Source organism: Novosphingobium sp. 17-62-19, assembly GCF_002256775.1.
In the GTDB taxonomy this organism is placed as follows: domain Bacteria; phylum Pseudomonadota; class Alphaproteobacteria; order Sphingomonadales; family Sphingomonadaceae; genus Novosphingobium.
Map to the genome: position 1 here is coordinate 1 of NZ_NCII01000034.1, position 55763 is coordinate 55763.

Here is a 55763-nt window from a genome sequence, read left to right on the forward strand (position 1 = left end):
TCTTCTCCAGGTTCGAGTTCGCATCCGAACCCTAACAGAAGATCGACGGTGGCTACCCTGTCAGGGAAACCTTCTTACACCACCCAGTGGGACACGACCCGCTCCAAATTTGCCCAGTCGCTGATCTTGCGGAGGCCCCAGCCATCGCACGATTTGTGAAACATCGACCGGATCACATCGGCGCGATCTTCAATGATGGTGAAACGACCATCCACGACTTCCATCCAAGCGGGGCAGAGGCGCGGGTCGTCTCCACCAGCCTTTGTCTTTCCACTCTCCTGTGTCTTGCGCCACGCCTTGCTGACGCGCCGCGCCTTCAGTTTGCTACTTTCGTGGGCTTCACCTGCGCGCGCCAGCGCCACGATTAGGTTTTCCCAACGCTCTTCGATTTTTGCTGCGTCGTAAATGGTTCCGGTGCCAGCCTCGCAAATGGTCAGGCCGCGTGAGCACAGGTCGGATAAGAGGGTCAGGCTTTTAAGGGCTGCCTGTCTGCTAAGACGGTCCATCGCCTCAACAATCAGAACCTTGCCCTGCAATTCACCTCGTGCCGCCCGCTCCTCGATCTGACGCAACTTTCCATTCTGGGCACGATTTCGACCGTGGTAGGCTGACTTCCCGCTTTCAATGTGAATTTCGTTTTCCAGAATGGTCCAGCCGCGCTGCTTGGCAACATCGCGCGCTAGCTGTTCCTGTCGCTCAAGGGAGTTCCCGTCCTCCTGATTAAGCGTTGACCACCTGATATAAACTATTGCGTCCATAATACCCCGCGCAGAGTGTCCGGCACAGCTCTGCTAACATATCAGAGGTTACGCAACCGTTGCGGTATTGGTCGCACCCGCGATAGGCGTTGACCGAGCGGTCGAATGGGATGTCGGGCGATTGGTTGAAGCTGAGGATGGAGCGTGGGTGTTCTTCGGTGACGGTGGTGCGCAGCTTGGGGCCGGGGCCATCTATGCCCTCGCGCGCATCGAGCCAGTCACCATCGGCCTCACGCGTGGCGAGGCCGAAGCGGGTTGGCACTTTGGCTGATTGCGCACCTCTGCCGTGGATGGACATGGGGAGTTTAGAACATAGGTGGAACAAATACGCAAGGTGCGCCTTTCAAGTTTCACCGTCATCCTGAACTTGGTTCAGGATCCATTGGGCCTATCAGACTGCCGGTCTGGTCGAGAAATGGACCCTGAAACAAGTTCAGGGTGACGAGAAAGAAATGGCGTAAGGCGTTGGAGATTTTGCCAAAATATCACGGAGTAACGAAGGGCCAGATACCGTGGGCGGCAACGGCGTTGCTACTTTTCCAGCAGTCTCGGCATCAGTTCGACGAAGTTGCAGGGGCGGTTGCGGCTGTCGAGTTGTTCGTCGAGGATGCCGTCCCAACCATCCTTGACCGCGCCGTTCGAGCCGGGGAGCGCGAAGATGTAGGTGCCGCGTGCGACGACGGCGCAGGCGCGGGACTGGATCGTGCTGGTGCCGATGGTCTTGAACGAAAGCCAGCGGAACAGTTCGCCAAAGCCCGGAATGTCGCGCGTTTTCACACGGTCCAGCGCTTCTGGTGTTACGTCGCGGCCAGTAAGACCGGTGCCGCCGGTGATGACGACCGCATCAACCCCGCGATCATCGATCCAGTTGTTGAGGCGAGCAACGATGCGGTCAGCCTCGTCCTTCTCCATCGCGCGGGCGACCAGGCGGTGGCCCTTGGCTTTGACTCGGTCAGCCAGAATGTCGCCCGATGTGTCCTCGTCAGGTCCGCGTGTGTCGGAGACTGTGAGCAGGGCTATGTTGACGGGCTTGAAATCACGCGAGGTATCAATTGCCACGCGATGCAATCCTTACGTTTTCGGAACCGGCAAGACCCGGAAATTTGGGCCACATGCCTTGGACGAGACCAAGGCGGCTTTCCGATGGGCCGCCTGCCTGCCGCTCATACATCCAGTAGTTGCGCATGACGATTGCGACATAGCCGCGCGTTTCCCAATAGGGGATCGATTCCATCCAGAGCAGCGGATCGTTGCCGCCGCGAATTTCCGTGTTCCAGCGGCTGATCGGCAGCGGCCCGGCGTTATAGGCGGCCATGACTTTGGGGAGCAGGCCTTGCGTGGCGTCATTGTCGCGCAAGTGCTGGAGATATTGCTGGCCGAAGGCGAGGTTCACGTCGGGCAGATCAAGCTGCTTGTCACGCCCGGCCATCATCGGTTCGACCCTGGACATGTCGCGTGCGGTGCCGGGGCGCAATTGCATCAGGCCCTTGGCGCCAGCGGGGCTGGTGACCGACGTGCGGAAGTTTGATTCCTGCAGCGAATGCGCAAACAGGAGAGCGGGATCAACTTTCCAGCCCGTCGTCGGCGTCCACTTCGGTGCGGGGAAACGTGCAGCCTCGTCCGGGCGAGCACCCGATGGCGCATTGTAGGCCATCCACAACTGGGTCGATGGCAAGCCCAGATCGCGGGCGAGGCGGGAGAGTGGAGCATATTGGCCGGGATTGCCGATGCGGGCCTGGTGGCGCAGCACTTCGTCGGCAAGGCCATCTTCGCCGATTTCGGCAAGCTGCACGGCAGTGCGGATGTTCGGCACATCGCGCAGCGACTGCCAATCGTTCTGCGAGAAATCAGGTGCAGCGGAGGGCTGGCTCTCACGCATTCCGAGCGCTTCAACCGCCATCATGCCGTAGAGCGTATCGCGGAAGCGTGAGGCGCTGCGCAGGGCAGTGGACACTTTTTCCGGCTTGCGGCACCGCGTCCAGGCACGGCTTGCCCAATAGTGAGCGGCGGAGGCCAGTTCGTCGTTGTGCGCAGAACCGGCTGACTTTTCGAAAGCATCTGCGGCAGCGATGCAATCGCCAAGGCGGAAACTGGCAAGGCCGGCTGTCCAATAGGCTTCCGACACCCAAGGGCCGGTTCCTTCGGCCGCGGTCAGCGCGATGGCCCGGGCGGTGGCATCGTCATTTTCAATGTAAAACGCCCATCCGATCTTCTGCCGCCATTCGGCGCGAGCATCGGAGGACAGCGTGGCATCGACGCCATCAAGCAGCGTGCGCGCGCCGACCGGATCATCGAATTTGATGCGGTCCTGAATGGCGTCGGCGACGCTTGCGGGCATCGTGCCATCGCTGATCGAGCGCGGGCGGATGCGCTTTGACACATTGGGCAGCGATACGAAGCGCTGCGCCTGCGGAAGATCTGGCAGTTCGCTTGCGCCGCGCTTCAGTGCCAGACGGCCAAGCTGTTCGGCCCAAGGCATATCAGGCCCACGGGCAAGAACTTCGGTGATGGGGGCCAGCTCTGCGCGTGGCGATGTTGCAGCGAGCATGTATTGCGCGCGGGCGACGGTGTGAAGCGGGCCATCGCTGCGTTGGGCAAACATGGCCTGAACCTTGGTCCAGTCTTCCTGTTCAATCGCGGAGAACAGCGACTTGTAGTAACCACGATCATCTGCGCTGAGCAGGGTTGGCACCGCAGTGCGGGCGGCGCGGCCACGGAAATAGTCCACCGCCGCGCTATTGGCCTGTGCAGGCACCGCAGAGAGCACGGCTGCCGAGGAGGTCAACGCGAGAGCGAGGAACTTTGTGGCGCCAAACCTTTTAGTCGAAGCCAGTTTCAAACCGTTTTCGTTCCCGTCCATTCGAGCCACTTGCTCCAGAAACCCGCTTTGAGGGCGGGACGCGCCAGCATGGCCTCAAGATCCCTTGCCGACAAGGCGGCGATTGGTGAACTCTCTTGATTAATGTCGCGTAAACTTAGAGCCAAATTCGGTGGATCGTGGCCGAGAAGCGTTGAAATGCCGGAAGCACCGAGGATCAGCAGCCGTTTGGGCGCGGCAAGGGCGATGTGGTGCAGTAACACATCGCCAAGACCCGCCGTGTTGAATGCCTGCCAATCAGGCATGGGCACGTGAGCGGGCAGGGTCGATGCCATGTAGGTTCGAGTGCGATCAAGGCCTGACGCGGCAAGGATGCCATCAAGCAGCCGCCCGGCCCGACCGCTGAGCAACGCTTCGGTATCATCAGCCGAGGGCATGGGTACCAGCACCATCAGATCGGCACCGGCAGGCCCGATTGGCGGCAGGCGACGCAGGCCTGCCGGGGCAAGGTGGGGTTCGTCCAGCCACCATGGCGCGAACGCCTCAAGCGATTGCGGCCAGCCCGAACGATCTGACACTTTGGCGATCTGCGGCGAATCGCTGCGCTGTGCAGGCATATCGCGCAGAGGCTTCATTGGGGCCAGCGGAGCCTTTTCGGGCACATCGCGCGCCTGTGTCAGCCAGTCCTGCGGATCATCCACAAACGCGTGGTCCACGCCCGCATCGCGCCACCAATCGAGCGCCGCCGTAACGGCAGCGCTCCAATCGGGTATTTGCGGGTTAGCGGTATCGGGCAAGCTGCACTTCCTTCCAGTCCAATTTGCGGTCTTGACCTTGCCGGTAGCCTCTTTCAAGGCTCAATCGGAAATCAATCGTGCGATTAGCAGTAAGTCGGGAGTGAGCGAGGCATGAGCGAACGGGAATCGATGCCCTATGACGTGGTCATCGTCGGTGGCGGGCCTGCGGGGCTGGCGGCCTCGATCCGGCTGAAGCAGATCAACCCCGAGATTTCGGTCTGTGTGCTGGAAAAGGGCTCGGAAATCGGCGCGCACATTCTTTCGGGTGCGGTGATCGATCCCAAGGCGCTGGACGAGTTGCTGCCCGAATGGCGCACGATGGGCTGCCCGATGGCCGAAGTGCCGGTGACGGACAACTGGCACTGGGTGCTGAGCAAGACCGGCAAGATGGGCATTCCCCACTGGCCGATGCCTCCGTTCCTGTCGAACGATGGGAACTACACTGGATCGCTGGGCAACCTGTGCCGCTGGATGGCCGAACAGGCGATGGAACTGGGCGTCGAGATTTTCCCAGGCTTCCCCGCCGCCGAAGTGCTGTTCGATGAGCGCGGCGCGGTGATGGGCGTGGCGACCGGCGACATGGGCGTGGGCCGCGATGGCGAGAAGAAGGGCGATTACCAGCCCGGCATGGAACTCCACGCCAAGTACACACTGTTTGCCGAGGGCGCGCGCGGCAGCCTGACCAAGCGGCTGAAGGCGCACTTCGATCTGGAGCGCGATTGCCAGCCGCAGGTCTATGGTATCGGCATCAAGGAACTGTGGGACATTGATCCCGAAAAGCACGTGCCGGGGCGCGTGATCCACACGCAGGGTTGGCCGCTTTCGGAATCAAACTCGTGGGGCGGGGGGTTCCTGTACCATCAGGCGAACAACCAGGTGGCGCTGGGCTTTGTCACCGCGCTCGATTACGCCAATCCTTACGTCTATCCGTTCGAGGAGTTCCAGCGCTGGAAGCAGCACCCGGAAATCCGTGCGATTCTGGAAGGCGGACGCCGCGTGTCCTATGGTGCGCGGGCGATCAACGAAGGTGGCTGGCAGTCCGTGCCGCGCCTTTCGTTCCCCGGCGGGGCGCTGATCGGATGTTCGGCCGGCTTCGTGAACGTGCCGCGCATCAAGGGCAGCCACACTGCGATGAAGAGCGGGATGCTGGCCGCAGACTCCATCGTGGTGGCGATTGCTGCCGGGCGCGAAAAGGACGACATGGTGGAATACGATGCCGCCGTGCGCGAAAGCTGGATCGCCAAGGAACTGAAGAAGGTGCAGAATGCGCAGCCGCTGGTGGCCAAGTTCGGCGGCGAGTTGGGCACGGTGCTGGCAGGCGCCGACATGTGGCTGCGCACCATCGGCGGGTTCGGCATCTGGAAGCCGATGAAGCATCACAAGGATGCCGAGGCAACGCAGCGCGCCGATCTGTTCAAGCCGATCGCCTATCCCAAGCCCGATGGCGTGATCACGTTCGACCGGCTGACCAGCGTGGCGTTCTCCTATACCAACCATGAAGAAGATCAGCCGTGCCATCTGGTGCTGAAAGATCCCACCGTGCCGACGCGGATCAACCTGCCGATCTATGCCGGGCCTGAGGCGCGGTACTGCCCGGCGGGGGTCTATGAGTTCGTGGGTGTGGAGGAAGGCAATCCACGCCTGCAGATCAACGCCCAGAACTGCGTCCACTGCAAGACTTGTGACATCAAGGACATGACGCAGAACATCGAGTGGGTGACGCCTGAGGGCGGCGGCGGGCCGAACTATCCGAATATGTAATTCGGTCGGACTTTGGTTCGAAGGAGGCGTCGGGGCTTGCTCCGGCGCTTCTTCCGTTTCAGGGAATGGGCATGACTTTGCGCGAAACTGCCTATGCCAAAATCAATCTGGCTCTGCACGTGCGGCGGCGGCGGGATGATGGGTATCACGAGCTTGAGACGCTGTTCGCGTTCGTGGATGCCGGGGATGAATTGACCGCGCAGACGTCGCAGCGGGATTCGTTGCGCGTGGTGGGGGAGTTTGGCGGGGCGCTGGACAATCCGTTCGGGAACATCGTGGCCAAGGCGCTGGGCGCTTTGCCGCATGGCGCTGGCTGGGATGTTACGCTGGAAAAGAACCTGCCGGTGGCGGCAGGGCTTGGCGGTGGCTCGGCTGATGCAGGCGCGGTGTTTCGCATGGTGAAGCAGGCGCATGGATTGCCCGACGATTGGCACGCGCGGGCGGCGAAGCTGGGCGCTGACGTTCCGGCTTGTGTGGAGAGCGTAGCTTGTGTCGGGCGGGGAACGGGCACGGAACTTGAGCCGATTGAGAACGATCTGGCGGGTGTGCCGGTACTGCTGGTCAACCCGCGCATTCCTCTGGCAACGGGACCGGTTTTCAAGGCTTGGGACGGCGTAGATCGGGGGGCGCTGGAGGGTGCAGACTTGCGCGCGATGGCATTGGCGGGGCGCAATGATCTTGAGGCTCCGGCGCTGACGCTTGTTTCAGAAATTGGCGATGTGTTGGGCGCTTTGGAGCGAACGAGGACGTGGTTGACGCGTATGTCAGGATCGGGGGCGACGTGTTTTGCGCTCTATGATACTGCCGAAGCACGTGATGAAGCGCGTGCTGCAATGCCGGCTGCGTGGTGGACTTTGGCAGGAGCGTTGCGGTGAGCGAAGCCTTCACGATCATCGGAACGCCGCGCTTTGGTGGCATTCTGGTGGTATCGGACCATGCATCGAACCGGGTGCCTGATGACATCGACCTTGGCATCGAGCCGGACTTGCTGAACCAGCACATTGCGGTGGACATTGGGGTGGCTGAAGTGGGCGCGCTCATGGCGGAGTGGCCGGGGATTGCGGCGTTTCAGGGCGGAGTGAGCCGACTAGTTTGCGATTTCAACCGCGATGAGCACCTGCCGACGGTTGTGCCGGTTGCCAGCGATGGGCACGCGATACCGGGCAATGCTCTGGATCACGCGGCGCATGAAGCGCGGCTGGCGCGGTTCTTTCGGCCATATCATGATGCGCTGGGGGCTTTGCTTGGCGATGCGCCACAGGCGTTGATCCTGTCGTTGCACAGTTTTACGCCGCAGCTTGCTTCGAGCGAGGAGGCACGGCCCTGGCATGTGGGCGTGCTTTATAACGAGGATGACCGCGCCGCACGAATCGCTATTCCGCTGCTGGAAGCTGAGGGGCTGTGCGTGGGGGACCAGTTGCCCTATTCCGGCAAGCTGCTGAACGCGACGATGAACCGCCATGCAGAGGCCGAGGGTAGGCCCTATCTGGGTATCGAAGTGCGGCAGGATCTGATCGCTCACGAAGCGGGGCAGGCGGAGTGGGCTGAGCGGTTGGCGCGCATTGCCAATCAGGTTGCAGTTGAAATCAGCTAGGATTTCCGGGCGTTTTGCGCGCATGAGATACTGGCATAGTTGTAATTAATACTTTCGACAGCGGCGGTCCCGGTCGGCTAGGGAACGTTGCCAAGTCGCCCATAAAAACTGATTCCCTGTTCGGAGTTCACGCAATGCCGCCGTATCGTTCACGCACCACCACCCACGGCCGCAACATGGCTGGCGCACGCGGGCTCTGGCGCGCCACGGGGATGAAGGACGAGGATTTCGGCAAACCGATCATCGCAGTGGTGAACAGCTTCACGCAGTTCGTGCCGGGGCATGTCCACCTGAAAGATCTGGGTCAGATGGTTGCGCGCGAGATCGAGGCCGCGGGCGGCGTCGCCAAGGAATTCAACACCATTGCGGTGGATGATGGTATCGCGATGGGGCACGACGGGATGCTCTATTCGCTGCCGAGCCGGGATCTGATTGCCGACAGCGTGGAATACATGGTCAACGCGCATTGCGCCGATGCCATGGTCTGCATTTCCAACTGTGACAAGATCACGCCGGGAATGCTGATGGCGGCGCTGCGCATCAACATTCCGGTGGTGTTCGTTTCGGGCGGGCCGATGGAAGCGGGCAAGGTCGTGCTGAACGGCAAGGAAGTCGCGCTCGATCTGGTCGATGCCATGGTGGCCGCCGCCGACGACAAATATACCGACGAGGAAGTGACCGCGATCGAGCGTTCGGCCTGCCCTACCTGCGGATCGTGCAGCGGCATGTTCACCGCCAATTCGATGAACTGCCTGACCGAAGCGCTGGGGCTGTCACTGCCGGGCAATGGTTCGACGCTGGCGACGCACGCCGATCGCAAGCGCCTGTTCCTTGAAGCGGGCCGCGTGGCGGTGGATTTGTGCAAGCGATACTATGAGGAAGACGATGCGAGCGCGCTGCCGCGTTCGATCGCCACGTTCGATGCTTTCGAGAATGCGGTTTGCCTCGATATTGCCATGGGCGGGTCGACCAACACCGTGCTGCATCTGCTGGCTGCCGCGTTCGAAGCCGGGGTGAACTTCACCATGGCCGATATCGACCGGCTGAGCCGCCGCGTGCCGTGCCTGTCGAAAGTCGCGCCTGCCAAGGCTGATGTGCATATGGAAGACGTTCACCGTGCGGGCGGCATCTTCGCTATTCTGGGCGAGCTTGACCGCGCCGGGTTGATTCACACCCATCTGCCCACCGTGCACAGCCGCACGTTGGCCGAAGCGCTGGACAGGTGGGACATTGCGCGCACCAATTCACCCAGCGTGCAGGAATTCTTCCGCGCGGCACCCGGTGGCGTACCCACGCAAGTGGCGTTCTCGCAGGATCGCCGGTGGAAGGAACTCGACCTTGACCGTGAGAGCGGCGTCATCCGTTCAGCCGAACACGCCTTCAGTAAGGATGGCGGGCTGGCCGTGCTCTATGGCAACATCGCGCGCGAGGGCTGCATCGTGAAGACTGCAGGCGTTGACGAAAAAATTCTGAAGTTCACCGGTCCCGCCAAGGTCTATGAAAGCCAGGACGCAGCGGTGGCCGCCGTGCTGACCGGTCAGATTGTGGCGGGCGACGTGGTCGTGATCCGTTATGAAGGTCCCAAGGGCGGGCCGGGTATGCAGGAAATGCTCTATCCGACCAGCTACCTGAAATCGAAGGGCCTTGGCGCAGCTTGCGCGCTGCTGACCGATGGCCGCTTTTCGGGTGGCACGTCGGGCCTGTCCATCGGCCATGCGTCGCCCGAAGCGGCTGAGGGCGGGGAAATCGGGCTGGTCGAGAATGGCGACTTGATCGAGATCGACATTCCGAACCGCACGATCAACCTTGCCGTGTCGGACGATGTACTGGCCGAACGCCGCGCAGTCCAAGATGCCAAGGGCTGGAAGCCTGCTCAGGCCCGCCCACGGCAAGTTTCGACCGCACTCAAGGCATATGCCGCGATGACTACCAGCGCGGCGCGCGGTGCGGTGCGCGATCTGAAGCAGATCGGGGTCGATTGATGCGCCGCGGGCTGACCCTTGTTGCCGTGGCTGCGTTGGCAGCGTGTTCGCAGGCCGATGAAAAGCCGCAGGGCCGTGTGATCGACTGCGCGCTGGCTGGCGCGGCAAAGTTTGCGCCCGATTGCTTCGTGCAGGATTCGCGCAATGGCGATCAGCAGGTTTTGACCGTTCGCCATAAAGATGGCGCTTTCCGGCGCTTTATGATGGTAGATGATGGACGTGGCGTGGTCGCGGCCGACGGGGCGGACGAGGCTTCGGCCAAGTGGTCTGCTGAAGGCGTGCTGGAAGTGAGCGTGGCGGGGGACCGCTATCGCTTCCCCGCGCGGATGAAGGCCGATGCCCCGCAGCCGTGACGGCATAATGCGCCAAGTGCTGACCGTGGCGCAGATGCGCGCGGCAGAGGACGACCTGATTTCGGCGGGAACCAGCGTTGATGCACTGATGCAGCAGGCCGGGCGTGGTGCTGGTGAATGGGTGCGGCGGATTGCGGGGGGCGGTTCGGTGACCGTCCTGTGCGGACCCGGCAACAACGGCGGCGATGGTTGGGTAATCGCCGAATACTTGCGGGAACATGGCAATGCCGTGCGGGTGATTGCCGCGCGAGAACCGGCAACCGAAGCTGCGCGCACGGCAAAGTCGCTCTATTCGGGCGAGGTTCGGAACGCAGACGCCGATGTATCGGGCGATGTTTTCGTCGACTGCTTGTTCGGCAGCGGTTTGACGCGAGTCTTACCCGAAGATCTGGCGGCCTTGCTGGATCGACTGGCCGCAGGCCACCGCCATCGCATTGCCACTGACGTACCGAGCGGGATCGAGAGCGACAGTGGGCGGCCCTTGAACGAAGGCTTGCCGGACTGCTCCGTGACCATTGCGCTGGGGGCGTGGAAGCACGCACACTTTGCCATGCCGGCCTGTGCCAGCATGGGCGCGCTGAGACTTGTGGATATTGGTGTGTCGGCCGTGCCGGGCGCGGCAAGGGTTCTGGCCAAGCCAGCGTTGATGGCTCCAGCGGCGGATTCGCACAAGTATCGGCGCGGGATGCTGGGCATTCTGGGTGGTGAGATGCCGGGGGCGGCGCTGCTCGCAGCGACGGCGGCACTGCGTGCGGGTGCTGGCTATGTGAAACTGGCGGCGCAGGCGGCGCAATCGGGCGTTCCGGCAGAACTGGTCGTAACGGGTGATGTCGATGCCCTGTTTGTCGATGCGCGGATGGCAGCGCTGCTGGTGGGGCCGGGGTTGGGGCGTTTTGACGCGGCCTCGCAGGTGTTGGCCAAGGCGCTCCATGCAGGCAAGCCATGCGTGATTGATGCCGATGCGCTGGTGCTGCTGCGGCCTGAAATGGTGGGTGATGCGCCTTGTGTGCTGACTCCGCACGAGGGTGAGATGGCAGCGCTGGAGCGCAGCTTTGGCCTTTCCGGCAAAGGGCTTCGGCGGGATCGTGCGCTGACGCTGGCAGCGAAATCGGGTGCTGTAGTGGTATTCAAAGGGCCGGACACCGTGGTTGCCGGACCTTCGGGCGAACTGGTGCTGGCACCGCGTGCATCCTCATGGCTATCGGTTGCGGGTACCGGCGATGTGCTGGCGGGGACCATCGCCAGTCGGCTTGCGACCGATGGCCAAGTCTTGCGTGCTGCGGAGGAAGGCCTATGGCTCCACGCCGATGCGGCAATGCGCTGCGGCGCGGCCTTCACTGCAGGTGAATTGGCGCACGCGGTGCAGGCGGCCTTGAGGGATTGTATTGCATGACTGATTCTGGCCTGATCGTGCGCGTTGCCGCAAAAGGGGAAGGCGCAACTGCCGACGGCAGGTATGCCACGCTGGCTGCGCCGGGCGATACCTTGCAGGCCGATGGCACCGTGGTGCGCGGACCGAACCATGTCGATCCGGCATGTCGGCACTTCCCGGCCTGTGGCGGCTGCCAGTTGCAGCATCTGTCTGAAGCTGCGCTGAGCGACTATGTCTATGATCGCGTGGTCGGTGGGGCGACGGGGCAGAAATTGTGGGACGTGAACGCTGCGTCCGCACATCTTTCGCCTCCACGGTCGCGCCGACGCGCGACACTGCACGCGCAGTCCATCGGCAAACGGGTGGTGATCGGTTTTCGCGAACAAGGTTCGCACAAGATCATCGACATGCGCGAATGCCACGTGCTGACGCCCCAGATGTTTGCATTGGTCGCGCCGTTGCGCGCGCTGCTTGAAGGTTGGGGCAGCAAGAAGCTGGCGGTCGATGTCGACCTTGCGATGACCGATCAGGGCGTCTCGATGGGGCTAAAAGGCCTGACCGCTGAAGGTCTGGCGAAGACCGAAGCATTGCTGGACTTTGCGCGCGACACCGGGCTGGCGCGGCTGACGATGGATTCAGGGTACGGCGCGGAAGGCGTGTGGGAGCCTGAGCCGGTTACCGTGACGTTGGGCGGTGTGCCGGTGTCGTTGCCGCCGGGTGCGTTTCTGCAGGCAACGGCAGATGGCGAAGCCACGCTGGTGAATGCCGCGCGCGAATGGCTGGATGGCGCGGCGACGGTGGCCGACCTGTTCTCAGGGCTGGGCACGTTTACGTTCGCGCTGGCCGGTCCGACGACGAAAGTGCTGGCGGTGGAGGCGGCGCGTGAGCCGTTCCTTGCGTGTCAGAGCGCGGCGCGCATGAACGGAAAGCCGGTTCATGCGCTGCACCGTGACTTGTTTCGCAATCCGTTGCGGGTGGAGGAACTGGACCGTTTTGCGGGCGTCTTGCTCGATCCGCCGCGCGCCGGGGCGACGGAGCAGGTCGACCAAATTGCGCTGAGCAAAGTGCCTCGTGTGGTCTATATCAGCTGTAATCCGGCCAGTTGGGCGCGCGATGCGGTGAAGCTGATTGCCGGCGGGTATCGATTGGCCGAATTGCGGCCCGTGGGGCAGTTCCGCTGGTCCACCCATGTGGAACTGGCGAGCCTGTTCTTGCGGCATTGACGACAGGTTGGTGCGCCCCCGCGAAGGCGGGGGCCTCGGTGTTGTTACGAAGCACCAGCTAAATAGGCCCGAGGCCCCCGCCTTCGCGGGGGCGCTAGTTTGGTGGCGGATGCCGTCAGAAGGCGAACACAATCTTTGCCGCGTGATAGATCAGTGCCATAAGTGTGAAGGACGACAGCGCGAACAGGATGAATCGCAGCATCACCTTGTTCACGGTTGCCTGCACGACTGAATGGATCACGCGCAAGCCAACATAGGCCCATGCCACGATGGCGCTGGTGCCGCCGCCATTGCCAGTCAGCGCGATGACCAGGCACACCGCATAGAACAGCGTCGGCGCTTCGTGCAGGTGGTTGTAATTGTGTGCTTTCCACTGAACCGCAGCGGGCAGGATGTCGTCGAGTGTTTTGGTCGGGTCTTTCGCCAAACTGTCTGGATCCAGCTTCAAGGCGTTCATTGCCGGAATGCGGGTTGCATACATCCACAGCCACATGACCATCGTCCACGCCATCAGCGCGACGGCAGGTTGCAGGATCTTTGCGATTTCCATTGGCATTCTCCCCCATTGTTTAACTCGTTACCCGTGGCTGAGCGTCGCTCCCAGCGCGCGCACGGCCAGCGCCGCAAGGCACAGCGACGACAGCAGGAACAGACTGAAACGCACGGGAATGCGGTTTACGGTGGCCTGCCAGATGGAATGCAGCACGCGCAGCACGACATAGGCCCAAGCCAGCATCACATCGAACGCGCTTGGTCCTAGGATCGCAAGGATAGCCACCGTGGCATAGAACAGGGTGGGCTGCTCCATCAGGTGGGCATAGTTGTGCGATTTCCAGTTGATCTGGTCAGGTAGCACGCCTTCCAGATCCTGCCCGCGTCCGCCCGGCTTGGCCTGACCGAGGCCGCCGAGTTGCTTCAGCGCGGGAAGGCGCGTGGTGGCCATCCAGATGAGCACGATGATAGACCACAGCACCAGAACGGCTGCGGGTGTCAGGATTTGGGCCTGCATATATTGTCTCCCCCGAGATTTTGCGGGAGACTGCTGGTTATGGGTTAGATTGTCAAATGCAACTTATCGACGCAGCGTGATCCGCCGGAAATACCCATAGCGCCCACGCAGAGTGCGCAAGGTCAGGTCTCGGTCGGCGGCGATGCGCACGGCAACGGCGTTCAGGTCTTCGCGCGGGGTGACGTGAAAGCGGGTGAGCCAGTTGTGCATCAAGGCGCGCAACGGAGAGGGCAATCCGCCGAAATCGCCAAAGTCGACCACGTGGAGGGAACCGCCGGGTGCGAGCAGGCTGGCGGCATGGCCAAGTGTGAGTTGCCACTGCGGGATCATCGACAGGGCGTAAGAGATGACCACGCGATCGAAAGTCGCCCGCCCGAACAGCGCCTTGGCATCGAAATCTGTGGCATCACCACGCGCGAGTGTGCAATCTGTGCCAAGGCGGCCTTTTGCAACCGATAGCATCTCTTCCGATATGTCGAGGCCGTGCATGTGCGCGCCGGGCCATGCCCGGGCGATGCAATCGAGGTTGCGCCCGGTGCCGCAACCCACTTCGAGCACGGCCATGCCCGGCCCGGCTTCAAGACCGGCAATCAGGCCATCGCGCCCGAACAGGTAGTACTTTCGCGTGGCGTCATAGATGTGCTTCTGGCGGCGATAGACCGAATCCATCAGCGCACCATGCGGGGTGGGCGGGGCGAGGGTGGCCATGTTCAGGCAAGCTCGTAGAGATGAACGCCGCCATAGATCGACGAGCGATCCTTAGCAGTGCATTCGGCAGACAACGCTTCGTGGTAGTGCCAGCGTGAAAGCAGTGCATCGACCAGACGGCCCGGCAGAAGGCTGGGTTCGGCAGCGGTGCGGAACAGGACGCGCGCGCCCGGGCGGGCGGTACGAGTGATTTGCGTCCACAGCGCGTTCAACTGGTCGTCGGTCATCCAGTCCTGCGCATCGAGCAGGACGTATCGATCCAGCGAGGCGTCGGGCTGGGCGGTGAGGTGTTCGGTCAGGTTGGCGTGTCGCACGTCTACGCGGTCAGCCCGGTCACGCACCGACTGCCAGTTGGCGGCCTGAAGGTAAGGTGGCAGTGGGCACCGGTCGCCCCGGCCATAGCCACGCCCGAACGCTTGCCAGGCAAAGTAGTTGTCCTCGACCGGGAAATCGCAGGCGAGCTTGGACAGTCGGCGGCGCAGGACTTCGGCCATTGGCTCGTTCCCCGCCAGAGCGTCGAACTGTGCGGGCGGAATGCCGAGACCGAAAAGCGAGGCGGGCTGGTCTGTCAGCCAGCGCACGAAGCGCTTGTCAAATACGGGCGCCATTTCGCGCTCGAACACGCGGCGCTGCTCATCCAGATCGCGCGCGTCGAGGATGTTCGATAGATCGATCTTGTAGAGGCGAGCGAGGAGGTGGGCGACGCCGATGAAGTTGCCCAGCAACCCGCGCTTGTAGATGTTGTTCGAAAAACCGCTGATGCGGCGGCGGCCCGAAAGATCGCGGCCTTCCCAATAGCGCCGCGTCGTTTCATCCAGATGCGGCAGGATGTGAGCGCGATAGGCTGCGATGTTGGCCGCGCTATCGGCTTCGGCAAAGAAGCGGCGGAAATGCGCGTGATCTGGCAGATGGCGTGCCGAGGCCAGCTTCAGCTTGTTGAGCGCGATGTGCGCGGTGTTCAGGTCGACTGCTGTGATCGCTGCCGGATCGGCGGTCAGATACGACAGGACATTGCAGCCGCCGCTGGCAATGGCGATGATGCGGCTGTCAGGCTTGATCTGCAGCGCCTTCATGTCAACTTCGGGGTCTTCCCAGATCTGGGCATAGACGAGGCCACGAAAGGCCAGCGCGAAGGCATGATCGAGCATCCGGTTTGCCATGCCGGAACTGCGGCGCACAACCGAACGCGTGATAGGATGGGAACGGGCACGTTCCAGCATTTTGGTGACCCCCGAAGAGAATGTTCGGGAGTTCGACTAGAACGTGACCATTGCGGCTGTGTGGCAGTTTTGCCCAAGCTGACCGCAAGTTGTAAGACGCGCGCTCAAACCTCTGAAATGACGGCAGCAAACGCGGCGGGGTCGACGTTGCCACCGGACAGGATCACAGCAGTACGACCATCTGTGGGCACTTTGCCCGCCAGAATCGCGGCAAGGCCTGCCGCGCCACCCGGTTCCACAACCAACCGCAGCTTTGAAAAGGCATAGCGTTGCGCATTGCGCACTTCGGCTTCGGACACACTGATTCCCTGCAAGCCATGCGCCGTCATGACTTCAAAGTTGATCGGATAGGTCGCAGGCGTTTGCAGCGCGTCACACGCGGTTTTTGGCGCATCGGCAGCAACACGCTGGATTGTGCCCGACGCAAGGCTGCGCGCCACGTCGTCCCAACCTTCTGGCTCAACCGGCACGATCACGGCATCCGGCAGTGCCAGCGCGAGGCCAGAGGCAAGGCCGCCGCCGCCGCAAGGTGTAACCACGCGTGTGGGCGGGCCACCTGCATCGCATTGCATTTGGGCGAGCAGTTCTATGCCGCAACTGCCCTGTCCCTCGATTACCCACGGGTCACCGTAGGCATGGACCAGCGTTGCGCAGCTTTCGTAGGTGAGGCGCAAGGCCACCTCGTCGCGGTCCTCGCCTCCGGGGCGGTCGTACAGCACGACTTCAGCCCCCAATTCGCGGGTTGAGGCGAGTTTCACCGACGGAGCATCGTTGGGCATCACGATCTTTGCGGCAATGCCAAGCTTGCGCGCTGCCCATGCCACGCCCTGTGCATGGTTTCCGCTCGACACGGCCACGACGCCGCGGGCGCGCGCTGCTTCGTCCAGATCGGAAAGCCGGTGCCATACGCCACGAATTTTGAAAGCACCTACGGGCTGCAGGGACTCGGCCTTGCACCAGATCAGCGCACCATTGGGCAATTCCAGCGGCAGCAAAGGTGTTTGCGGCAGCAGTTCAGCCATTTTTGCAGCTGCGCGCAGCACTCCGTGGCGCGTTGGCGTCCGGTCATCGACAGAAGGAATTGGTTTTGTCATGCCACTCCTCTAAAGGCCCTGCCCATGAATGTCCTGCGCATGATCGCGCATGGATACAAAAAGGCAGTTGGAGCAATCATGGCAAAAGTTCTGGTCATCGGCGCAGGCGGCGTCGGCTCGGTCGCGGTCCACAAGATGGCGATGAATTCGGACATTTTTTCCGGCATTGCGCTGGCAAGCCGGACCAAGAGCAAGTGTGACGCTATTGCTGCTTCGGTGAAGGAGCGCACCGGCGTTGTCATCGACACGTTCCAGATCGATGCTGACGATGTTGCCGCCACCACCGCGCTGATCAACGAGGTCAAGCCGGTCCTCGTGGTCAACCTCGCGTTGCCCTATCAGGATCTCAACATCATGGACGCCTGCCTTGCCGCAGGTGTCAACTACATGGACACCGCGAATTACGAGCCGATTGACAAGGCCGAGTTCGAATATTCGTGGCAATGGGCCTATCAGGACAAGTTCAAGCAGGCAGGCCTGATGGCGCTGCTGGGGTCGGGCTTCGATCCCGGCGTGACCAGCGTGTTCGCCACGTGGCTGCGCAAGCACAAGCTCGACACGATCCGCACGCTCGACATACTCGATTGCAACGGTGGCGATCATGGTCAGCACTTTGCCACCAACTTCAACCCGGAAATCAACATCCGCGAAGTTACAGCGCCTGCGCGCCACTACCTGAACGGTGAGTGGGTCGAAACGCCTGCGCTCACCATCCGCCAGCAGTTCGATTTCGAGGCTGTCGGCCCGAAGAACATGTACCTGATGTACCACGAGGAGCTCGAAAGCCTCGCGCATCACCTGCCCGAGATCAAGCGCATCCGCTTCTGGATGACCTTCGGCGATGCCTATATCACGCACCTTACCGTGCTGCAGAACGTGGGCATGACGCGGATCGATCCGGTGATGTACAACGGGCAGGAAATTATCCCGCTGCAGTTCCTCAAGGCCGTGTTGCCCGAACCCGCCTCGCTGGGTGCGACGACCAAGGGCAAGACCAACATCGGCGATATCGCCACCGGCCTTAAGGACGGGGTGGAAAAGACCTTCTACATCTACAACATCTGCGACCACGAAGACGCCTACGCCGAAACCGGCAACCAGGCCGTCAGCTACACCACCGGCGTTCCAGCAATGATCGGCGCGGCGATGATGGTGCAGGGCTTGTGGAGCGGCGAGGGCGTGTTCAACATGGAACAGTTCGATCCCGATCCCTACATGGACATGCTGAACAAGCACGGGCTGCCGTGGCAGGTGAAAGAACTGGCGGGGCCGCTGGAGTTTTGATTTTTCTGTTTCACGCAGAGACGCGGGTTGAAGAAGGTTTCGCGCAGAGGCGCAGAGGAAGCAGAGAACGCGGAGGAAAGCATCGTTGACGATTGATGACCTCAGCGCAGTTGTAATCGAAGAGGCCATTGGCATTCACCGGCAGATCGGGCCTGGCCTTTTCGAATCTGTGTATGAAGCAGTTCTGTTTGGACGGCTTGAAGCGCGAGGCCTTCAGGTCGAACGACAAGTTCCCGTTGGTGTTAATCTGGATGGCATATTTTACGATGCTGCCTTCCGGATTGATCTGTTGGTAGGCGGTCGCTTGATCGTTGAAGTTAAGGCAGTTGATCAGCTCAGCAAGGCGCACGCGAAGCAGTTGTTGACCTATCTGAGACTGATGAAGCAGCCCGTCGGGCTGGTTTTGAATTTTTCTGGCGCAACCATGAAAGAAGGCATCCGCCGCTTGGTAAATGACTACAAGGCGGAATAAGCCTTTGCGATCTCTGCTTCCTTTGCGCCTCTGCGCGAAACATTTTTTCTAAGGACTGAAAATGGAAACCAGAGCCGGCGATCCGGGCGCGTTTGCGCAGTTTGACTTGTCGCGTGTCGACAGCCCCGCTTTCGTGGCCGATGCCGCAAAGTTGCGCGCCAATCTGGCGGTGCTGGCCGATGTGCGAGACCGGGCCGGGATCAAAGTTCTGGCAGCGCTCAAGGCGTTCTCGATGTGGAAGGTTGCGCCGATTGTCGGGGAATATCTCGATGGCGTCTGCACGTCGGGCCTGTGGGAAGCAAAGTTGGCGGGGGAGCATTACTCCGGCGAAATTGCGACCTATTGCGCGGCCTACAAAGCGCAGGACATGGCCGAAATTCTGCGCCTTTCCGACCATGTGATCTTCAATTCCCCCGGCCAGCACGCACGTTTCGCGGGCGAGATCGCAGCAGCGCGAGCGGCGGGTGAAGCGTTCGATATCGGCTTGCGGATCAACCCGCTTCATGCCGAGGGCGAAGTGCCGCGCTATGATCCGTGCGCCCCGCATTCACGCCTCGGCTTTCCGGTGGACCAACTCACTGCCAAACACCTCGAAGGCGTTTCGGGCTTGCACTTCCACACGTTATGCGAGCAGGACTTCGAACCGCTCCAGCGCACGTGGGACGCGCTTGAAGCGCGCATCGCCCCGTATTTCGGACAGCTCAAGTGGCTCAATTTCGGTGGCGGCCACCACATCACGCGCGCCGATTACCAACGCGACGATCTGGTGGCGTTCCTGCGTGACGTGAAAGCGCGCACCGGCTGCGAAATCTATCTTGAACCGGGTGAGGCTGTGGCGCTTGATGCCGGTATTCTGGTGGGCACCGTGCTCGATACGCACTGGAATGGGATGCAGCTTGGCATCACCGACATATCGGCCACCTGCCATATGCCCGACGTGATCGAGGCGCCCTATCGCCCGGCAATGCTGGGTGAACTGCCTATCGATGAGTATGAAGATGCAGGCGAGGACGGTGCGCCTGTACGTCTGGGCGGGCCGTCGTGCCTCGCCGGAGACGTGATTGGCGATTACCGCCTGCCACATGGCGCAGAGCCCGGCACGCGTTTCGCGTTCCTCGATCAGGCGCACTATTCGATGGTCAAGACCACGACGTTCAACGGCGTGCCTTTGCCATCGATCTGGCTGTGGGACAGCGAGACCGACGCATTGGAGAAGGTGCGCAGCTTCACGTACGAGGACTTCCGCGACCGCCTTTCCTGAGGCATGTTGCCCGCCAACGACAATGTAGCGGGAGAATGGCATGTCCGGTGAAATGCTTGATGGCGTAACCAGCGACCCGCTGACGATGGGCTGGATGCAGGGCATTCCGCCGCTTGCGGACAGGTTGTTGCTTACCTCCCGCGCCGACCACATGCGCTTTCCGATGATCCGCTGGTCCTATTCGAACATGCGCCAGTTCGTGCCGTCGCGCCGCGTGGGTGCAGGCGTGGGCGGTAAGCCTTTCGAGCGCGCATTGCGCGACGAACTGGCCGAGGTGCCGTTCACCCCCTTGAATTGTGACGCTACTGTCACATTCTGGGAATCGCTGACACAAGCTTTCACCGACGGCATCCTCGTCCTCCATCGCGGCAAGGTTGTGTTCGAACGCTGGTTCGGCGTGACCGGCCCGGAAACGCGGCACATTGCGTTCTCTGTCACCAAGAGCTTCGTTGGCACGATCGCCGAAATGCTGTTGGAGGAGGGGAGACTCGATCCTGCTACGCCGGTCGCGCATTACCTGCCTGAACTGGCAAACAGCGGCTTTGGCGATGCTAGCGTGCAGCAGGTCATGCACATGACCACCGCGCTCGATTTTTCGGAGGACTATGCCGATCCAAACTCGGGCATCGGCGCCTACAGCGCTGCGCTCGGTCTTACACCACGGCCTGACGGTTATGCGGGGCCGACCAACCTTGCCAGCTATCTCCCGACCATCAGCAAGGCTGGCGAACATGGGCAGGGCTTCACCTATCGCACGCCGAACACGGAGGTGCTGGCGTGGCTCATCGCCCGGATCGAAGGCAAGCACTTTGCCGATATCCTCTCCGAACGCTTGTGGCAGCCGCTGGGTATGTTGGGCGATGCAGACCTGATCGTCGACCAAGCGGGCATGGCCTTTGCCGGGGGAGGCCTCAGCTTGCGACTGGAAGACCTTGCTCGCTTTGGCGAGGCGATGCGGCTGGGTGGTGTGGGTGTCGTTTCTCCGCGCGTGGTGGAGCGCATCCGCCGGGGCGGTGATCCTGCGCATTTTGATCGCTCGCGCTACCCGCAATTGCCCGGCTGGAGCTATGGCAGCCAGTGGTGGCACAGCCACAACAATCGCGGCTGCTTCTCTGCACGGGGCATCCATGGGCAGACGATTTGGGTCGATCCAGAGGCTGAAATGACGATTGCACGATTCGCTTCGCACCCGATTGCGGCAAATGGTGCGAATGACCCACTTTCGCTGCCGGCGTGGGAGGCGATGGCCCATGCCCTAAAGTGCTGAAATTGCGCGCTCCCTTTGGAATTGTGTCATTTTTCTGACACGTATGTTGAGCCTTCAGTTTTTCACTTGATGTTCAGCACAGGAGCCTTATTACGCCCCTCTCGCTGCCCCATGGGGACTTCCAAACCGCAAGGCAGCTTCGTTCAACGTTCCGTTTGGGGGTCCCTTGAGTTGCACATCCATCATGACGCACTGGCTGTAGTTCGCGCTTCGGCGCCTGAACAACCCGCTATTCTGAACCGTCCGCACGCCGCAGCGCGCGCTGCCCGCTTTTTCGTAGAGAAGTTTCCGGGCAAGTCGCTCTATGCGGTGAAAGCGAATCCGTCGGCAGATCTGATCCGCATCCTGTGGGATTCAGGCGTAACGCACTATGATGTCGCTTCGATCGTCGAGGTGCGTCTGGTCCGCGAAACGTTGCCGGAAGCGACGCTGTGCTTCATGCATCCGGTCAAATCGCCGTCCGCGATCCGCGATGCATACCACAACTATGGTGTGCGCGTGTTCAGCCTCGATTCGCTTGAGGAACTGGAGAAGATCAAGGCGGCAACGGCCGATGCCGATGGCAACGTGCCCGAAGACCTGACGCTGTGCGTGCGCCTGCGCGTTTCGTCGGAATATTCGGAACTGAGCCTTGCATCGAAGTTCGGTTGCGATCTGACCAATGCCGCTGAACTGCTGCAGGCAACCCGCCAGGTGGCAGATTCGCTCGGCATCTGCTTCCACGTTGGCAGCCAGTCGATGAGCCCGCACGCTTATGTGCAGGCGCTGGAGCGTGTTCGTGCGGCGATTGTGGATGCCTCGGTGCTTGTTGACATCATCGATGTCGGCGGCGGCTTCCCGTCGATCTATCCCGGCATGGAACCCCCGCCGCTGGAGGATTACTTCGGCGTGATCGATCGCACCTATGAATCGCTGCCGGTTTCGTACTCGGCCGAACTGTGGTGTGAGCCGGGCCGTGCGCTGTGCGCAGAGTATAACTCGATGATCGTGCGTGTTGAACGTCGTCGTGGGTCTGAACTCTACATCAACGATGGTGCCTATGGCGCACTGTTCGATGCCGCTCACGTAGGCTGGCGCTTCCCTGTGCGCGTGCTGCGCGATCAGGTCGCCAATGACGAGGCTGAGGTCGAACTGGAGCCATACAGCTTCTACGGCCCTACCTGCGACGATATGGACCACATGGAAGGTCCGTTCGAACTGCCGGTGGACGTGAAAGTGGGCGACTACATCGAAGTCGGGATGCTCGGCGCTTATGGTGCTGCCATGAAGACTGCGTTCAACGGCTTCGGCGCAACCGATGTGTTCGAAGTGTCAGACGAGCCGATGGCCAGTCAGTACCGTGGCGACCGCCGCGATCCGCGCGTGTCAGACAACGTGGTGTCGCTTCGCTGATTTCCTGCGCTTCGAGGTGAATTGAGGAAAGGCCCTGCCGCGAGGCGGGGCCTTTTCCTTTTGCGGTCAGAACCCGATGAACCGTGCGGCCTCGTCAACGCTCTTGCGGTTGCTGACCACGGCATTGGCCGGAAAGCCCGGGTCGGGCCAACCCAGCGCGACCGCCTTCATGATCACCTGATCGTCGGGAATGCCTGCATGTTCACGCACCACCGGAGATTGCATGATACCCTGCGAGTTGATCACGCAGCCAAGTCCTCGTGACCATGCAGCGTTAACCAGCGCGGTCGTCACCGCGCCGCAATCGAAGGCGGTGTCATCGCTACCTGACAGTTCGCGATCATAGGCCACGATCACGCAGACCGGTGCATCGAACTGACGAAAGCCGCGCAGCACCCAGTCCTGCCGGGCCGCAGCATCATCGCGCGCAATGCCCATCACGCCAAACAGCTGTTTGGCAACTTCGACCTGCCGCTCGCGGTGAACTCCGGCGAAAGGCTCGCCCCGGCGGAACTCACGGCTGTCAGGCTCGCCCGCTAATATGCGCTCGGTATTGCCCTTGCGAATGCGGTCCAGCGGTTCGCCAGTGATGATGTGGAAATGCCACGGCTGCGTGTTCATCGATGTGGGTGCGCGCATCGCCAGCGTCAGTATTTCTTCGATCAGTTCGCGGGGAACCGGCTTTTCGAGATAGCCCCGGATCGAGCGGCGGCCGAGGACCACTTCATCAAAAGTCTGCGCAGGCATGATCTCTCCCGGAATTAACTGTCCGGTTAAAGTTAGCGCAGGTTGCACGAAAGGCAAGTCGAATGAAAAAGCCCTCCCGGTGAGGGGAGAGCCGTTTCATTTCAGCGATGCGGCCGGTTCAGGCAGCGCGCTGCAGTTCCAACTCCATACGCTGCCAGATTTCCACCAGCGCCCCCGCCAGTTCGTCCATCATCGCTTCGGTGTGCGAGGGTCCGGGCGTAAACCGCAGGCGCTCAGTCCCGCGTGGGACGGTGGGGTAGTTGATCGGTTGCACATAGACGCCGTATTCGGCGAGCAGGATGTCGGCGATCTTCTTCGCGCGGACAGGATCACCGACCATCAGCGGAACGATGTGCGTGGTCGAAGGCATGACGGGCAAGCCTTGGTCTGCGAAGGCCTTTTTCAAATAGGCAGCAGCGGCCTGCTGACCTTCACGCTCGACGCTTGATGCCTTGAGATGGCGGACAGATGCGAGAACACCCGCAACCAGCACCGGCGAAAGCGAGGTCGTGAAGATGAAGCCGGGAGCATAGGAGCGGATCACGTCGATGATCTTGCGATCAGCGGCGATATATCCACCCATCACGCCAAACGCCTTGCCCAGCGTGCCCTCGATGATGTCGATACGGTGCGCAGCCTCATCACGGTCAGTAATGCCGCCACCGCGCGGGCCATACATGCCAACGGCATGGACCTCGTCGATGTAGGTCAGCGCGTTGTATTTCTCTGCCAGGTCACAGATCGTGTGGATCGGAGCAACATCGCCGTCCATCGAATAGACCGATTCGAACGCGATCAGCTTGGGCACGTTCGGGTCGGTCTCGGCGAGCAGTTCTTCGAGGTGCTCGACATCGTTGTGACGCCAAACTTTCTTTTCCGCACCGGAATTGCGGATGCCCGCAATCATCGAAGCGTGGTTCAACTCGTCAGAAAAGATCACGCAACCCGGTAGGATCTTGGCCAGCGTGGAAAGCGTGGCATCGTTCGAGACGTAGCCCGATGTGAACAGTAACGCGCCTTCCTTGCCGTGCAAGTCGGCCAGTTCCGCCTCAAGCTCGATATGGTAGTGCGTGTTGCCACCGATGTTGCGCGTGCCGCCAGAACCGGCGCCAACATTGTGCAGCGCTTCTTCCATCGCGGCGATCACCTTGGGGTGCTGGCCCATGGCGAGGTAGTCGTTCGAGCACCAGACAGTGATCGGCTTTGGCCCGTTGTGCCCGGCAAAGCAGCGCGCGTTGGGGTATGCGCCCTTGTTGCGCAGGATATCGATGAAAACGCGATAGCGACCTTCGGAGTGCAGACGCTCGATTGCTGAATCAAAAACCTGATCGTAATTCACCCCGCCGCTCCTTCCTGCAACAGGGACGCCAACTTGTTTCATTGGCCCGTCCCTTTGGCCCGATCCCTTTGGGCCACCCGGCGAATGGGCGGCTTCTACGCTTGTTGAACCCGCATTGCCAGTATCATTTAGGGTAAGGACAATTTGACATAACTGCACGAACGGGCGGGTTAATGCTGTGGCAGTTTTGCCCCTGATCCGGGTTCAGGCACGATGCCGAAAGTTGCGGCATTCTCTTGCACCCAGTCAGCGTCGTGGGAAGGCAACAGCACCAAAGCATTGTTACGCTCTTTCAAGGCTTTGAGTCCCTTTAGCCAACCTATGACGGCGGGGCGATCTTCTGGCACGAGAATATCCGACACGAGCCGCGAGCGCGGCGTTGCTCGTTCGAAATTCGGGGCAAGCGATGCAGTATCTCCGGTGAAGATATACTCCCGGCCACTGGCAAGCTGCACGTAGATCATCTGAGATGCAGGCGTGTGGCCCGGTGTCTGGATCACCACGACGCCGGGCGCGACAGCCTCAATGGGGCCAAGGTCCCTCGTTTTTGCTATGTGGCTGCCATTTTCGCGCCAAAGTGCGTTGATGCCCCCAAGCATTCCCGGCGTAATCAGAGCTTTCCCCGCAATGTCATCAAACCGCGGATGATCCAGAAAGCGTCCCACATGATCGACGTGGGCATGGCTGAACAGGATCAGTTCGGCCCGGTCCATCCAGCCATCGACAACTGCCATCCCGGCCTTGTTGTAGCGTGTAAAGCCCATCGCTTCGGCATCGGTGGGGGAAAGCCCAGGGTCGAGCAGAATGCCGCCTCCGGGCGTTTCGATCCGCCATGCGATGACGCCCGACGTTACATGCCGCAGACCGGTGCCTGCCGCCAGCGAAGCCGACGGAATGCGGCGGGTGGCCAACGTGATGCCCGTCGGTTTGGCGCCGCGCTCTGCATTGGCAGCAGCCCGCAGCGCTGCGATGTCAAACGGCCGTGCCGGAACGCCGCGTGGCCCGGCATTCACCAGCAACCAGTAATAGGCGATGCCGACCAGCAGCAGCAGGGCGATCACCGTTTTTGAAAATCGACCCACCGCCCGGCCCCCGCTCCGCGAAATCGGCTTCAGAATACTGCGACGCGGCCAAGGCCGTGTGCTTCGAGCATAGGCTTTAGCCGGTTAACCTCGTCTCCGCCACGGGTGAACAGCGCCAGATCGGGTGCGCGCCGTTCCCAGCTTTGCCCCTCGGTCAGAAATGCAATGCGGTGCGCGATTCCATCGGAGCCATCGATGAATGCAACGCCGGGGCCGAACGCCTGTGCCAGTTCCGCTTCGATGAGCGGGAAATGCGTGCAGGCCAGCACGACCGTGTCGACATTCTCACCACCAGGTTGCGCGCGGAGGGCAGCGGCTGCGCGCAGATAAACCTCAGGGTCGACCGAATCACCGCGTAGCTTGGCCTCGGCAGCGGCGACCAGTTCGGGAGCGCCGTGGCGTAGCAAGCGCTTGTCGGCGGCGAATTCGGCCTCCAGCCGGTCAACATAGCTTTGGCGGATCGTCGCTTCCGTGCCGAGCAGGCCAATCACGCCTGTCTGCGTAATGGCTGCGGCCGGCTTGATCGCGGGAACGGTTCCGACAATCGGAACTTCCAGCACTTCACGCACTGAAGCCAGCGCGATGGTCGATGCCGTGTTGCAGGCGATGCAGACGAGGCGAGGGTGCAGGCGCTCGGTCAAACGGCCAAGCAGCCCGGAGACGCGCGCGGCAATCTGCGCCTCAGACTTTGCGCCATAGGGCAGCCCCGCATTGTCCGCCACATAGATTACCGGAGCCTGAGGCAGCAATTTGCGCACCTTGCGCAGCACAGAAAGCCCGCCAACGCCCGAATCGAACAGGAGCAGCGGGGCGGCGGGATCAATCGAAGGGGCGGGGTTTTGGGCTGTCATCTGGTGGGGCTTGTATCGGTATTGGCTGCAAAATGGGAAGTGGCCTCTTTCGTTTGTCATGGAGTTGCGGATATGAGCAAGGCGTGGACACGCTTTTGCCTCTGCTCGTTGGCTATCTGCTGGGCTCGGTGCCCTTCGGCCTCATCCTCACCCGTTTGACCGGGGGAGGCGACCTGCGCGCCGTCGGTTCGGGCAATATCGGCGCGACCAATGTGTTGCGTACAGGCAAAAAGGGCGTTGCTGCCGCCACCCTGCTGCTGGACATGGGCAAAGGACTGGCTGCGGTCATGATTGCGCGCCACGTCTGGCCGGGGAGCGAGGCGCTTGCCGCGCTTGCTGTCGTGCTTGGTCACTGCTTCCCGGTCTGGCTGAAGTTCAAGGGCGGCAAGGGTGTAGCAACGATGATGGGCGTTTCGCTTGGCCTCGCCTGGCCCATCGGCTTGGCCTACGCCGTCGTGTGGTTGGGCGTTCTGTTCACCAGCCGCATTTCCTCGCTCGGCGGAATGAGCGCGGCCGTAGCTGCCCCGGTGGCTGCGCTTCTGCTTGGCCATGCGGCCTATGTGCCGGTGCTGGGCCTTCTGGCGCTGCTCGTGCTGTTTCTGCATCGCGAAAACATCGCCCGGTTGCGCGCCGGGACTGAACCCAGGGTTGGCAGCAAGACGTGAGCGAAGCGGCGCAGGCTACGCTTACGCGAGACGAGGCGTTCTCCCGCATCCGCCTGCTGCGTTCGCCCAACATCGGGCCGGTGAGCTATAACCAGCTGCTGCGGCGATTTGGCACGGCTATGGCGGCACTTGAGGCTCTGCCTGACCTCGCGGCACGGGGTGGTGCGCCTTATCGACCTGCAGCGGTTGACCGGATCGAGATTGAGGTGGCGGCGGTGCGCAAAGCCGGTGCGCGCTATCTGTTTCACGATGGTCCAGATTACCCGGCGCTGCTCTCTGCGCTGGAAAATCCGCCGCCGATCCTGACCGTGCGGGGCGATGCGGCCCTGCTGGCACGGCCATCGGTCGCGGTAGTCGGTGCGCGCAACGCCTCGGCGGCGGCGGTAAAGCTTTCGCGTGATTTCTCCATCGCATTGGCGGGGAGGGGCTACGCGGTCATCTCCGGCTTGGCCCGCGGGATCGATGCGGCCGCACATCGCGGCGCGCTTGCTGGCATGGCGGACGGCGGCGGCACCGTCGGTGTAATCGCCAGCGGCATCGATATCGCCTACCCGCCCGAGAACGCCGATTTGCAGGAGCAGGTCGCCAACGAAGGCCTGCTCATCGCCGAAATGCCACCGGGCACCGAACCGCTGGCCCGCCACTTTCCACACCGAAACCGCATTATCGCCGGGCTGGCCACAGGCACGCTGGTCGTAGAAGCCGCACCAAAGTCCGGCTCGCTGATCACGGCAAGGCTGGCGGCAGAATCCGGGCGCGAGGTCATGGCCATTCCCGGCTCCCCGCTCGATAGCCGCTCGCAAGGCTGCAACCAGCTGATCCGCGAGGGCGCGATCCTTGTTCAATCGCCCGAGGATGTGATCGAACTATTGCTCGGCTTCGAAGGCCAGCCCCGCTCCACCTTTCGTGAGAGCGGGCCGGATTTCGCGGCAAGCGATGGGGAGGAGCCTGCAGACATCGCCGGGCTTCTCACACTGGCCCCGGTGGGCGTCGATGAACTTATCCGGCAAAGCGGGGCAAGCGCAGGGGCGGTACAGATGGCATTGCTTGAGCTGGAACTGGCGGGCCGGTTGACCCGCCATGCCGCCGGAAGGGTAAGTCTGTCTTCAAATTGACGTTCGAACGCTTGACGAACCCAGCCGAACGTCCCCACCCTCGCGCACACGTACACGTAAGGACTGCTTTTTCAGATCATGCAGCTTGTCATTGTTGAATCTCCGGCCAAGGCCAAGACCATCGAGAAGTAGAAATGTACGGCGACAAAGCGTCGCGCGTGAAGGCTATCACCGATGCGGCCAAGTCCGCCGATCGCCTGATCCTCGCAACTGACCCTGACCGTGAGGGTGAGGCAATTTCGTGGCATGTGAGGGAGTTGCTGAAGAAACGTAAGGTGCTTCCTAAGGAAGTGGAACGCGTTACCTTCAACGCGATCACCAAGCAGACCGTGACCGACGCGATGAAGCGTCCGCGTGAACTCGATCAGGATCTGATCGATGCCTATCTGGCCCGCCGTGCGCTCGACTACCTGTTCGGATTTACACTCTCTCCGGTCTTGTGGCGCAAGCTGCCCGGCGCAAAATCGGCAGGCCGTGTGCAATCGGTGGCGCTACGCCTGATTGTTGAGCGTGAGCGTGATATTGAAGTGTTCCGTGCACAGGAATACTGGTCGGTCATCGCCCGGCTCGAACAGGGCGGCACCGAGTTTGCCGCGCGCATGGTCAAGTTCGACGGGCAGAAACTCGACAAGCTGACACTGGGCGACGAAGGCGCGGCGCTGAAGGCCAAGGCTGTGGTTGAGGCAGGTACCTTCCGCGTCGAAGAGGTTGAAACCAAGCCGACCCGCCGCAACCCTTATCCGCCGTTCACCACCTCCACGCTCCAGCAGGAGGCTGCGCGCAAGCTTGGCTTCGCAGCCAGCCACACCATGCGCGTGGCGCAAACGCTTTATGAGGCCGGCGCAATCACCTATATGCGTACCGATGGCGTACAGATGGACCCAAGCGCCATTTCCGCCGCGCGCAAGGCCATCTCGGACCGGTATGACGGGCACTATCTTCCCGAAAAACCCCGTCATTACGAGACGAAAGCCAAGAATGCTCAGGAAGCACATGAAGCTATCCGGCCAACCGAATTCACCAAGGATCGCTACGGTTCGGGCGATGAAGCGCGGCTTTATGACCTGATCTACAAGCGCGCGATGGCAAGCCAGATGGCCTCTGCCAATATCGAGCGCACCAGCGTGACTCTGCGTGATGGCACCGGGAAGCATGAACTGCGGGCAACTGGTCAGGTGGTGAAGTTCCCCGGGTTCCTCGCTGTTTACGAAGAAGGCCGCGATCAGAAGGCCGATGGCGACGATGAGGACGCAAACCTGCTGCCCGCGTTGAACAAGGGTGATACCCCGGCAAAGCGCGGCGTCGATGCCACGCAGCACTTCACCCAGCCACCGCCGCGCTATTCCGAAGCAAGCCTTGTCAAGCGCCTTGAGGAACTGGGGATCGGGCGGCCGTCGACATACGCGTCCACGCTGCAGGTGTTGAAAGACCGCAACTACGTCCGTACCGAGAAAAACCGTTTCTTTGCAGAGGAATCGGGTCGACTCCTCACCTCATTTCTCGAACGATTTTTCGCCCGTTACGTCGCCTATGAATTCACCGCCGGAATGGAGGATGAGCTTGACGATGTCTCGGGCGGGCGCGCCGAATGGAAGAAGGTGCTCGCCGCGTTCTGGTGCGATTTCAAACCCAAGTCCGACGAGGTTATGGAGAAGAAGCCGAGCGAGGTAACGGCTGAGCTTGACGAATTTCTCTCCGATTACCTGTTCCCCCCGCGTGACGATGGCTCCGATCCGCGTCTCTGCCCGAAGTGCGAGGCAGGGAGGTTGTCGCTGCGCGGCGGCCGTTATGGTGCGTTCGTTGCCTGCTCTAACTACCCTGAGTGCAAGTACACCCGTAAGTTCGCTCAGCCAGGCGGGGCCGAGGGTGAGGGCGCAGAAGACGGCGTGCTGGGCAAAGACCCGGTCACCGACCTTGAGGTTGTGCGCAAAGCAGGTCGCTTCGGCCCCTACATCCAGTTGGGTGAGGGCAAGGAAGCCAAGCGTGCCTCGATCCCCAAGGACATCGGCGAGATGGACCTCGAATGGGCGCTCAAGCTGCTGTCATTGCCGCGCGAGGTTGGCACCCATCCCGAAAGTGGCAACCCGATCTCTGCCAATATCGGTCGCTATGGTCCGTACCTTGTCCATGATGGCAAGTATGCGCGGCTCAAGAGCACGTCGGAAGTGTTCGAAACCGGTATGAACGCCGCCGTGATGCTGCTTGCGGCGGCGGCTGCCGGTGCAGGTGGCCGTGGCGGCCGTGTAGCCGCAGAGCCGCTCAAGGTGTTCGGCGCGCACCCGGTTTCGGGCGGGGAGATCAAGCTGATGGCGGGGCGCTATGGTCCCTACGTCACCGATGGCACCACCAACGCCACGCTGCCCAAGGACAAGCAGCCCGAAACGCTGACCGAAGAAGAAGCGGTCACGCTGATCAACGAGCGTGCGGCCAAGGGACCAGCCAAGGGCAAGAAGAAAGCACCCGCCAAGAAGGCTCCGGCCAAGAAAGCCGCACCAAAGAAGGCTGACGCAGAAAAGGCCGCGCCCAAGAAGGTGCCGACAAAGAAGGCAGCTGCCAAAAAGGCTCCCGCCAAAAAAGCGGAATAATCCGCCAGCGCTATTGCACTGCGTTCGAACTGGCGGGATTCCGCAAGTTCGGACGCAGGCGGTAGAGCCAGTATTCGCGCGTGCCGAGGGTGTATCGGGCGTATCGCTCGTATGCCTGCGTCAGCCCCTTATTCATCACCGCGCGCGTCTCAAGATTGGGCAGGTAGAGCTTCTGCGGTGCCCACATCAGGATCACGTCGGGCCGATTGGCAAGGATGCGACGGACCTCGGCTGCCGGGTCCATGCCCACGGCGGTGGATTCAATGAATGTGTTGAGGTGGTTGGGGAAGATGCGCGTTGTTGGCAGGCAGGTCGGGATCGTGCGGTAGAATGCCAGTTCGCCTTCATAAATGAACAGGCAGCCGCCACGCATCTCCTGGGAAATCAGCGCGCTCATTTCCGCGTACTGCGTTGCTGTACCATGTCGCCAGACCTGATAGATTGGCACCACGGTACCCGCCAGCGCTGCAAAGCCGAGCAGGAAACGCCCGTACCAGCGCTCGCCGGGTTGCGCTCGCGCCAACGCAGGTGCTGCAAGAACACACAGTGGCACCAGCAGCGGCGTGACATAGTGATCGTACCACGTGCCGAACAGTAGAAAGCCGAGGCAGGCAACCACGCCCCAGATCTTCAACATGCTGTGCGAGCGCGGCCACAAACCACCCGACGTGTCGAACATCCTTGGCGCACGAAAAATCGCCAGCCACACCGGTAGCAGCGCCGCGCATTCCTTGGCCAGTCGGCCATAGGACCGCGCGCCGTCCGAGCCTCGCTCGAAGATCGAGATAAAGTTGGCGTAGATGAAGGCATCCAATTGCCCGATCCCGGCATACCACGCGATGGCCGCAAGCGTCGGCACCAGTGCCACGGTGACCCACAGCAGCGCCACTGCGGCAAGGCGGCGTATGGTCCAGATGTCCGCAAAGCCCCGTGCCAGAAGCATCAGGCCGAATGCAGCGCCTTCAAATATCACGGTGTACTTGATCTGGATGGCAAGTCCCAGCAGCAACATCACCGCACAACCGCGAGCGACCAGCGCCTTGTCCTCGTTGCGCTTCATCGCATCGACCACGATCAGGGCGGCAACTGCAACCAGCAGGTTGTAGAACACCGGAGCCTGACCCATCCCGGCGTTGAAGGCGGGCATGAACAGTACATAGGCCACCCCTGCTTGCCATGACGCTGCTGGGGATGCGATCTCACGGGCCAGCCGAGAGATCGCCAGTGCCGTGCCAGCCGTCGCCAGCGCCGCGCCGAACTGGTAGGCCAGCAGCGCATCGCCGGGCAAGGCGACAAAGGCCTCGTAAAGGACAAACAGGCCAACTGGCTTGCGGTCCCATATGTCGACGTAGGGCACGGCCCCATGACCCATACGTTCGGCAACGAACAGGTAGAACTGCTCGTCGATGTGAACGATCGGGTTTCCGAACAGGAAGCTGCGCGTGATCAGGAACAGACCAAGGTAGGCGAGTGCCAGAAGCAGCGACGAAGGCAATCTTTGCAACTTCACGGCGGACGGCAGCGGAGGGTGTCCGATAGAAGTCGGAACCGCCACGGGGCCACCATTGGACGGGGTGATCGCACCCGCTTCGTTCATTCCCGCACTCCGTTGCTATGGCATTCGGAGGCCTAACGGATGGCGCGCCGGAACCCTTCGTGATGTGACTAGGCTCGCATCATGAACGAATGCTGTCACATTCCTGACAGCAGTGTTGCAAAGCCGACAAACAGTCCAGAAATTAAGCCAGGATCACCGGCGTCGAAGAAAATCTCCGAGCGCTTTGGCGGCGGCAACATGGCCTGCGCGGTTGGGATGAACAGGAATGCCATCGCCCTGAGGCGCAGTCATCCCGTTGCTCCACGGCTCTGCCGAACACGGTCCATGGCTGCGTGAAAGATCGGAGAACTTGAATACTTTAGCTTTCTCGGCCCTCGCGACTCGCGCGGTAATCTTCGCCAATCGCTTCGCCGCCGCCTGACTTTGCTTAAGGCGTTCGTCGGTGATGGGAACTGCCGGGCAGGCTCCGTTGGGCGGTAGGACAGTGATGTAGTCCACAAACACTACTCGCGCTGCTGGGGCACGGTTGCGAATGGCACCCACAATGCGCCGCATCCGCTCTTCATCGCCGTGCCATTCCGCTTCGCTCACTTCGCGCCACTTCTGGCAGCGCTGGTCAGGCATGGTCATCTGTTCGCACGCGGCGGCAAAGATGTTACCGACAAAGGCCACATCGTTGCCGCCGATTGTCACGGTGACCAGCTTCGTTTTCGCATCGACGCTGTCGATCTGCGGCGCAACCTCGTTCCACGGCCCCAGCACATGATGTGTGGTCGCGCCGCTGCAAGTCGCATCGACGAGGTCCAGCCCCAGTTCCTTGGCCAGCAGGTTCGGATAGTTCAGCGTCCCACGCCCGCAGCGTTGCGGCGTACCAGGCGTGTTTGGCCCAACCCCTGGCCCCGCCGCAAACGAGCTGCCCATAGCGACGTAGCGGTCACCAAAAGCAGGCGGGGAAGGCTTGGCCGCCAGCGATGCCGAAGCCAGCGCGACAACGGCAGAACACAGTGCAAGCCGCATCACTTCACCCACTCAAGCCCGATTTCTTCGTAGATTTCCTTGGCATCGGCCCAGTTTTCGTCGACCTTTACGTGCAGGAACAAATGCACCTTGGTATCCAGCAATTGCGCCAGTTCCTTGCGCGAAGCCTCGCCAATCGCCTTGATCTTCGCGCCGCCTTTGCCAAGCACGATCGGGCGCTGGCTTTCGCGCGCAATCACGATCTGCTGGTGAATCTCGATCGACCCATCCTTGCGCGTCAGATACTTTTCTGGCCGCACCGTGCTGTCATAGGGCAGTTCATCGTGAAGCTGCCGGTACAACTGTTCGCGCGTGATCTCCGCCGCCAACAGGCGCTCGCTCGCATCGGAAACCTGATCTTCGGGGTAGTGCCACGTCGCATCGGGCATCAGGGCCGCCAGACGCTGCTTCAGTTCGGGCACGCCATCGCTTGTCAGCGCCGATACGAAGAACACCTCGTCAAACTGCGCTTCGGTCGTCAGCGCTTCGGCCATCACCAGCAACGGCTCTTTGGGCGTCGAATCCACTTTGTTCAGCACCAGAATCTTGCGCTCGGGCCGGTCCTTCAGACTGGCGAGGATTGGTTCGAGGTAATCGCGCTTCTTCTTGCGCGCATCCACCACCAGCAGGATCGCATCGGCCTCCTGCGCTCCGTCCCACGCAGCACTCACCATCGCGCGGTCAAGCCGGCGCTTCGGTTCGAACAGGCCCGGCGTATCGGCAAGGATGATCTGCGCCCGATCATCGCCAATATCTTCCAGCGCAATGCCCATAAGCCGCGCGCGCGTCGTCTGCGCCTTGGCCGAGACGATCGCCACCTTCTGCCCCACCAGAGCATTCACCAGTGTCGATTTGCCCGCATTCGGCGCGCCAAGAACGGCCACGAGGCCACATTTTTCGGTCATAAATCCAATTCTCTGAAAATCCGAGGCCATAGTAGGCGAATTGCGCGTCAGCCGTAAGCCTGCATGAACGCGCTGGCAGCGGCAGTTTCGGCTTCCTGCTTGCTCGATCCGGTAGCGCTGGCTTCGCCGACGCCCTTGACCTCGACCGAGACCGTAAATTTCGCAGCATGGTCCGGCCCCTCACGCGCGATCAACGCATAGACCGGAGGCTTGCGCCGGTTGCCCGCCGCCCATTCCTGCAACGCCGCCTTGGGATGCTTGCGCTGTCCGGTGCCCGAAGCCATCGGCTTGTCCCACAGCTTGCGCACGAACACGCGCGCCGCATCAAACCCGCGCTCGACAAACAACGCCCCGATCAGCGCTTCCATCACGTCGCCCAGAATGTTGTCGCTCTGCGCGCCGCCATCGTCACGCGCTTGCTTGCCCAGCCTGATATGCAGGGGCAGAGCGATAGCGCGCGCAACGTCGGCGCACGTCTCGCGGCTGACCAGCGCGTTCAATCTCTGCGAAAGCTTGCCCTCGGCAGCGTCGCTCTTTTCATGCAACCAATCGGCAATCACCAAGCCCAGCACCCGGTCGCCCAGAAACTCCAGCCGCTGATAATCGCGCGCTTCACCCATCGATCCGTGCGTCAGTGCCTCCGCCCACAGATCAGGGCGTGCAGGGGCACTACCGGTCAACGCGGTTAGATATGCTAGGGCCTCGGCAGAAAGAGTGCTCAGAACGTGCCCCCAATCCTGTCCCAGCGGGCTGCGGTGAACCATGTCCATGGCAGGAACCAGTTCGCGCTGCCATCGGTCGACCACATCATGATTGCGGCCCGGCCAACAAGGTTATCCTGCGGCACCAGACCAATCCCGCCGCCCTCCATCGCCGGAAAGCGACTGTCGAGTGAGTTGTCGCGATTGTCGCCCATCAGGAACAGCTGGCCTTCGGGCACCAACACTGGCGCGGTCGTGTCGGCATCGCGCGGCCCTAGATCAAGCACGTTGTAACTCTTGCCTGTTGGAAGTGTTTCGCGGAACTGGGGGTAGTGGCAGGTCTGTCGACCGTCGGCCTCCGTTACCGCAAACTCGCGCGAGATGCAGTCGGTATTGGGCGTGACCGCAATCACGAAATCTTCGATCCGCTGCTTGGGCACTGCTTTGCCGTTCAGGTGCAGCACGCCGTCCTTCATCTGCACCGTATCGCCCGGCAGGCCGATTACGCGCTTGATATAGTCGATATCGTTGCCGGGAGGCGCCTTGAAGATGGCCACATCGCCGCGTTCCGGTTGCCCGGCAAAGAAGCGCTTAGGCAGCAACGGCGCGCTGAACGGCAGCGAATATTTGCTGTAACCATAAGGCCACTTTGCGGCGAGTAGATAGTCGCCGTTCTCCAGCCGGGGCAGCATCGATTCCGAAGGAATGTTGAAGGGCGAGAAAATGAAGCTGCGGAAGATCGCCACCACCAGCACCAGCTTGATCAGGAAGACGGGAAAACTGTCCTCTTTCTTCTCCTTTTTGATGGGAGAAGGGGCCGGTGGCGTGCTGCTGGCGTCGGGCGTGTCGTTCATCGTCGCGGTCATGTTGCTCGCAAGGCCCTTCGTCAAGTGTGTTATCATGTTAATACAGCCCTGAAATACGTCTGCAAAGCTTGCCCGTGGATGAACAGTTGGCTTGGCGAACCCGGCCTTAGCGGGCATTAGAACCATTACGCACTTGCGAAACGATGAGGATTGTCATGATCGATGCCCAAGCCGAACTCTTCTGGACGGCACTGGATGGCCTGCCCCGTCCGACGCTGAAAGACCTGTTTGCCGATCCCGAACGGCTCGCACGCTATTCTGCCACCGTCGATCTGCCGGGTGGCCCGATCATCTTCGATTGGTCAAAAACGCACCTCTCGCCTGAGGTCGAAGCGCTGCTTGGCTCGATTGCCGCAGCGATGGACCTTGAAGGCCGCCGCGATGCGCTGATCAATGGCGAGAAAATCAACAACACAGAAGGCCGCGCTGCTGAACACACAGCGCAGCGAGGCATCGGTAAGGACACCAGCGTCGAGGAAGCCGCCGCACTCCACGCCCGGATGCAGATGCTGGTCGATGCCATACACGAAGGCGCCCTGGGCGAAGTCAACAGCCTCATCCACATCGGCATTGGCGGCTCAGCGCTAGGCCCGGCACTCGCGATTGACGCGCTGACGCGCGAAGGCGCGAAAGTTGCAGTCCATGTCGTTTCCAACATTGATGGCTGCGCGCTCGAAGCTGCGATGAAGGCCTGCGATCCGGCCACCACGATGATCGCCATCGCCTCGAAGACTTTCACCACGACCGAAACCATGACCAATGCTCATTCCGCGCTGGACTGGCTGCGCGATGGTGGCGTGTCCGACCCCTTCGGTCGCGTGGTCGCGCTGACAGCCGCGCCGGAAAAGGCCGTGGAATGGGGCGTGGATGAAACGCGCGTCCTGCCATTTTCCGAAACCGTAGGTGGACGCTACTCGCTCTGGTCGTCTATCGGCTTTCCCGTGGCAATTGCCCTTGGGTGGCAGGGATTTGCAGAGTTTCTCGATGGGGCCGCCGCGATCGACCGCCACTTCATCGACGTCGACCTTGCAGAAAACGTGATCGTCCGCGCGGCCTTTGCAGATCTCTATTACGCACAAGTCCGCGCCTGCCAGACCCGCGCAGTCTTCGCCTATGACGAGCGTCTGGCCCTGCTGCCCGACTATCTTCAGCAGCTCGAAATGGAGTCGAACGGCAAGCGTGTGCTGGCCGATGGCTCCCCGCTGACGCGCGCGAGTGCGCCGGTCACATGGGGCGGCGTCGGAACCGATGCGCAACACGCCGTGTTCCAGCTGCTGCATCAAGGCACGCACTTGATCCCGGTGGACTTCCTTGCAGTGAAGGTGCCGGGCCACGATCTCGATCCCGTCCACCACCAGATCCTGCTGTCGAATTGCTTCGCCCAAGGCGCGGCGCTCATGGCTGGATCGGCCTCTGACGATGGCGCGAGGGACTATCCAGGTGACCGCCCCTCGGCCACAATTCTGTGCGACGATCTGAATCCTGCCACGCTGGGCGCGCTAATTGCCTTCCACGAACATCGCACTTTCGTTTCGGCGGCCATGCTCGGCATCAACCCGTTCGACCAGTTCGGCGTGGAACTGGGCAAGGCCATTGCCAAACAGATCGACTCTGGTGAGGGCGAAGGCTTCGACCCCTCGACGGAAGCTTTGCTCGCGGCAGCCGGAATTGGTGAATAATCATAAGGTAACCTAACGGCTTCCCGTTAAAGCCTCTGGTCTTGCGCAAGGCCAGAGGCCATATGCTCGCTAGGACCAAGGAGCGCATATGGCTGACCAGCAATTCGACTACGACCTCTTCGTGATTGGCGCAGGCTCCGGCGGCGTCCGCGCCAGTCGCATCGCCTCCAGCCACGGCGCCCGCGTTGCCATTGCCGAAGAGTACCGGGTCGGCGGCACCTGCGTGATCCGGGGCTGCGTACCCAAGAAGTTGCTGGTCTATGGTTCGCACTTCGCCGAAGAATTGCAGGACGCAGCCAACTATGGCTGGACGGTCGAGAAGATGAGTTTCGACTGGCCAACGTTACGTGACGCGGTCCTGAAGGACGTTGATCGCCTCAACACCGCCTACACAAACACCCTCGAAACCAACAAGGTTGAACGCTTCCTCGAACGTGCCACCGTTACGGGACCGAACACGGTCAAGCTCGCGTCGGGCCGGGAAATCAGCGCGAAGTACATCCTCGTCGCCACCGGTGGATGGCCGGTTATGCCGGAATTTGAAGGCAGTGAACATTGTATCACCTCAAACGAGGTGTTCCATCTGGAGAGCCTGCCAAAGCGCGTGGTGATTTCCGGCGGCGGCTACATTGCAATGGAATTTGCGGGGATTTTCAACGCGCTGGGCTGTCACGTAACAATCGTGAACCGCAGCGAGACGATCTTGCGCGGCTATGACGAATCCATGCGCGACCGCCTGCTGCAGATCACCATGGCGCGCGGCATCGAGTACAAGTTCAACTGTCCGTTCGACCGCGTGGAAAAGCGCGAAGACGGCAGCTTTGATGTCTATGTCGGCAAGCAGCCCGACCCGCTCCACGCCGACGTCGTGCTGGTCGCCACCGGTCGCCGCCCGAAAACGGACGGCCTCGGCCTTGAAAGCGCCGGGATTGACCTCGGCTCACAGGGCGAAATTCCGGTCGATGACCACGGAAAAACCAGTTGCGACAGCATCTACGCCGTCGGTGACGTAACGAACCGCGTCCAACTTACCCCCGTAGCCATCCGCGAGGGGCAGGCCTTCGCTGACCGCGTGTTCGGCGGAAAGGACACGACAATCAGCTACGACTGCATACCCAGCGCCGTGTTCTCGCAACCGCCATTAGCGGGCGTTGGCATGACAGAAAGCCAGGCGCGGCAGGCCTATGGCAGCAACATCAAGGTCTACTCCTCAGACTTCCGCCCGATGAAGAACATCTTCGGCCACCGCCCTGAACGCGGCCTCTACAAAATGATCGTCGATGCCACGACCGAAAAGGTGCTTGGCATCCACATGATCGGCCCAGACAGCCCGGAAATCCTGCAAGCCGCCGCCATTGCCGTGAAGGCAGGCCTCACCAAGCAGGACTTCGATGATACGGTGGCGCTGCACCCTTCGATGGCGGAAGAACTTGTCCTGATGCGGTAATGCGTTACGGCGCAAGTATCTGAAAATACAAAGAAATTGCAGCACGTTGCGTCACAATTCTGGCGTGGCGGGCTGCAGTTTTTTAGGTCATCAGATTCCGGCAAACCATTGGTAACCGGAATGATCCTCCCAATATCCTCCCTTGCCGCCGTAAATGCCCGCCAAGGACGCCACGGCCTCGATCCGCATGATGTACTTCGCCTGCTTGTACCCTAGCGCGCGCTCCACCCGCAGTCGGATGGGCGCGCCGTGGCCAACGGGGAGGGGCTGGCGGTTCATCGTGTGGGCGAGGATTGTTTGCGGGTGCATTGCATCGATCAGGTCGATGCTTTCGTAATAGGGAATATCTGAGAAGTCGTCTGCACAATGAAAGACAATGTATTGTGCTTTATCGGAAAGTTTTGCCTGCCTCAGCAGCAGTGCCAGCGGCACGCCGGTCCATTCCCCGATCGCGCTCCACCCCTCCACACAGTCTTGCCGCGTGATCTGCGTGCGCTGCGGAGCGGCCTTTAGCTGGGCGAGGGTGAGCGTCATGGGCCGTCCGACCAGTCCGCCGATCTCCAGCTTCCAATCGGCGAAGCCATTGGCGACGTGGCTGGCATAGATTGGCGATTTCGGCAGGTAATTGCCGTTCACCCGGAACCGCGGAGACAGGTCTGCGCGGGTGAATTCGGGGGCGAGGGCGTTTCGATCCGTTACGAGACGCTGCCCTGTCAGCGATGCTTTTTCACCTAAAGTCAGTACCTTACGCACCGTTGGTGACGTTGTGATACGCTCACATCCGCTGAGCAAAAGCCCGCTTGCGCCGATCAAGGCACCGCGCCGGGAAATCATAACAAGTCCTTTCGCGCTGGCGGCAGCCTATACCATCCGGTAACTATTGAGCGCAATTCGTTGATCGGCCCTGCCAGCACCACCATCAGAAGATGGATGAAGATGAACGCACAAAATGCTGCAGCACATAGAAAATGTATGGATCGTGCAGACTGTCGCCCGCCGAAAATGTCCAGCAGGAACGGAAACGCGGCGTTCAAATTGGGGGACATTGTCATGCCGGTCAGGATAACTAACGGAATTAAAACGAAAATCACTCCGAGATAGGCAATCTTCTGTAGCGGGTTGTACGCCCGCGCGGCTTCGCCGGTAGGGAAGCGCAAGCGGGCGTGCTGCTTGATGTCTTGCCACAGATGGGATGGCTTCCGCTCTTCAGAAGTAAGCGCAAGGTCACGCGATATATGCTTGGAAAATAAGCTATAAAATAAAAGCGCCAGCAGCGATATCACCAGCATCCACGCAAAAAAGAAGTGCCACTGACGGCCTTCGGCAAGGCTGTAATAATTCGGGATCGTGAACAACGGCGGTATCGCCTTGGTGGAATAGGGGGTGTATCCTAGAAACCCGGTCGTCGGAATTTCAAGGCTACCCAGTTGCAGGAACCCCTCCTGCCCGCGCTTGCCGATCACCAGCCAGGGCTGATCGTAATTCGCGCCGAATTTGCCCCAGTAAAGCCTTGGATGCGCGTTGAAGATCGTTGCGCCGCTCATCAGCAAGGCGAAAATCGAGAGCGCGTTTAGCCAGTGCCAGATCCGCACGGGCAGGCGGGTGCGGTAGATGAGTTTTTGGGCATCGTCGGGCGGATTCTGCAACGTAACGGGCGAGGTTTCGGCATCCACGTTCAATCTCCGTTTCGCCTGTGCAGTCTGACACGCTTTGCAGGCATCGCAAACGATCATTTCGGTCGTTCAGGTGCATCTAGGTGCAGTTAGGTGCACTTCGGAACACCGTCCCTTTGAGAGAGCGTCATCAGGCTCAATCTGCTGTATTTCCGGGCACTTGCCAGCGCGATGCAGGATCGTGGAACCGGTCGCAGAGCTGCCCATGCGGCTTTGGCCACAAACCCCAGCTTCCGCCCGTTACTAACGACAGTGCGGTGGTCCCACGCATGGTCCCCGCGCCGCGCAACCTCACGCGCAATCTCGCCATAGATGCCCGCCGCTGAAAGGATCGCCCAGCGCTGCCGAGGCTTGAGCCGCGACGCACCGATGCGCGCTGAGCACTCGTGAATTTCCGCCGTCTTGCACATGCGCCCGATGATCCGCGTCAGGGCGGAGCGATAGTGCGGTTTCATCTGTTCGCCCGGAGGGATGTCTTCTTCGGCCAACCAATCCATCGGGATGTAGCTGCGATCAGCCGCGTCATCCTCCTCGATATCACGGGCGATGTTGGCTAGCTGGAAGGCGAGGCCGAGGTCGCAGGCGCGGTCGAGCGTATCTTCGTCCTCGGGAGAGACGCCCATGACCACCGCCATCATAACGCCCACCGCGCCAGCCACGTGCCAGCAGTAACGCATCAGATCAGCCTCGGAATGCGGTTGCCATTCGGCCGCGTCGAGGGCGAAGCCATCGATAACGTCACGCGCCATGTTGAGCGTGAGGCCGGTTTCGCGCACGACGAGGCCCAGCGCATCGAAGGCGGGATCGTCGGTCGGCTTGCCAGCAAAGGCCAGCGCGGTTTTCTCGCGCACCTGTGCAAGACGCTCAGCCGCGCCCGACTGGTCGCCCAGCGTGCCACCGTGGTCTTGCGCGTCGATGATGTCATCGCAGCGGCGGCACCAGGCGTAGAGCAGCCACACCCTTTCACGCGTTACGTTATCGAAAAGATGGCTGGCGATGGCGAAGCTTTTCGACCCCTTCAGGATCGATCTGCGGGCGTTAGTAACAAGGGTGGCGCGATCCTGCATAGGCTACAGGTCGTCAGCCTTCATAGCGAAAATCGGGGTGTGCGGAACGTGCGCTTCCATGCGGGCGAGCAGCAGATCGAGGTCAGGCTCGGCGATGATGATGTTCGCATGGGCGGGGCGGATGAAGCCCACGTCGATCATATGGCGGTTGAAGGCCAGCAGGTGATCGTAGAAGCCGAAAGCGTTGAGCAAACCCACCGGCTTGGCATGATAGCCAAGCTGCGCCCAACTGACCGCTTCCCACAGTTCGTCCATGGTGCCCACACCACCGGGGATGGTCAGGAAGCCGTCCGACAGATCGGTGAAGCGCTTTTTGCGATCGTGCATACCAGAGACAACGTGAAGTTCGGTGCAATCGTTGTTGGCGACTTCCGAATTGACGAGGCCTTCGGGGATGACGCCGATCACCTCGCCGCCTGCATCAAGTGCACCATAAGCAACAGCGCCCATCAGGCCGAGGCGTCCACCGCCATAGACCACGCCAATGCCGCGTCGGGCCAGTTCCTGCCCGATTTCGCGCGCGAGGGTAACGTAACGTGCGTCAGCAGGCGAGGCAGAGCCGCAATAGACGGCGAGGCGTTTCACAGAATGTCCTCCAGCATGAGTTTCGCGGTGGCTTTTGCAGAGCCTACCACGCCCGGAATTCCGGCGCCCGGATGGGTGCCCGCACCGACCAGATAGAAGTTCGTGATCGCATCGTCACGGTTGTGCGCGCGGAACCATGCGCTTTGCGTGAGCAGCGGTTCGAGGCTGAAGGCGCTGCCAAGGTGCGCGGACAGGTCGGTCTTGAAGTCTGCGGGGGCGTAATGGAATTTCGTTACGATACGCGAATGGATGTCCGGGATGAGGCGGCGGCCAACCTCGTCGAGGATGCGCTTTTCGAGGATCGGGCCGACCTGATTCCAGTCGATCGGCAGCTTGCCCATGTTGGCCACAGGGACCAGCGCATAGAACGTGCTCTTGCCTTCCGGGGCCACCGAAGGGTCGGTCACGGTCGGGTGGTGAAGGTAGATCGAGAAATCTTCAGGCAGAACGCCGTGGGTGTAGATATCGTCCAGCAGGCCTTTATAGCGCGGACCGAACAGGATCATGTGGTGCGGGATGCCGGGCCACGTGCCTTCAAGGCCGAAGTGAACGACGAAAAGGCTGGGGGAATAACGCTTCTTGCCTAGGGACTTGGCACGACGCTGCGCGTGGGTATTGTCGGGCATCAGATCGCGATAGGAATGCATGATATCGGCGTTTGAGGCGACGGCATCGAATTTGCCGGACCAACCGCTTTTGGTTTCAACGCCCGTCACCCGCGTGCCCAGTGTTTCGACATGGACGACAGGATCGCCCATGCGCACTTCGCCGCCGATGCGCTGGAAGTGCGTGACCATGCCTTCGATCAGACGATTGGTGCCGCCCCTGGCCCACCAGACGCCGCCGTCCTTTTCCAGCTTGTGGATCAAGGCGTAGATGGCGCTGGTGGTCATCGGATTGCCGCCGACCAGAAGACTGTGGAAGCTGAACGCTTCGCGCAGCTTCTCGCTTTTCACATAGCTCGACACGACCGAATAGACCGAGCGCCATGCCTGATAGCGGGCGAGCGACGGGGCAGCTTTGAGCATACTGGCGAAATCGAGGAACGGGACGGCCCCCAGCTTTCGGTAGCCTTCCTCGAAAACACCTGCAGAGTATTCGAGAAAGTCTTCATATCCCGCGACATCTTGCGGATTGATCTTCGCGATTTCGGCCTTCAGGCTGGCATCGTCGTTCGAATAATCGAAGTTGGTGCCATCGGGCCAGTTGAGGCGGTAGAATGGCATGACCGGCATGAGGTCTACGTCATCTGACAGGCGGTGGCCCTTGAGTGCCCAGAGTTCTTCAAGACACGAAGGATCAGTAATGACGGTGGGGCCGGCATCAAAGGTAAAGCCATCCTTCTGCCAGTGGTAAGCGCGGCCACCCGGCTTGTCGCGTGCTTCGATCAACGTGGTTTGCACGCCGCCGGATTGCAGCCGGATGGCAAGGGCGAGGCCGCCGAATCCTGACCCAATTACACAAGCACGCTTCATGTTCTGGTTCCTGGGTGCGAAAGGTGTTTGGGCCGCGCGCCGAGGCCGGTGAGCACGCCGAGCGCGCGGGTGATGGGGAGCGGCGGCTTTCCAGCAAGAATCCGCGCCTTGTCGAGCGTGGTGCTGCGGCCGGCGTAGAAGCGTTCGATCAACCCGTGGCGCAGGCTGTAGAACCGTTCAAGCACGCGATAGCGCAAGTGCGGTTCTGCCCCTGCGAACAGAAGTGCGGACAGTGCGCGCAAATAGGCGGACTGCTTCCAGTGCTTGCGCGACCAAGCCTCGCTGAACTGGGCGAGAGCCTCGCCGCTCAGATCCTGCTGCCGGGCAAGGGCGAGAGCATATTTTACCGCTTCGGGGAGCGAGTAGCTGGTGACGGCCTGAAACAGGCCTGCACGGACGCCAGCGCGCGCCACGTTGCCGCCGCTCGACCGCCAGAATGCGCCGAAATCGCCGCCCGCGACGACCGGTAGCACGCCCTGTTCCTCATCAAGCACTTCGGCAACTTGCCAGCCCTGTGTGGCAACGTATTCATCAATCCGGGTGCGGATGGCGGCGACATCGAGCGCGGGGCCATCGGCATAATAGGTGTCTTCGACGAATATCTCGTCGGCTGCGAAGGGCAGGGAGTAGACGAAGCGGTAACCATCGATCTGTTCGACCGTGGCGTCCTTGACGATGGGGGCATCTAGGCCATGCGGAGCTTGGAGGCGGAAGCGCCGGCCGACGAATTTCTGCCAACCTCCGGTGAGGTCACCGACATGGCGAAGGCCGCGCGCGTCTATCACTGCCCCGGCTTCGATACGGGTGCCATCTGACAGCGTGGCAGTGGTGGCGCTGCAGGCGAGCGCTCTGACGCCGGTGACAATGGCATCGGCAGCGAGGCGTTCACGCACGATCCGGTCAAAGCGGGCTGATGTGATCGAATAGTAGCTGGTATTCAGGCGTCGTTCGAATTGCGGGAATTTCACCGTATAGTCAGGCCAGGCCGCAACAATCATGCCATCAAGCAATTGGCGTCCAGCTTTGCCAATGTCGGTCCCGAAGAAGGACCAGACGTGATGGCCGCCGATATTATCGGTCTGTTCGACAAGGATAATCGAAAGCTCGGGCCGGGCCTGCTTCAGGGCCAGCGCAACCAGCCCACCTGCCAGCCCGCCTCCAAGGATCGCGATATCGCAATTGCGCAAACTCATGCCACAGCGCTTAGGAGTATGCGGTTGCCGGTGCAACCACAGGCTTGTGGCTTGGCGAACGACCCGTCAGAAAGGGCATGTGGCTTGGCGAACGACCCGTCAGAAAGGGCATGGACGGGATGGGGATCAATGACGCATGAAAATGGAACTGCTGCCGGATCGCGCCGGAAAGATTGCAGCGGCGGGCGTGGCGCTTGGCATCGTCATCATCCTGCTGGGGATGCACCGCCCGCCGATTTGCGAGTGTGGCACGATCAGGCTGTGGCAGGGCGTGGTGGAATCTGCCGAGAACAGCCAGCAGATTGCAGACTGGTACAGCTTCAGCCACGTGATCCACGGTTTTTTGTTTTACGGCGCAGCGCATCTTCTGTGGCGGCGGTTTGGGTTGCAGACCCTTTCGCCGCGCTGGGCATTGGCGTTGGCGGTTCTGGTCGAGGGAGCGTGGGAAATCCTTGAGAACTCGCCGATCATTATTGACCGCTATCGTGCGGTGACGGTCTCTTGGGGATATTCCGGGGACAGCGTGCTGAATTCGTTCGCAGACATGGCTTTCATGAGCCTTGGCTTTGTGTTTGCGGCGCGGGTTCCGACGATGGTGACGGTGGGTGTGGCTTTGGCGTTTGAATTGTTCACGCTGGCGATGATCCGCGACAATCTGGCGCTCAATGTGCTGATGCTGGCCTATCCGCTGGAATCTGTGCGGGAATGGCAAGCGGCAGGATAGAACACTGCGCCAATTTTCCCAGACGCTGGTTGCTCGTGGTCACAAATCTGCTTAATAGAGCGGCATACCCCGGGGAGCCTGTGTTGGCTGAGAGGGGCTGGTCACGCAGCCCGACCCGTCGAACCTGAACCCGTTAGCACGGGCGGAGGGAGGGAGGCCTGCTGATCCATGTTGAAAGCCTGCGCTTCCCCAATGTGAAGGTGGCGATGCGTGAGATTTCGCTTGAGCCTTCGAGCGGTGAGCCGGCCGTGCGGGTTTACGATACGTCGGGGCCGTTTACCGATACCCGCGCGACCATCGATATTGCCGCTGGCCTGCCACAGCTGCGCCGTGACTGGATCATGGCGCGGGGCGATGTTGAGGATTACGCCGCGCGCGAAATCAAGCCTGAGGACAACGGCCTGAAGGGTCCTGACCGTTCGGCGGGGGTCCCGGCCTTCCCTAATGTTGTGAAGCGTCCTCTGCGCGCCAAGGCAGGGCAGAACGTCAGCCAGATGCACTATGCGCGCAAGGGTATCATCACGCCCGAGATGGAATATGTGGCCATCCGCGAAAACCTTGGCCGCAAGCAGGCCAAGGAAGCGTTGGTGCGCGATGGGCAGGATTGGGGGGCGTCCATCCCCGATTACGTAACGCCAGAATTCGTGCGCGATGAAGTGGCGCGTGGTCGGGCGATCATTCCTTCGAACATCAATCACCCCGAATCCGAACCGATGGCGATTGGCCGCAACTTCCTGGTCAAGATCAACGCCAACATCGGCAACTCCGCCGTGGCGTCTGACGTGGCCAATGAAGTGGACAAGATGGTCTGGTCGATCCGCTGGGGTGCGGACACAGTGATGGACCTCTCGACCGGGCGCAACATCCACGACACGCGCGAATGGATCATCCGCAACAGCCCCGTGCCGATCGGCACCGTGCCGATCTATCAGGCACTGGAAAAGGTTGGCGGCGTGGCCGAAGACCTGACGTGGGAAGTGTTCCGCGATACGCTGATCGAACAGGCCGAGCAGGGCGTGGACTACTTCACGATCCATGCGGGCGTGCGCCTGCCCTACATCCCGCTCGCGGCCAAGCGGATGACCGGGATTGTCAGCCGTGGCGGATCGATCATGGCCAAGTGGTGCCTTGCGCATCACAAGGAGTCGTTCCTTTACGAACGCTTCGACGAGATCACCGAGATCATGAAAGCGTACGACGTGGCCTATTCGCTGGGCGATGGTCTGCGTCCCGGTTCGATCTACGACGCCAATGACGAGGCGCAGTTTGCCGAGCTTTACACGCTGGGCGAGCTGACCAAGCGGGCCTGGGCGGAAGACGTTCAGGTGATGATCGAAGGCCCCGGCCATGTGCCGATGCACAAGATCAAGGAGAACATGACCAAGCAGCTTGAGGCGTGCGGCGAAGCGCCGTTCTATACGCTCGGGCCGTTGGTTACCGACATTGCGCCGGGTTACGATCACATCACCAGTGGCATCGGCGCGGCGCAAATCGGCTGGTATGGCACGGCCATGCTTTGCTACGTGACGCCCAAGGAACATCTGGGACTGCCGGATCGTGATGACGTGAAGGTTGGCGTTATCACCTACAAGCTGGCTGCCCACGCGGCTGATCTTGCGAAGGGGCATCCGGCGGCGCAAGTGCGCGACGATGCGCTGAGCAAGGCGCGCTTCGAATTCCGCTGGCGGGATCAGTTCAACCTGTCGCTAGATCCTGAAACCGCCGAACAGTACCACGACCAGACGCTGCCTGCAGAAGGTGCAAAGACGGCACACTTCTGTTCGATGTGCGGTCCGAAGTTCTGCTCGATGAAGATTAGCCAGGAAGTTCGCGAATTTGCCGCCAAGCAGAACCAGCCGGTCGAAGCCTTTGTTGCCAACGAGGCAGAGGCTGAAGCGGGGATGCAGGCGATGAGCGAAAAGTACGATGAGATGGGGCGCGAGCTGTATATCGGTGCAGGTGGGCGCGAGCACGACTAAACCAGCCTGCACTTTACGTTTCAGAAGATATGGCGGGCGGCAGGGGGAACCTTGCCGCCCGCTGTCCATTGCGTTGATAACCGGGCGCAGATTTTGCACGCCCGATCAAACGCATTGGAGAAGGCGCCATGAACAAGGCCCTGATGATTTCCGCTCTGGCAGCAGCAACCCTCACGGGGGCGTGCACCAGCAACGGATACTACGACCGACCCGGATATTCACAGAGCGGCGGCGATTGGGGCTATTATGATCGCGGTTACTACGACCGCTATGGCCGCTATGACTACAACAATCCCGACCCCCGGTCTGGCGGGTACTATGCTGACCAATACTATCGAAACAATGGGCGCTATCGTGAACGCCAGTTGTCGAACAACGACCGCGTCTATCGTGGGCGCGACAACCGATATTACTGCCGCCGTTCTGACGGTTCGACAGGCTTGATCGTTGGCGGGCTTGGCGGTGCGGCAGCCGGAGCCATCATAGCGCAGGGCGACAGCAAGCCACTTGGCGCGATCATCGGAGCAATCGGTGGCGCAGCGGTAGGTGCTGCAATCGACAGCGGAAATCGCAATGGTCGCAACAATGGCCGCAATAGCGTGCGTTGCAGGTAATTCATCGCGGGCAGGGTGGGCGACTTTCGTGGCCCACCCACTGCTCAGGTGTTCTTCATATTGTCCAGACCGGCGACTACACCCGTCTTCTGCGATGGGTTGGATGCGTTGAGCTTTTTGGGCTTTTCCGCCTTTAGTTTGCGGATTTCCTTGCTCGACTTCTTTTGGCTCTTCGCCATTATCGTTCTCCGTGGGGCAATAGCCCAGCCCGGAGGTTAGACCTTTAAGTGCCAAATAGCGAACGTTAACGCGCCAGACGCCCCAGCACCTCATCCAGCGCCGAGAGGAAGCGCGAACGGTCATTCTTGGAGAATGGGGCTGGGCCACCGATGATATCGCCGCCAGCACGCAAGTCTGCCATAATGGCGCGGGTGGCAATCTGGCTCCCGATGGAACTGGTGGTGAAGGGCTTGCCTGACGGAGAAAGAGCGCTTGCGCCAGCTTTCAGGCAGCGGTCGGCGAGTAGGATGTCAGCAGTGATGACGACAGCTTTCGCGTGAGCTGCCTCGGCGATCCAGTCATCGGCAGCTTCAAACCCGTCGCTCACCACCACGCGCCGTACCAGCGGATGCACTGGCACGCGGAACGGCGAATTGCTGACCACCACGACCGGCACGTTGCGGCGATAGGCCACCTTGTAGATTTCGTCCTTTACCGGACAGGCATCGCCATCAACGAGGATGGTGAGGGACGGCGCTTGCGCAACTTCGGTCATGCCGCAGCATAGCGGCTTGACCGGTTTTGCGCCACCACCCGTCGAATACGTTCGCCAGATGACATTCAACCTGCTAACCGGCAGTCGCTGACGTCGAATTTTGCGACGGACTTCGGCAGAAACTCCCGCTTTCGCACGCAAGTGCTCTCGCGGCTTTTGACGACGATTTCCTTTCAATTGACGATTTTGACGCACGGCCTGTCTGCACTTTCGCAGGCGGGCAACCATCGTTCTTGAAAGGAACTCCCATGCCAGTAGGCACCGTAAAATTCTTCAACACCGAAAAAGGCTATGGCTTCATTCAGCCTGACAACGGCGGCGCGGACAGCTTTGTTCACATCTCGGCCGTTCAGGCTGCTGGCATGGCCTCGCTCGATAAGGACCAGCGCCTGAGCTATGAAGTCGAAACCGGCCGCAATGGCAAGGCTTCGGCTGTCAATCTCGCTTCGGCCTGATCCAGCACTTTTGAGGTGTCAAGGCTAGGCTTTGCAAAGGGCCTGCATCCTGCCAATGCGCACGGATGACCTTCGCCTCAGAAGCTGAATTGCAAATCCGCCTTCGCCGCGCCGCGTTCAATCGCGCGCTGGCGGAGGCGGATTTGTCGTCTATAGGCCCGATCCTGGCGCCTGACGTGGTGCTGGTTACCGGCACGGACAGTGCGGTGATATCGGGTCGGAAGGCGCAACTCGCTGCATGGAAGCGCGAGTTTGGTGCCGCGCTGCGCACCATCTATGCCCGCACACCTGAACGCGTGATCGCATCACCGGCTGAGCCGATTGCGATGGAGCATGGCCATTGGCGTGGTGTTGCCAATGCCTCGGACGATGTGGTTGCTTCTGGTACCTACGCTGCAAAGTGGCGGCGATTTGATCAGGGCTGGCTGCTGATAGCAGAGATTTTCGTCACGCTGGCCTGAGCCTAGGTAAAATGCCGTATAACGCTGTTTCGCTGAAATTGACCATCAGCGCGCATCCTTGTGGCCATGCTCATCCGCCCGCAAACTTCGCAAACGCTGACGCAATGCTGGTACACTCGCATTCATCAACCCGGAACGCGAAAGGTGCGGGGTGAGGCTGGGATGCTGCTTTCGGTTTGCCGCCATTGTCAGCGCGCCATCCACTCGCACGGTGGCAAAGCGTGGACTCTGGCTGACGGCATCGATCTGGACGAACTGGCCAGCCATTCCCGCATACGCTTCATCTGCGTGACCAGCGTGGATGATGGCATGATCATTGCCCGCTATCCCATCGATCGCGACGCGGGCGCGGACACGGTTGAGGCGCGGATTGATGAAATCATCGCAAAACACGAAGCCAGGGAGCCGGGCAGCGGGTTGGAAGTGAAACTGATGGGCGGCCCTAAGCGATAGCAAAGGAAAAGGGCGCTACCGCAATCGGAAGCGCCCTTTTGAACCTTACCGGCGCAGCAACATGCTGGCGCGGTTCACGGGTTTTGCGATGCTCGCCATCTGGCGAGGCATTCCCGTGTTGCGGTGCAGTCAATCGTTGGCAGCAGCCTTGCTGGCGATCGGCTTTACATCCTTGATGTCGAAAGTTGCCGGGCGTCCATTGAAACGGCCCGTGACGGTGCGCTTGGTAACCTTCAGTTCGAAGGGCACTTTGCCAGCGTAGGCTGAGCCCTTGAGTACCTTGACGTCGCCCTGCTGTTCGGCGGTGTAGTCGTACTTCACACCCTGGTAGGTGAACGAACCGGCTTCAGCTTCTGCAGCGACGGCAGGAGCGGCAACGAGGACAGCGGCGGCGAGAGCGATTGCAGACTTGATCATGGTAATGTCTCCTGGAAGATAAGGAAAGATTACCTTCAGCACCCTTATCTTGTTGCGCTGCAGCATACTATTTGTGTGCAACGCGGCAATTGTATTTGCCGACCGCCCAGTTGCATAATCTGCAAGTTTCAAAACATGCTCGTGTAATCAGAGGGTTGGGCGTTTTACAACGCAATTGGCCTGTGCATTGTTACGTATGCATGTGCCGCCGCCGTACCGAAAATCAGCGCTTGCGAACGAACTCTGCGCGCAAGACCAGCCCTTTTATGCCGGGATAGCGGCAATCGATCTCTTGCGGATCGCCAGTCAGCCGGATCGACTTGATCAGCGTTCCCTGCTTCAGCGTCTGGCCTGCGCCTTTGACTTCGAGATCCTTGATCAGCGTGACCTGATCGCCATCTGCCAGCAGATTGCCGACGGCATCGCGCACTTCAACAGTATTTTCAGCGGCACGTTTTGCCGCGAGGTCTGATGCAGCCATCCATTCGCCGCTGTCCTCGTCGTAGACATAATCTTCGTCGTCGCTCATGATTTCCTCCATGTCCTGGCCGGGCGGTGGCATGGTGACGCCGGGAAAGCCAGCAAAACGCGCGCCAGAATGGGAACGGGTGATATGGACAAGACCATTGTCAGGCTTGGAGCCCGTCATGCAGAGGCGGCAACTGCCACGTTGGCCGCCGCCTTCATGGGTGATCCGGCGATGACGTGGTTGTTCCCCGACGATGACGTGCGCGAACGGCGCTTGCCAGCCTTGATGCGCTGGACGTTTGAGGATCATCTTAGGCATGGGATGGCACTGGGCACGCCGGGGGCTGAGGCGGTGACTTTATGGCGTCCGCCGGGTGTTGTCCACGAACATGCACCGCTGACGCCGCCGGCCATGGTGCGCTTCCTTGCCATGTTGGGGACAGCCGTAATGCGAGCTGAGAAGCTGGATCGCACGATCGAGCAGCATCTGCCGCAGGGGGAACAGCAATACTATCTGCGTATGGCGGCGGTGCGGCCAGACCGGCAAGGGCAGGGGCTGGGCGGGCTTACAATCCGAGCGGGCTTGGCCGAAGCTGACGCGGCAGGGCTGCCTTCGGTTTTGGAAACGGCGACTGAGAGCAACGTCGGGCTATATCGCGCGCTGGGGTTTGACGTGATCGACGCGTGGCAGGTGGCCCGTGATGGTCCATGCTTCTGGACGATGACCCGGCCAGTTCAGGCGAACGCTGCGTATATCAATCTGGCCCCCAGCAGGACCATCAGCAGATAGATGATGGCGTAGAAGCGCTCAGCATTCAGCACTTTCACCATGCGCACGGATAGCAGTGTCGCCACGATTGCGAGCGGAACCAGCAGAGCAGCCGCAATCACCACTTCGTGGGTAAATGCACCAAGGGCCAGATAGCTTGGCACCTTGAACCAGTTGATCGCGGCAAAGAGGATTGCGTTTGTGCCTGCATAGGTCAGGTGCGGCAACTTGCGAGGCGTGACCCACATCTGGAACGGCGGCCCACCAGCGTGGGCGACCTGGCTGGTGAAGCCGGTGGCCATGCCGAACAGTGCGCCCACCCAGCCGGGTGAGGTTGATGCGGCCGCCACCCGGCCACCCCGCTCGATCCAAAGCCGGTAGATGCCGAACAGCAGAGTGATACCGCCGAGAACGCCCATCAGCGCCTGCTCGTCGATCATCGCAGCCATAGCCCAGCCTACGGCAATGCCAAGGACCGCGCCGGGCAACATCCAGCCTACGATCCACTTGTCCCACGAATGGCGGAATGACCAGACGCTGACCACGTCCTGCACGATCAGAATGGGGAGCAAGATGGCCGCAGCAGTCGACGGTGGCAGGGCAAGTGCCACGACGGGCGTTCCCAAAGCGCCAAGCCCTGAAAACCCGCCCTTGGCCATGCCGACGAGGATAACTCCCGCAATGCAGGCTACGAGAACGATCGGATCCGAGAGCAGCATGTGACTATGTATGTCGCCTGCGCAAAGGCCATTGCGTTACCCCACCGCACCATAGGGCCAGCCAGACAAACAGCGGTTGCGCGAACATCCGGGGCACGTGATAAACAAGGCCAAGGCCCCCATCCGGCTGCGCCATATCGAGAATGAAATGATTGATGTTGGCGGGAAATACACAGACTGCGTAGAGGGCCAGGCCAATGCCCGTTGCCCTGCGCAGTGACAGGGAAAACCATTGCACCAGCCCGACAGCGCCCAGCAACTCGGCGATTCCCGTCAGCAGCACTACTGCTTCCGGGGCGGGTACCCATGCAGGCATGATCGAGAGGAACGGTTTGGGCGCAATGATATGGAAGATGCCCGCGACGAAGTAGAACAGGGCTAGGACCAATCGGAGAATGCCGCGCATCATGCGCCGGGACCCCATTCCGGCGGTGCCAGAGTGAAGCCTGCAAAATCGAAGCCGGGCGCAACGACGCACGATACCAACGCATAGCCGTGCGGGCCGTTCACCGGCTTGGCCGCTTGCCATTGACCGACAGGCACGACGCCCTGCAACCTTTGCCCTGAACCGATATCCGGCCCGAGAATACATTGAACGGGCGGCGTTGCGTCATGCTCTGCAATTTCAAGTAAGACCGGATCGCCGCCCTGCCATATCCAGATCTCGTCCGCGTCGACACGATGCCAATGCGAACGGTCACCGGTGCGCAGCAGGAACAGGATTGCGGTGCTTGCCGGGCGAGTTCCGGGCACCGCTTGTGCGCGCCACGTCTCGCGATAGAACCCACCCTCTGGATGTGGCGAGAGGCTGAGTTGGTCGATCAGGTCTTGCGGTGTGGGCATGACCCGCTGTTGCCGTCGCGGATAGGCATGTCAATCACCAGACCGCGGGTTCGAGCACAAGGAAGCGTTGTTCGGTGGCGGTCCAGCCTTGCGCCGCGATCACATCATTGCTTTCTCGCGCGGTGCGATCATCGGCAAGTGACCATGTAATGTGCCACACTTTGCCATCAGGCCGTGCTGTAGAGCCATTCAGCGCCACCACCATTGCTTCAACGCCCGCACCATCGTCCGCCCGTCCGACAATCATCGCCGTTGAGACGGGCGCTGGTGGCTCACTGCCGACAATCGACAATGTGACATGATCAGCGATAACTCGCTGATAGGTGGGCGGCGTGTGCCTCAGCAGGTCAGCACGACATTCACGGGTGATCTTCCATCCGATTGTCATGGCGACCTGCTGTTGTGTTGAACGCTTTTACTGCGGCGTGACAAGCGCACCGGTGACCCAGATTACCGTCAGTGCCCCGATTGCCAGGAACAGACCCGCCGCCAAAACCCAGCGCATGATGTTGGAGGTTTCTCCGCTGCGCGCTTCCTCGGTACTAACGTGCGTCTCTTGGCCATGCTTTTCCATGGAGCTTCTCCTTTGTATTCCCGGAACTTGCCGACTCTACGCTTGGAGCAGCGCCCTGTTCCGGCCTTGTTCGCACAATCTGGCCGGAACAGTTGGAAAAGGCCTCAAGGATCAGTCGCGCAGAAGTTCGTTGATGCCCGTCTTGCTACGGGTCTGTGCGTCCACCGTCTTGACGATGACCGCGCAATAGAGCGACGGGCCGGGAGTACCATCGGGCAGCGGCTTGCCCGGCATCGCACCGGGGACGACCACTGCATAAGGAGGCACGCGGCCGATGTGGACTTCGCCGGTCGCACGGTCGACGATCTTGGTCGATGCGCCCAGATAGACACCCATCGAAAGCACTGCGCCTTCGCCCACGATCACGCCTTCGGCCACTTCGGAACGCGCGCCGATGAATGCGCCGTCCTCAATGATGACAGGGCCAGCCTGGAGCGGCTCCAGCACGCCGCCGATGCCTGCACCGCCCGAGATATGGACGTTCTTGCCGATCTGCGCGCACGATCCGACGGTGGCCCATGTATCGACCATCGTGCCTTCATCGACATAAGCGCCGATGTTAACGAAGCTGGGCATCAGCACCACGCCCTTGGCGATATGCGCACCCTTGCGCGCCACGGCACCGGGAACAACGCGGAAGCCAGCGTCACGGAAGCGGTTTTCGCCCCAGCCATCGAACTTTGAGGGAACCTTGTCGAACGCCGGTGCGCCGCCCGCGCCGTGTGGGATTACGGCGTTGTCGTTCAGGCGGAACGAGAGCAGCACAGCCTTCTTGAGCCACTGGTTGACCTGCCATTGGCCGTCGACCTTCTCGGCCACGCGAACCTTGCCGCTGTCGAGCAGTTCGAGCGCGGCTTCCACCACTTCGCGCACTTCTGCGCTGGCCGGGGTGACGTTGGCGCGGTCTTCCCATGCGGCTTCGATGGCGGCTTCGAGCTGGCTCATTGTGTTTCTCCGTGGGCAATCGCTATAGAACAAAATTGCGCGGCCACTAGCCCAGAGAGGGTGGATCGGCAAGGCTCGCCAGAGTGTGGTCGAGCCACTTCTCGATATCATCGGCCACCAGATCAATCGCGGCATCGTCCTTGGCGCGGTCACCCCAATCGGTGGCAAGGTCCAGCCACACGGTTTGCATTCCCAATGCTTTCGCGGGAGCCAAATTGCGGGCCATGTCTTCCACGAAGACGGCCGTTTTTGGCGTGACGTCGAAAGCTTCGATCATGCTGGTATAGGCTGAAATTTCGGGCTTTGGGCGATACAGCATGGCGTGGATGTCCCACACGCCCTCAAAACTGTTTTCCAGCCCAAGGCCAGCAAGGACTTTGGCGGCATAGGCATCGTCGCCGTTGGTGAAGAGCAGCTTGCGGCCCGGCAAGGCGGCAAGACGGTCGGCAAGGCGGGGGGCGGCGGCCAGCGGTGCCATGTCGATATCGTGGACGAAGCCCAGGAATTCGTGCGGCTCGGTCGCGTGGTAGTGCATCAGGCCGGAAAGCGTCGTGCCGTGATCATGGAAATAGAGCTTCTGTACGCGCCGTGCCTCTATGGCATCGCAACCAAGCAGGCCCTGGATGAAAAGGCCCATCCGCTCATCGATCTGGTCGAACAGACAAGTCGATGGCGGGTACAGAGTGTTGTCCAGATCGAAGATCCAGCAATC

Annotated in this window: 58 protein-coding genes, 2 pseudogenes and 1 riboswitch (1 of these 61 running past the window's edge); of the genes and pseudogenes, 24 read left to right on the top strand and 36 right to left on the bottom strand. The window is 61.0% G+C overall.

Going from position 1 to position 55763, the window contains the following annotated elements; genetic code table 11:
- Positions 1-74 precede the first annotated feature (74 nt).
- The 5 genes and pseudogenes from B7X90_RS08080 to B7X90_RS08100 form a co-directional block, all read right to left on the bottom strand.
- Positions 75-758 (bottom strand): recombinase family protein, encoded by a 684-nt coding sequence (locus B7X90_RS08080; protein WP_292623384.1) that lies wholly within the window; start codon positions 756-758, stop codon positions 75-77.
- Positions 759-807: 49 nt separating this feature from the next.
- A pseudogene (locus B7X90_RS08085) lies at positions 808-1056 on the bottom strand (radical SAM protein); the annotation flags it as partial.
- A 233-nt stretch (positions 1057-1289) separates the two neighbouring features.
- Entirely contained in the window at positions 1290-1817 is a 528-nt protein-coding gene (gene moaB, locus B7X90_RS08090; RefSeq protein WP_292623385.1) for a molybdenum cofactor biosynthesis protein B, read from the bottom strand.
- The gene (locus tag B7X90_RS08095) at positions 1807-3618 is read right to left on the bottom strand and encodes a lytic transglycosylase domain-containing protein (RefSeq protein WP_292623386.1); all 1812 of its coding nucleotides are present in this window, start codon (positions 3616-3618) and stop codon (positions 1807-1809) included. Before B7X90_RS08095 ends, moaB begins: the two co-directional genes overlap by 11 nt.
- The gene (locus B7X90_RS08100) at positions 3594-4373 is read right to left on the bottom strand and encodes a hypothetical protein (RefSeq protein WP_292623387.1); all 780 of its coding nucleotides are present in this window, start codon (positions 4371-4373) and stop codon (positions 3594-3596) included. The genes B7X90_RS08095 and B7X90_RS08100 overlap by 25 nt, the downstream gene beginning before the upstream one ends.
- Before the next feature lie 111 nt (positions 4374-4484).
- On the opposite strand from B7X90_RS08100, the gene B7X90_RS08105 reads away from it, so the two are divergent.
- The 7 genes from B7X90_RS08105 (at position 4485) to B7X90_RS08135 (ending at position 12658) form a co-directional block, all read left to right on the top strand.
- The gene (locus tag B7X90_RS08105; protein ID WP_292623388.1) at positions 4485-6134 is read left to right on the top strand and encodes an electron transfer flavoprotein-ubiquinone oxidoreductase; all 1650 of its coding nucleotides are present in this window, start codon (positions 4485-4487) and stop codon (positions 6132-6134) included.
- A gap of 71 nt (positions 6135-6205) precedes the next feature.
- A complete protein-coding gene (locus tag B7X90_RS08110) occupies positions 6206-7009 on the top strand; it encodes a 4-(cytidine 5'-diphospho)-2-C-methyl-D-erythritol kinase (RefSeq protein ID WP_292623391.1) in 804 nt (267 codons plus the stop codon).
- Positions 7006-7728: an N-formylglutamate amidohydrolase gene (locus B7X90_RS08115; protein ID WP_292623393.1), complete on the top strand. Its 723-nt coding sequence runs from the start codon at positions 7006-7008 to the stop codon at positions 7726-7728. The genes B7X90_RS08110 and B7X90_RS08115 overlap by 4 nt, the downstream gene beginning before the upstream one ends.
- A gap of 134 nt (positions 7729-7862) precedes the next feature.
- On the top strand, positions 7863-9710 hold the full coding sequence (gene ilvD, locus B7X90_RS08120) for a dihydroxy-acid dehydratase (RefSeq protein ID WP_292623395.1): 1848 nt from the start codon (positions 7863-7865) through the stop codon (positions 9708-9710).
- Complete coding sequence (locus B7X90_RS08125; RefSeq protein WP_292623397.1) at positions 9710-10063, top strand: hypothetical protein; 354 nt, start codon at positions 9710-9712, stop codon at positions 10061-10063. Before ilvD ends, B7X90_RS08125 begins: the two co-directional genes overlap by 1 nt.
- Entirely contained in the window at positions 10047-11456 is a 1410-nt protein-coding gene (locus B7X90_RS08130; protein WP_292623398.1) for an NAD(P)H-hydrate dehydratase, read from the top strand. Before B7X90_RS08125 ends, B7X90_RS08130 begins: the two co-directional genes overlap by 17 nt.
- Positions 11453-12658 (top strand): class I SAM-dependent RNA methyltransferase, encoded by a 1206-nt coding sequence (locus B7X90_RS08135; protein ID WP_292623400.1) that lies wholly within the window; start codon positions 11453-11455, stop codon positions 12656-12658. The genes B7X90_RS08130 and B7X90_RS08135 overlap by 4 nt, the downstream gene beginning before the upstream one ends.
- Before the next feature lie 115 nt (positions 12659-12773).
- Here the strand turns inward: B7X90_RS08135 and B7X90_RS08140 are convergent, their stop codons facing one another.
- From B7X90_RS08140 to B7X90_RS08160, 5 genes are all read right to left on the bottom strand, one after another.
- A complete protein-coding gene (locus B7X90_RS08140) occupies positions 12774-13208 on the bottom strand; it encodes an MAPEG family protein (RefSeq protein ID WP_292623402.1) in 435 nt (144 codons plus the stop codon).
- A 27-nt stretch (positions 13209-13235) separates the two neighbouring features.
- On the bottom strand, positions 13236-13667 hold the full coding sequence (locus B7X90_RS08145; protein ID WP_292623404.1) for an MAPEG family protein: 432 nt from the start codon (positions 13665-13667) through the stop codon (positions 13236-13238).
- Positions 13668-13730: 63 nt separating this feature from the next.
- Complete coding sequence (locus tag B7X90_RS08150; protein WP_292623407.1) at positions 13731-14375, bottom strand: class I SAM-dependent methyltransferase; 645 nt, start codon at positions 14373-14375, stop codon at positions 13731-13733.
- Between the two features lie 2 nt (positions 14376-14377).
- Positions 14378-15595, bottom strand: coding sequence for a DUF3419 family protein (locus B7X90_RS08155; RefSeq protein ID WP_292623410.1), 1218 nt, complete (start codon positions 15593-15595; stop codon positions 14378-14380).
- Positions 15596-15699: 104 nt separating this feature from the next.
- On the bottom strand, positions 15700-16689 hold the full coding sequence (locus tag B7X90_RS08160) for a pyridoxal-phosphate dependent enzyme (protein ID WP_292623413.1): 990 nt from the start codon (positions 16687-16689) through the stop codon (positions 15700-15702).
- 78 nt (positions 16690-16767) lie between these two features.
- Here B7X90_RS08160 and B7X90_RS08165 point away from each other — a divergent pair, with 78 nt between their 5' ends.
- The 5 genes from B7X90_RS08165 to B7X90_RS08185 all read left to right on the top strand — a co-directional run bounded on the left by B7X90_RS08165 (position 16768) and on the right by B7X90_RS08185 (position 22365).
- Positions 16768-17973 carry a saccharopine dehydrogenase family protein gene (locus tag B7X90_RS08165; RefSeq protein WP_292623415.1) on the top strand — a complete coding sequence of 402 codons (1206 nt, stop codon included), beginning with the start codon at positions 16768-16770 and terminating at the stop codon, positions 17971-17973.
- An 85-nt stretch (positions 17974-18058) separates the two neighbouring features.
- Positions 18059-18445, top strand: a complete 387-nt coding sequence (locus tag B7X90_RS08170; protein WP_292623417.1) for a GxxExxY protein — start codon at positions 18059-18061, stop codon at positions 18443-18445.
- Positions 18446-18506: 61 nt separating this feature from the next.
- On the top strand, positions 18507-19706 hold the full coding sequence (locus B7X90_RS08175; RefSeq protein ID WP_292623419.1) for a carboxynorspermidine decarboxylase: 1200 nt from the start codon (positions 18507-18509) through the stop codon (positions 19704-19706).
- Between the two features lie 40 nt (positions 19707-19746).
- A complete protein-coding gene (locus B7X90_RS08180; protein WP_292623420.1) occupies positions 19747-20973 on the top strand; it encodes a serine hydrolase in 1227 nt (408 codons plus the stop codon).
- 171 nt (positions 20974-21144) lie between these two features.
- Positions 21145-22365: a type III PLP-dependent enzyme gene (locus B7X90_RS08185; RefSeq protein WP_292623422.1), complete on the top strand. Its 1221-nt coding sequence runs from the start codon at positions 21145-21147 to the stop codon at positions 22363-22365.
- Between the two features lie 66 nt (positions 22366-22431).
- Here B7X90_RS08185 and B7X90_RS08190 read toward each other — a convergent pair whose 3' ends face one another.
- The 4 genes from B7X90_RS08190 to murI all read right to left on the bottom strand — a co-directional run bounded on the left by B7X90_RS08190 (position 22432) and on the right by murI (position 26384).
- Positions 22432-23112, bottom strand: coding sequence for a nitroreductase (locus B7X90_RS08190; RefSeq protein ID WP_292623424.1), 681 nt, complete (start codon positions 23110-23112; stop codon positions 22432-22434).
- Positions 23113-23230: 118 nt separating this feature from the next.
- Positions 23231-24451 (bottom strand): 5-aminolevulinate synthase, encoded by a 1221-nt coding sequence (gene hemA / locus B7X90_RS08195; protein WP_292623426.1) that lies wholly within the window; start codon positions 24449-24451, stop codon positions 23231-23233.
- A 170-nt stretch (positions 24452-24621) separates the two neighbouring features.
- On the bottom strand, positions 24622-25533 hold the full coding sequence (locus tag B7X90_RS08200) for an MBL fold metallo-hydrolase (RefSeq protein WP_292623429.1): 912 nt from the start codon (positions 25531-25533) through the stop codon (positions 24622-24624).
- A 29-nt stretch (positions 25534-25562) separates the two neighbouring features.
- A complete protein-coding gene (gene murI / locus B7X90_RS08205; protein WP_292623432.1) occupies positions 25563-26384 on the bottom strand; it encodes a glutamate racemase in 822 nt (273 codons plus the stop codon).
- An 83-nt stretch (positions 26385-26467) separates the two neighbouring features.
- On the opposite strand from murI, the gene plsY reads away from it, so the two are divergent.
- The 3 genes and pseudogenes from plsY to topA all read left to right on the top strand — a co-directional run bounded on the left by plsY (position 26468) and on the right by topA (position 30749).
- Complete coding sequence (plsY, locus tag B7X90_RS08210) at positions 26468-27049, top strand: glycerol-3-phosphate 1-O-acyltransferase PlsY (protein WP_292623434.1); 582 nt, start codon at positions 26468-26470, stop codon at positions 27047-27049.
- On the top strand, positions 27046-28164 hold the full coding sequence (dprA, locus tag B7X90_RS08215) for a DNA-processing protein DprA (protein ID WP_292623437.1): 1119 nt from the start codon (positions 27046-27048) through the stop codon (positions 28162-28164). Before plsY ends, dprA begins: the two co-directional genes overlap by 4 nt.
- 78 nt (positions 28165-28242) lie before the next feature.
- Positions 28243-30749, top strand: a pseudogene (gene topA, locus B7X90_RS08220) (type I DNA topoisomerase).
- Positions 30750-30759: 10 nt separating this feature from the next.
- Here the strand turns inward: topA and B7X90_RS08225 are convergent.
- From B7X90_RS08225 to lepB, 5 genes are all read right to left on the bottom strand, one after another.
- Positions 30760-32346 carry a hypothetical protein gene (locus B7X90_RS08225; RefSeq protein ID WP_292623439.1) on the bottom strand — a complete coding sequence of 529 codons (1587 nt, stop codon included), beginning with the start codon at positions 32344-32346 and terminating at the stop codon, positions 30760-30762.
- Between the two features lie 153 nt (positions 32347-32499).
- Positions 32500-33324, bottom strand: coding sequence for an SGNH/GDSL hydrolase family protein (locus B7X90_RS08230; protein WP_292623440.1), 825 nt, complete (start codon positions 33322-33324; stop codon positions 32500-32502).
- A complete protein-coding gene (gene era, locus B7X90_RS08235) occupies positions 33324-34229 on the bottom strand; it encodes a GTPase Era (RefSeq protein ID WP_292623443.1) in 906 nt (301 codons plus the stop codon). Before era ends, B7X90_RS08230 begins: the two co-directional genes overlap by 1 nt.
- Before the next feature lie 47 nt (positions 34230-34276).
- Complete coding sequence (gene rnc / locus B7X90_RS08240; protein ID WP_292623445.1) at positions 34277-34999, bottom strand: ribonuclease III; 723 nt, start codon at positions 34997-34999, stop codon at positions 34277-34279.
- Complete coding sequence (lepB, locus tag B7X90_RS08245) at positions 34948-35784, bottom strand: signal peptidase I (RefSeq protein ID WP_292623524.1); 837 nt, start codon at positions 35782-35784, stop codon at positions 34948-34950. Before lepB ends, rnc begins: the two co-directional genes overlap by 52 nt.
- A gap of 167 nt (positions 35785-35951) precedes the next feature.
- On the opposite strand from lepB, the gene pgi reads away from it, so the two are divergent.
- Together pgi and gorA are read left to right on the top strand one after the other, a co-directional pair.
- Entirely contained in the window at positions 35952-37475 is a 1524-nt protein-coding gene (pgi, locus tag B7X90_RS08250) for a glucose-6-phosphate isomerase (protein WP_292623448.1), read from the top strand.
- An 88-nt stretch (positions 37476-37563) separates the two neighbouring features.
- Positions 37564-38922: a glutathione-disulfide reductase gene (gorA, locus tag B7X90_RS08255; protein WP_292623450.1), complete on the top strand. Its 1359-nt coding sequence runs from the start codon at positions 37564-37566 to the stop codon at positions 38920-38922.
- A 90-nt stretch (positions 38923-39012) separates the two neighbouring features.
- Here gorA and B7X90_RS08260 read toward each other — a convergent pair whose 3' ends face one another.
- The 6 genes from B7X90_RS08260 to crtY form a co-directional block, all read right to left on the bottom strand.
- Complete coding sequence (locus B7X90_RS08260) at positions 39013-39756, bottom strand: molybdopterin-binding protein (protein WP_292623453.1); 744 nt, start codon at positions 39754-39756, stop codon at positions 39013-39015.
- A complete protein-coding gene (locus B7X90_RS08265) occupies positions 39753-40595 on the bottom strand; it encodes a cytochrome b/b6 domain-containing protein (protein WP_292623455.1) in 843 nt (280 codons plus the stop codon). Before B7X90_RS08265 ends, B7X90_RS08260 begins: the two co-directional genes overlap by 4 nt.
- An 89-nt stretch (positions 40596-40684) precedes the next feature.
- Positions 40685-41662 (bottom strand): phytoene/squalene synthase family protein, encoded by a 978-nt coding sequence (locus B7X90_RS08270; protein WP_292623457.1) that lies wholly within the window; start codon positions 41660-41662, stop codon positions 40685-40687.
- Between the two features lie 3 nt (positions 41663-41665).
- Positions 41666-42247, bottom strand: coding sequence for a TIGR00730 family Rossman fold protein (locus tag B7X90_RS08275; RefSeq protein WP_292623459.1), 582 nt, complete (start codon positions 42245-42247; stop codon positions 41666-41668).
- Positions 42244-43722 (bottom strand): phytoene desaturase, encoded by a 1479-nt coding sequence (locus tag B7X90_RS08280; protein WP_292623461.1) that lies wholly within the window; start codon positions 43720-43722, stop codon positions 42244-42246. The genes B7X90_RS08275 and B7X90_RS08280 overlap by 4 nt, the downstream gene beginning before the upstream one ends.
- Positions 43719-44915 (bottom strand): lycopene beta-cyclase CrtY, encoded by a 1197-nt coding sequence (gene crtY / locus B7X90_RS08285; protein ID WP_292623463.1) that lies wholly within the window; start codon positions 44913-44915, stop codon positions 43719-43721. The genes B7X90_RS08280 and crtY overlap by 4 nt, the downstream gene beginning before the upstream one ends.
- Positions 44916-45051: 136 nt before the next feature.
- Here crtY and B7X90_RS08290 point away from each other — a divergent pair, with 136 nt between their 5' ends.
- The 3 genes from B7X90_RS08290 to B7X90_RS08300 all read left to right on the top strand — a co-directional run bounded on the left by B7X90_RS08290 (position 45052) and on the right by B7X90_RS08300 (position 48232).
- A complete protein-coding gene (locus tag B7X90_RS08290; protein ID WP_292623465.1) occupies positions 45052-45639 on the top strand; it encodes a DUF2585 domain-containing protein in 588 nt (195 codons plus the stop codon).
- Positions 45640-45699: 60 nt separating this feature from the next.
- A riboswitch (TPP riboswitch) is annotated at positions 45700-45807 on the top strand.
- Positions 45798-47618: a phosphomethylpyrimidine synthase ThiC gene (thiC, locus tag B7X90_RS08295; protein WP_292623526.1), complete on the top strand. Its 1821-nt coding sequence runs from the start codon at positions 45798-45800 to the stop codon at positions 47616-47618. It overlaps the preceding riboswitch by 10 nt.
- Before the next feature lie 128 nt (positions 47619-47746).
- Positions 47747-48232, top strand: coding sequence for a hypothetical protein (locus B7X90_RS08300; RefSeq protein ID WP_292623467.1), 486 nt, complete (start codon positions 47747-47749; stop codon positions 48230-48232).
- 44 nt (positions 48233-48276) lie between these two features.
- Here B7X90_RS08300 and B7X90_RS08305 read toward each other — a convergent pair whose 3' ends face one another.
- Both B7X90_RS08305 and B7X90_RS08310 read right to left on the bottom strand, forming a co-directional pair.
- Positions 48277-48411 (bottom strand): hypothetical protein, encoded by a 135-nt coding sequence (locus B7X90_RS08305; RefSeq protein ID WP_292623469.1) that lies wholly within the window; start codon positions 48409-48411, stop codon positions 48277-48279.
- 65 nt (positions 48412-48476) lie between these two features.
- Positions 48477-48947 carry a YaiI/YqxD family protein gene (locus B7X90_RS08310; RefSeq protein ID WP_292623471.1) on the bottom strand — a complete coding sequence of 157 codons (471 nt, stop codon included), beginning with the start codon at positions 48945-48947 and terminating at the stop codon, positions 48477-48479.
- 248 nt (positions 48948-49195) lie between these two features.
- Here B7X90_RS08310 and B7X90_RS08315 point away from each other — a divergent pair, with 248 nt between their 5' ends.
- The 3 genes from B7X90_RS08315 (at position 49196) to B7X90_RS08325 (ending at position 50316) form a co-directional block, all read left to right on the top strand.
- Positions 49196-49402 carry a cold-shock protein gene (locus tag B7X90_RS08315; protein ID WP_084277208.1) on the top strand — a complete coding sequence of 69 codons (207 nt, stop codon included), beginning with the start codon at positions 49196-49198 and terminating at the stop codon, positions 49400-49402.
- A gap of 65 nt (positions 49403-49467) precedes the next feature.
- Positions 49468-49863 (top strand): nuclear transport factor 2 family protein, encoded by a 396-nt coding sequence (locus tag B7X90_RS08320; protein ID WP_292623474.1) that lies wholly within the window; start codon positions 49468-49470, stop codon positions 49861-49863.
- A 162-nt stretch (positions 49864-50025) separates the two neighbouring features.
- On the top strand, positions 50026-50316 hold the full coding sequence (locus tag B7X90_RS08325) for a hypothetical protein (RefSeq protein WP_292623476.1): 291 nt from the start codon (positions 50026-50028) through the stop codon (positions 50314-50316).
- 129 nt (positions 50317-50445) lie between these two features.
- Here B7X90_RS08325 and B7X90_RS08330 read toward each other — a convergent pair whose 3' ends face one another.
- Complete coding sequence (locus B7X90_RS08330) at positions 50446-50733, bottom strand: hypothetical protein (protein ID WP_292623478.1); 288 nt, start codon at positions 50731-50733, stop codon at positions 50446-50448.
- A 223-nt stretch (positions 50734-50956) separates the two neighbouring features.
- Positions 50957-51262 carry an alkylphosphonate utilization protein gene (locus B7X90_RS08335; RefSeq protein WP_292623479.1) on the bottom strand — a complete coding sequence of 102 codons (306 nt, stop codon included), beginning with the start codon at positions 51260-51262 and terminating at the stop codon, positions 50957-50959.
- 84 nt (positions 51263-51346) lie between these two features.
- Here B7X90_RS08335 and B7X90_RS08340 point away from each other — a divergent pair, with 84 nt between their 5' ends.
- Positions 51347-51991, top strand: a complete 645-nt coding sequence (locus tag B7X90_RS08340; RefSeq protein ID WP_292623482.1) for a GNAT family N-acetyltransferase — start codon at positions 51347-51349, stop codon at positions 51989-51991.
- Here B7X90_RS08340 and B7X90_RS08345 read toward each other — a convergent pair.
- The 7 genes from B7X90_RS08345 to B7X90_RS08375 all read right to left on the bottom strand — a co-directional run.
- Positions 51937-52689: a sulfite exporter TauE/SafE family protein gene (locus B7X90_RS08345; RefSeq protein WP_292623484.1), complete on the bottom strand. Its 753-nt coding sequence runs from the start codon at positions 52687-52689 to the stop codon at positions 51937-51939. The two genes, B7X90_RS08340 and B7X90_RS08345, sit on opposite strands and share 55 nt — an antisense overlap.
- Before the next feature lie 4 nt (positions 52690-52693).
- Positions 52694-53098 carry a DoxX family protein gene (locus B7X90_RS08350; RefSeq protein WP_292623486.1) on the bottom strand — a complete coding sequence of 135 codons (405 nt, stop codon included), beginning with the start codon at positions 53096-53098 and terminating at the stop codon, positions 52694-52696.
- Entirely contained in the window at positions 53095-53532 is a 438-nt protein-coding gene (locus tag B7X90_RS08355) for a cupin domain-containing protein (protein WP_292623488.1), read from the bottom strand. The genes B7X90_RS08350 and B7X90_RS08355 overlap by 4 nt, the downstream gene beginning before the upstream one ends.
- A gap of 34 nt (positions 53533-53566) precedes the next feature.
- On the bottom strand, positions 53567-53920 hold the full coding sequence (locus B7X90_RS08360) for a hypothetical protein (RefSeq protein WP_292623490.1): 354 nt from the start codon (positions 53918-53920) through the stop codon (positions 53567-53569).
- 27 nt (positions 53921-53947) lie between these two features.
- Positions 53948-54106 (bottom strand): hypothetical protein, encoded by a 159-nt coding sequence (locus B7X90_RS08365; protein ID WP_292623493.1) that lies wholly within the window; start codon positions 54104-54106, stop codon positions 53948-53950.
- Between the two features lie 111 nt (positions 54107-54217).
- On the bottom strand, positions 54218-55051 hold the full coding sequence (gene dapD, locus B7X90_RS08370) for a 2,3,4,5-tetrahydropyridine-2,6-dicarboxylate N-succinyltransferase (protein WP_292623495.1): 834 nt from the start codon (positions 55049-55051) through the stop codon (positions 54218-54220).
- Positions 55052-55097: 46 nt separating this feature from the next.
- Positions 55098-55763 carry the 3' portion of a pyrimidine 5'-nucleotidase gene (locus B7X90_RS08375; protein ID WP_292623496.1) on the bottom strand. The gene runs 24 nt beyond the window's last position, so only the last 666 of its 690 coding nucleotides appear in the window; the start codon falls outside the window, past its right edge; its stop codon occupies positions 55098-55100.

Excerpts from the sequence above, each read along its gene's own strand:
- B7X90_RS08080 (WP_292623384.1), bottom strand. The coding sequence starts at position 758 with ATGGACGCAATAGTTTATATCAGGTGGTCAACGCTTAATCAGGAGGAC.
- B7X90_RS08095 (WP_292623386.1), bottom strand. The coding sequence starts at position 3,618 with ATGGACGGGAACGAAAACGGTTTGAAACTGGCTTCGACTAAAAGGTTT.
- B7X90_RS08105 (WP_292623388.1), top strand. The coding sequence starts at position 4,485 with ATGAGCGAACGGGAATCGATGCCCTATGACGTGGTCATCGTCGGTGGC.
- B7X90_RS08110 (WP_292623391.1), top strand. The coding sequence starts at position 6,206 with ATGACTTTGCGCGAAACTGCCTATGCCAAAATCAATCTGGCTCTGCAC.
- ilvD (WP_292623395.1), top strand. The coding sequence starts at position 7,863 with ATGCCGCCGTATCGTTCACGCACCACCACCCACGGCCGCAACATGGCT.
- B7X90_RS08125 (WP_292623397.1), top strand. The coding sequence starts at position 9,710 with ATGCGCCGCGGGCTGACCCTTGTTGCCGTGGCTGCGTTGGCAGCGTGT.
- B7X90_RS08130 (WP_292623398.1), top strand. The coding sequence starts at position 10,047 with ATGCCCCGCAGCCGTGACGGCATAATGCGCCAAGTGCTGACCGTGGCG.
- B7X90_RS08135 (WP_292623400.1), top strand. The coding sequence starts at position 11,453 with ATGACTGATTCTGGCCTGATCGTGCGCGTTGCCGCAAAAGGGGAAGGC.
- B7X90_RS08140 (WP_292623402.1), bottom strand. The coding sequence starts at position 13,208 with ATGGAAATCGCAAAGATCCTGCAACCTGCCGTCGCGCTGATGGCGTGG.
- B7X90_RS08145 (WP_292623404.1), bottom strand. The coding sequence starts at position 13,667 with ATGCAGGCCCAAATCCTGACACCCGCAGCCGTTCTGGTGCTGTGGTCT.
- B7X90_RS08150 (WP_292623407.1), bottom strand. The coding sequence starts at position 14,375 with ATGGCCACCCTCGCCCCGCCCACCCCGCATGGTGCGCTGATGGATTCG.
- B7X90_RS08155 (WP_292623410.1), bottom strand. The coding sequence starts at position 15,595 with ATGCTGGAACGTGCCCGTTCCCATCCTATCACGCGTTCGGTTGTGCGC.
- B7X90_RS08160 (WP_292623413.1), bottom strand. The coding sequence starts at position 16,689 with ATGACAAAACCAATTCCTTCTGTCGATGACCGGACGCCAACGCGCCAC.
- B7X90_RS08165 (WP_292623415.1), top strand. The coding sequence starts at position 16,768 with ATGGCAAAAGTTCTGGTCATCGGCGCAGGCGGCGTCGGCTCGGTCGCG.
- B7X90_RS08175 (WP_292623419.1), top strand. The coding sequence starts at position 18,507 with ATGGAAACCAGAGCCGGCGATCCGGGCGCGTTTGCGCAGTTTGACTTG.
- B7X90_RS08180 (WP_292623420.1), top strand. The coding sequence starts at position 19,747 with ATGTCCGGTGAAATGCTTGATGGCGTAACCAGCGACCCGCTGACGATG.
- B7X90_RS08190 (WP_292623424.1), bottom strand. The coding sequence starts at position 23,112 with ATGCCTGCGCAGACTTTTGATGAAGTGGTCCTCGGCCGCCGCTCGATC.
- murI (WP_292623432.1), bottom strand. The coding sequence starts at position 26,384 with ATGACAGCCCAAAACCCCGCCCCTTCGATTGATCCCGCCGCCCCGCTG.
- B7X90_RS08225 (WP_292623439.1), bottom strand. The coding sequence starts at position 32,346 with ATGAACGAAGCGGGTGCGATCACCCCGTCCAATGGTGGCCCCGTGGCG.
- B7X90_RS08230 (WP_292623440.1), bottom strand. The coding sequence starts at position 33,324 with ATGCGGCTTGCACTGTGTTCTGCCGTTGTCGCGCTGGCTTCGGCATCG.
- era (WP_292623443.1), bottom strand. The coding sequence starts at position 34,229 with ATGACCGAAAAATGTGGCCTCGTGGCCGTTCTTGGCGCGCCGAATGCG.
- rnc (WP_292623445.1), bottom strand. The coding sequence starts at position 34,999 with ATGGACATGGTTCACCGCAGCCCGCTGGGACAGGATTGGGGGCACGTT.
- lepB (WP_292623524.1), bottom strand. The coding sequence starts at position 35,784 with ATGAACGACACGCCCGACGCCAGCAGCACGCCACCGGCCCCTTCTCCC.
- pgi (WP_292623448.1), top strand. The coding sequence starts at position 35,952 with ATGATCGATGCCCAAGCCGAACTCTTCTGGACGGCACTGGATGGCCTG.
- gorA (WP_292623450.1), top strand. The coding sequence starts at position 37,564 with ATGGCTGACCAGCAATTCGACTACGACCTCTTCGTGATTGGCGCAGGC.
- B7X90_RS08260 (WP_292623453.1), bottom strand. The coding sequence starts at position 39,756 with ATGATTTCCCGGCGCGGTGCCTTGATCGGCGCAAGCGGGCTTTTGCTC.
- B7X90_RS08270 (WP_292623457.1), bottom strand. The coding sequence starts at position 41,662 with ATGCAGGATCGCGCCACCCTTGTTACTAACGCCCGCAGATCGATCCTG.
- B7X90_RS08280 (WP_292623461.1), bottom strand. The coding sequence starts at position 43,722 with ATGAAGCGTGCTTGTGTAATTGGGTCAGGATTCGGCGGCCTCGCCCTT.
- crtY (WP_292623463.1), bottom strand. The coding sequence starts at position 44,915 with ATGAGTTTGCGCAATTGCGATATCGCGATCCTTGGAGGCGGGCTGGCA.
- B7X90_RS08290 (WP_292623465.1), top strand. The coding sequence starts at position 45,052 with ATGAAAATGGAACTGCTGCCGGATCGCGCCGGAAAGATTGCAGCGGCG.
- B7X90_RS08300 (WP_292623467.1), top strand. The coding sequence starts at position 47,747 with ATGAACAAGGCCCTGATGATTTCCGCTCTGGCAGCAGCAACCCTCACG.
- B7X90_RS08305 (WP_292623469.1), bottom strand. The coding sequence starts at position 48,411 with ATGGCGAAGAGCCAAAAGAAGTCGAGCAAGGAAATCCGCAAACTAAAG.
- B7X90_RS08310 (WP_292623471.1), bottom strand. The coding sequence starts at position 48,947 with ATGACCGAAGTTGCGCAAGCGCCGTCCCTCACCATCCTCGTTGATGGC.
- B7X90_RS08315 (WP_084277208.1), top strand. The coding sequence starts at position 49,196 with ATGCCAGTAGGCACCGTAAAATTCTTCAACACCGAAAAAGGCTATGGC.
- B7X90_RS08320 (WP_292623474.1), top strand. The coding sequence starts at position 49,468 with ATGACCTTCGCCTCAGAAGCTGAATTGCAAATCCGCCTTCGCCGCGCC.
- B7X90_RS08325 (WP_292623476.1), top strand. The coding sequence starts at position 50,026 with ATGCTGCTTTCGGTTTGCCGCCATTGTCAGCGCGCCATCCACTCGCAC.
- B7X90_RS08330 (WP_292623478.1), bottom strand. The coding sequence starts at position 50,733 with ATGATCAAGTCTGCAATCGCTCTCGCCGCCGCTGTCCTCGTTGCCGCT.
- B7X90_RS08335 (WP_292623479.1), bottom strand. The coding sequence starts at position 51,262 with ATGAGCGACGACGAAGATTATGTCTACGACGAGGACAGCGGCGAATGG.
- B7X90_RS08340 (WP_292623482.1), top strand. The coding sequence starts at position 51,347 with ATGGACAAGACCATTGTCAGGCTTGGAGCCCGTCATGCAGAGGCGGCA.
- B7X90_RS08345 (WP_292623484.1), bottom strand. The coding sequence starts at position 52,689 with ATGCTGCTCTCGGATCCGATCGTTCTCGTAGCCTGCATTGCGGGAGTT.
- B7X90_RS08350 (WP_292623486.1), bottom strand. The coding sequence starts at position 53,098 with ATGATGCGCGGCATTCTCCGATTGGTCCTAGCCCTGTTCTACTTCGTC.
- B7X90_RS08355 (WP_292623488.1), bottom strand. The coding sequence starts at position 53,532 with ATGCCCACACCGCAAGACCTGATCGACCAACTCAGCCTCTCGCCACAT.
- B7X90_RS08360 (WP_292623490.1), bottom strand. The coding sequence starts at position 53,920 with ATGACAATCGGATGGAAGATCACCCGTGAATGTCGTGCTGACCTGCTG.
- B7X90_RS08365 (WP_292623493.1), bottom strand. The coding sequence starts at position 54,106 with ATGGAAAAGCATGGCCAAGAGACGCACGTTAGTACCGAGGAAGCGCGC.
- dapD (WP_292623495.1), bottom strand. The coding sequence starts at position 55,051 with ATGAGCCAGCTCGAAGCCGCCATCGAAGCCGCATGGGAAGACCGCGCC.